The following is a 57,671-nucleotide window of genomic DNA, read 5'->3' on the forward strand; positions in this document are numbered from 1 at the left end:
ATCCACCTCAAAGGTGAACGAACCGACCTGCTCGTCATACCAGTTACCTGCTACGATCGGAATGGTGATTACATTCTGGGTAAAGTCGCGCAGCGGCATGATGACATTCTGCGTTTCCCCAACCATGTCCTCTGTCGGAACGAGCGCCGGAGGATTCTCTGGCGGCAACTTCGAAGTGATACAACCGATATTGGCGCCTACCTGGATGGTTTCTCCATTATATTCAAAATAGAATTTTCCGTTATTTTTGTTAGGAGACACCTTCTTACCATTGATCGTAAGCCAATAACCAAAGTCGTCTCTGGAATCTGCCGTTACCGCATATTCATAACCAAGCTGAAGTGTGTCGCCTACTTTGACATCGATTTCAAAATTGGTCTGTAGCAGTCCGCCGACATTGTCCAGCATAACGTTGTAGTGGACATACTGATCTTCCTCTGTAACCTCATCGACATCTGTACCGACGCCGATCCCAGTCAGGACCGGGTAGCTGTTGTTGACATTCGCGTCAAAGCCCCATTTTGCCCATGAGGATTCCGAGGCTGTATTTGCATTGAGCAACAATGCAAAATCGCGGCTCTTGAGTTCTGCTTCCGTCTTGCCGACAGACGTATCCTCCAGACCGCTGGAAACGGTTCCACAGCCGGCCTCTACACCGCACTCGCTATTATAGTATGTATTTTTAAGAACAGCACTGCTCTGCAGGGAACCAACCAAACCGCCAACCCATGTGGAGCCTTCTCCCGCATGGATTGTGCCGGATGCGTAGCTGTTCTCAATGCCCACGCCCTTGGTTGCCGCTGCAAGAGTTGCAGTCAAGCCGCCGATGCGAATACCGGTTGCTGTAATGTCACCTGTTGCAAAGCAGTTGCGGATGTCCGCCTTCTGTGCGTTGCCGATCAGACCGCCCGCGTGAATATGGGTGTTCAAATCGGTATTGGTCGAAGTGACGTCGCCGGTCGCATAGCAGTTCTCTACATATACGGAAGTATCGCCGCTAAAGCTGCCGATCAGGCCTGCGACCAACTTAGCCGCCTTCACGTCAACTTCTGCATAGGAATTTGTAACCGTTGTTCCCAGGGCCGTACCAACCAGGCCGCCAGCGTTGCTGGAACCGGAAATGATACTATCCTCAGACGCCGCACGCACTGCACAATGATCGATAATGGAATCATTGGCATAACCGGCCAAACCGCCCATATACGTACGTCCATTGACTTTCTCAACCTCGACGGTTAAATTCTTAATGGTAGAATTTCTGAGATAGCCAAAAAGCCCCACATATTTTCCATCCGCCTGATCCACATTTAGGCCGCGGATGGTCTTTCCATTGCCATCGACAATGCCGCCGAATTCCTGGTTATAATCGTCGCCAATCGGCGTCCAGGTATCTGCATATTCCGACAGATCGATGTCGTTGGCAATTTTGAAATACTCGGGCGAATACGTACTGGACAGCTCGCGCATTGCATTGAGTTCCTTGGCGGTCGTAATGATGTAAGGATCTTCTTCCGTGCCGGCTCCCTGCGGCATGCCGGCTGGGACGAGCCTTACTTCAACCTCCGCATACTTCGTTGGATCATCTACCGACGTTGCACGAACCCGGAAAATATCATAAGGTTCCTCTTCCGGAACAGTCAGGACACCGTCCGCATCGATGGAGCTGTGTTTTGTTCCGATCACCGACCATGTGACTTCTTGCGATACATGTTCGCCCTCCACCGTTGCCGTAAAGTGTTCGGTGGTTCCCTTTTCAATCTTCTCATTTGGATGAGAAATCTTGACTCCTGTGACAACCGGAACCTGATTCGTGATGGTCACAGCCATCTGTTTTGGAGCGCTCTTCGGATACTTTTCAGCATCGCCTTTTTCCGTGGTCAGGTCAATTACCATAGGCTCGATGGTACTGTCAAGGGGAACATCGCGGACTTCCTGCGGCATATTGTATGCGCCGGTCACGTCGATGTTTTTACCGTTCAAAACAATTTCATGAGACTTAAAGCCGTTTGTTTCCGTCCCATCCGAATCTGTTACCGTTTCCGGATAATAGGTCTTTCCGCCTGTTACCAATTCCAGACGGTTGTAGGCTGGCTTCTGCGGATATCCGTCAACATACGGCGGCTGGTATTTCTTCCACTGTAAGGTTGCAGAGGTTCCCTCGCCAATCCCCAGGGTAAACGCTTTTTCTCCATTGACAACGATGTCGTAATAGGCCTTCGGAGGCGGCGTCTTTTTCACCGTAAAGGTAATCACCGGATCGCCTGTAACGACTCTGCCGTCAATTTTAATTTTACCATCATCTGTGTACTCTGCTTTATAAGACTGATCCTCTGGGCTAAAATAATAACTCTCGGGTGGATTTTCGGCATGGATTGTAACCGTAGGGTCGCCGCGGTTCAGGGTAACCGTTCCCGTTCCAACCTCTGTGTTACCCATCATATAACGGATGGTGATATCCCTTGTCGCCGAATAGCGGGTAACCTTCACGTTAAACTGTACGACATCCGGAATCGCGACATTATTGCCATATTCATCCTTTGTCACATTGATCGTTGTGTAGGTTGGACGAAGGATCTCAATTTCATCGATGTCTTCCAAATCCTTAAGATCTTTCATGGAAGAGCTCACAAAGAATTCATCGTCAAACAGTGTGGCTACTTTCTCGACTTCTTTCACCAAGACTCCGTCCTGGTCTATGTACTGGATCGTATACGGTACGTCCGGAGAGTGTCTCCCCACAAGGATATCCAGTTCCTCATCCGTCGTCTCCTCTGTCGGCGCCAGGACATATTCCTGATCCGGGACAGAACGAATTTTCTGAAGGCCGCCGACAACCTGCTTGCCGTCATCGCTAAGCGGATTACATACAATCGGAGCAATGGCTTCTGCATCAAACGTCAGATCATCGCTCATTTTTACGCCGTTGATGTGAGGGATATAGCCGTTTTCCTCTTGATCCCACTCCCAGCTGACAACCGCTGTTTCACCGATCGGTACGACAACCGACATTCCTTTTGTTAATCCAGAGGGATGCAGGACATACGTACGAGTCTCGCCTTCCGTCGAAGTCTTAGACAGGAAAGATGTTGTCGAGTCTTTCACGTCTTTTTCCGCCGCAAATGCAAGATTTCCTGTGAACATTCCCAGGACCATGGTCAGTGACAGCAGCAAAGATAAGATCTTCGTCGAACGTTTTTGTCTCATCTACTTTTAGACCTCCTTCTTTATTTCTTCCCACTACTTTTCAGTTTGGTTCTCTGCCTTTTTCATCCCGGCAGATTCATACACTCCCCCTTTTTATTATTTCTTCTATATTTCAATGGAAATATAGAATTTAGAGACAGTATGATGAAACTTCCGCCTTTAAAAAGGGCATTTTGCACAATATTTCCTCATATTTGTCTCCTAATTAATATGTGTATTATAACATTTTATGGAATTTTTTCGCAAGCACCAACCCTTATGAGTATGCAAAAGTGTACATTAATTCCCTTTTCATGCACCTTTTTTCCTGTGATGAAGATAATAATTTTCTCAATACATATTATTCTATTTATAAATGATATAATTTAAATATAAAATATTTTGGATTAATTTGATAATGTTATAATATACGGCCGCCTTATTCATTTCGATTGTGATTCCAACAATTAAGAAAATCTGACCATTTTGTTCATGAATGTGATGCCATGCAACACTTGTACTTCTCTGTAAAGTATGCTATAATCTGGTTTACAGTCGAATAAAGCAGAGTAGGGGTTCGCGCGTAAAGTGTCAGTCGGACGGGGAGTTGCCGCTGAACGAAAAGCATTTGCTTGCGGTGCGACCTCCGCATCCCGCTGCTGCATCATTGGGACATCCCATCTTGCGGCAATATGTGCGTTTTTTGACGTGCCTGCTTTTCCGCGATGAATTTGATGGAGGTGTCTTTTTTATGTCCAAATTGACCAACAACTCTCTGAATCCCCCTCGCTTTGCTACCTTACTTCGTGAATCTGCTGCTGAGCAAAAGAAGCCCCAGACCATCGTTGTAACTGCCATGATGATCGCTATGAACATTGCATTGGCCAGCGTCCATGTGTATCTGACCCCACAGATGCGCGTCGGTTTCGGCTTCTTGACCAATGCAATCACCGGTATGCTCTATGGCCCTGTGGTAGCAGCTACGGCGGGTGCGGTGGGAGATGTACTGTCCTATCTGATTCGGCCGGATGGCGCCTATTTTCCTGGCTTTACCATCACGGCTGCGCTGGGCGGCCTGATTTACGGATTTTTTCTGTATCGTCGTCCCATTTCTTTACCACGTACAATCGTTGCAAAAGCGTCCATTAGCCTTCTGTTAAACGTTTTGTTAAACACGTTTTGGATGGTCATCCTGTATGGAAAATCTTTTACCGCTTTGTTCCCTGTGCGCCTAACCAAAAATTTAATGCTACTACCTGTGGAGATCGCTTTACTCTATATCGTTGGAAAAGCCGTACAAAAGATCTCCCGGCGTGTGTTTGCTGCATAATGGTCCAATATTTTTGAACCCTAGGCGATGAGAAAGCATTTTCGTTTTCAAAAGAGAAAAATAAAAAAGCAACGCCAATGGACTGGCGTTGCTTTTTTTATTAAGCATCACAGATTTCTGTTTGTCAATAGGAGGTTCCCAAAAAACGCCTTCTCACTTACAGCGTCGATTCCCCTGCAAAACGTATGATCTCAGAGGCAACTGCCTCACAGGTTTCTGCACTGTCCCAGTGGATATTGTGGCTTGCGCCCTCGATCGGACAGAAGTTCACTTCTGCATTGCTCAGGGCCTTCTGAAGTTGTTCCTCGTCCTCCTGTGAGAAGAATACATCAGCCGAACCCCAAATGATGTCCACCGGGCATGTTACGCTGGAAAGCCTATCCGTACTGTCAAATGTTGAACAACCTCCAAAGATATTGTACCAATCTGCATAAGGCAATGAAGAAGCATGTTCATAGATCGCTTTGCAGAAATTTTCATCCTCGTTGGTAGTTTCCGTCCAAGATTTGATGAAGTCATCCGGAATTTTCTGTTCTTCATCATACCCGCGAACGCCTAAGAAATCGGTCCCATCGCCCTGCAAAATCCAATCGAGCGTTGGATTACCGCCCATCTTGGTGCTGGAGGAAATCAAAACGCCACGCTCTACACGTTCAGGCGCCGTAATCATAATCTCCTGTGCAATCAGAGAACCTAGAGAATGACCTACCGGAATGAATTTTTCAACTTCTAACTTGTCCATGAGATTCAGGACATCCGCACAATGCATTTCCGCAGTGTATCCCTCTTCTCCTGCCTCAGGCTTATCGGTCTTACCATGTCCGCGTAATTCCGGAATATAGCAACGGAAACCGGCGTCTGCCAACTTTGGCGCCACCTGCGACCAGGAAATACGGCTGTCGGTCGCTCCGTGAATCAGCAACAGTGGAATTCCATCTTCTGGCCCACAAGTCAAGTAGGTCATCTTGATGCCCGTATCCAGATCCATACTGTTTTCTTCCCAATCAACGGATACCAGTGTAGACCAATCCTCTTGTCCCTCAGAGACCGGTGCAGCGGACGACACTTCCTCCTGCGAGGAAACCTCGCTGGAAGAGGTCTCGCTGCTATCTGGTAGTTCGCTCGATACCGTATCCTGCTGGGTTCCACAACCACCTAGGGCTGCCAGAAGCATTGCCCCTGCCAAAAAACATGCCAACCATTTACGATTCATCTTATCATCTCCAAAATATTTTATAATTTGCCAAATATTGACAGCTTCACACTACCATGTATTTCCGAATATGTCAAGAAATGATGTTCACAAAATGTATGCAAATAAGATCGAAATTCCCTTACGGATTGCCCTGCATACACTGATAAGGTCAGGAGGTGATTTTTTGAATATCTACTCAAATCACAATTGCAATGCTTGTCCACCCTGTTGGGTCCCTTGTCCACCGCCCGGATGCCTCTGCCCCACGGGAGCCAGAGGTGCAACCGGCCCCACAGGCCCGCAGGGGATTCAAGGTGTCCCTGGGCCAGAAGGCCCACAAGGCGTTCCGGGACCTATCGGAAATACAGGACCCACCGGGTTGCAGGGGCCTGAAGGGGCTCCCGGGCCCGCTGGACCAGTCGGACCCACTGGCGTACGCGGCCTTCAAGGTCCCACGGGGCCGATGGGCCCCGCCGGTATTCCCGGGCCAACTGGCGCTACTGGTGTAACCGGTAATACGGGTTCCACAGGGCCACAAGGACCGGAAGGGGCCCCTGGACCCGCTGGACCCATTGGTCCCACTGGCGTACGCGGCCTACAAGGCGTTACAGGTCCCATTGGGCCTACCGGTAACACCGGACCGGCTGGGCCTACTGGACCGACCGGCAGCATGGGGCCCGCCGGACCACAGGGGCCAGAAGGAGCTCCAGGCCCCGTTGGGCCAATAGGGCCGACTGGTGTACGCGGCCTACAAGGTGTTACGGGTCCCATTGGGCCTACCGGTAACACCGGACCGACTGGGCCGACTGGGCCAACCGGCAGCATGGGTTCTACCGGCCCACAGGGACCAGAAGGAGCTCCAGGCCCCGTTGGGCCAATGGGGCCGACTGGTGTACGAGGTTTACAAGGACCTACTGGACCAACCGGGCCAGTCGGTACAACCGGCCCACGCGGTGCTACAGGGCCAACAGGCGTTCAGGGGATTCAAGGGGTCCCTGGGCCAGAGGGTCCACAAGGAATAGCTGGTAATACAGGTCCAACGGGTGCAACCGGGCCTCAAGGAAATGCTGCAACGATTCAGATCGGAACAGTTACTACAGGGGAACCCGGGACACCTGCAGAAGTTACCAACTCAGGAACTGAACAAAACGCAATTTTGAACTTTGTCATCCCCAGAGGGGCAACCGGTGGTAGCGGGATTTCCTCTGAACTGTATACAGCTTATTCCACTCCTCCTCAACCAGGAGCTAACCGAACCCCCTTCGTTTTTGACCGAGATGGAGCAATTCAGGGTAGCGCAATTGTTCATACACCCAGAACCGCAAATTTTCTAATTCAGCAAACCGGTTACTATGAGGTTTCTTTCCACGGAACCATCAGCCCTTTTGGTTCTCCTACTTTTCCAATGGTAATTATTGTCTATTTGCAATTGCAGGGGGCGCAAGTATTGGGAACTGATATTAGCCACACATTCCAAACCTCCGGAGAAGTCGTCAATTTCTCATTCTCACAGATTGTTCCCGTTACAACTGTACCGGCTACACTCAACGTGGTCGGAGATGGCCAATCATTTTTATATACTGGGATTAACATCACCATTCATAAAATCAGCGATCTTTAATACAAAAGAAACGATCGGAAGAAGGCCCCCAGCCAACAATCGGCTGGGGGCCTTCTTTTGAATTCGCTCTTGATAATCTTTCCGTTTAAAACAAGTTCTTCATCTGCTGGCAAATTCGGCAACCGGTTGGCGTTGCTGCAAGTCCACCCTTTCCCGTCTCTTTTAAAGATGACGGCATTGCATCTCCTATTTCGCGCATAGCGTCAATCACTTCATCGGGTGGGATACGACTTTCCACACCAGCGAGGGCCATATCGGCGCAAGCGAGGGCATTGACCGCTCCCACCACATTGCGCTTGACACAAGGCACCTCGACCAAACCGGCAACTGGATCACATACCAGGCCCAACAGGTTTTTCAGGGCCATAGAAAAAGCGTGCGATGCCATCTCAGAAGTTCCTCCCCGCAGGGCGGTAGCGGCAGCGGCAGCCATGGCCGACGCTGAGCCAATTTCTGCCTGACAGCCGCCTTGTGCGCCTGCGATGCTGGCACGTTCGGCAATAACCTGTCCAAACCCCGCAGCCACAAACAAGGCCTGCACCATTTCATCGTCTTTTGTCCCATAATGTTTCTGATAGGTAATCAATACTGCCGGAATTACGCCGCAAGAGCCTGCAGTAGGCGCAGCGACAATTCGTTTCATACAAGCATTGGACTCCCCCATTTTTAAAGCTCTGGCGATAACCTCGCCCAGAAAAGTACCACAGATTGTTCTCCCTTTTTCAACAGAATACTGAACCCTGTTTCCATCTCCACCCACTAGGCCACTTGCCGAATGCAACGCTCCATCATAGGCACGATCTGAAGCGCACATCGCGTTCCACATTCCCTTCATACGTTCAAACGATGCATGTTCTTCCACGTTGCGATCTTTACAATCCTCTTTCAGGACTGCTTGCCACAGCGGACCGCTTCCTGCTGTATGCAGAAGCTCTTCAATGGATTGAAAGCTCATTTATTTCTCCTCCCTACTAAGGTTGATACAGGTCACTTGTAAAATTCCGTCAAGAGTTCTTAAGTTTTTTAGTAGAGGTTCTGGAATGGGATGATCTGTCTCAATTACCATCACAGCATATCCGCCGCGTACATCGCGGGAAATATGCATGGAGGCGATGTTCACCTGCTCCTCTGCCAAAAGCCTTGTGACGTCTGCAACGTGACCAGGCTGGTCGAAATTACGTACCACTAAAGTAGGCGCTTCTCCACTGAATCGGGTTTTCATCCCATCGATTTGGCAGATCTGAATACGTCCTCCACCCAGCGACGAACCCACCACTTCGAGTACCCGGTTATTCTGTCCCGTTACTTTTAACAAAACCGTATTGGGATGTACATTGCGCAGGTGAATGCTCGCTTTTTCAATCGAAATTCCACTTTCCCGTGCAAGTTCAAAGCTATGAGGGATGCGTTCATCGTCGGGCTGCATTCCCAATACACCGGCAATCAACGCTCGGTCTGTCCCATGACCCTCTCCGGTTTCTGCAAATGAGCCATGCAAAAACATAGCAATCTCCACTGGCTCTTCCCCCAAGAGTTCCCGTGTAATATACCCGATTCGTACAGCGCCCGCTGTGTGCGAGCTGGATGGCCCCACCATCACTGGTCCTAAAATATCAAAAATACTCATTCATACCCCTGCTTCCAAGAAAACTTTCTATCCCTTATTGTAATCTTAGATTCCTCATTATGACAAGGCTTGTGAAAAAATGTTCCAATTCCAACAGAATATTTTATTATTTCCTTAATTTTACGATTATTTTATAACAAAACACTTTATGAAACTGGAAACTTGTGCTAATATGAACAAGTAGAAGGCAATTCGTTGCCACGTAAAAAGGAGAAGGAGGAATCAAAATGAAACAAATCAAGCAAAGATTCTGGGCGTTAACCTTGTCGGTCGCAATGCTGTTTAGCGTATGGGTACCGACAACAGCGTCCGCGGCAGCTCCTGTTGAGGATCTCGATGGGATGCACGTGCAGGTCATGGCAACCTCCGACGTTCACGGCGCAATCTTAGCAACCGACTATTCAACGCACGGGACTACAAGTGGTGGTCTGACTCGAGTCGCCACAAAGGTCAAGGAGCTCCGTGAGGCAAATCCCAATTCTCTTCTGATCGACGTGGGAGATACCATACAAGGTACACCGTTGACGTATTATCACGCCTTCGAGGTTCCGGAAGAAGTTGACCCAGCGATCAAGGCGTTGCGTCTTATGGGATATGACGCATGGGTACTAGGCAACCATGAATTTAACTACGGCCTGGATATTCTGACACGCCAAATGGACCAGGCCAAGGCGCCCTCTTCGGGAGACGAAAGCCGTGTTCCGGTCCTTGCTGCCAACTTTGTACAAGAGGGAACGGAGTGGGAACCTTGGGAGGGCAACGAAGCCTACATTGTAAAAGAATTTGAAGATGCGGAAACGGGAACAACCGTCAAGGTTGGCGTCCTTGGTGTTGATACACCGAATATCCCGCAATGGGAAAAAGCCGAAAACTACGAGGGAATCGATTTTCGTAATTTCGTCCCTACTTATGAACATTACATTGACATTATGAAAGAGGAAGAGGGCTGTGACGTCATTGTCGTCGCGGCACACGCCGGCGTAGAAAGTGAGCATTCGGAAGATGGCGCTCATCCGGAGAATTCGGAAAACCAAGTTCGTGCACTCATTGAAAACACAACAGGCATCGACTTGGTATTCAGCGGCCATCTTCATATCAGCAACGCCAATGCTACTGTCACCAATAAGGAAGGAAAAGAAATCCCCGTTGTAAGCCCTGGCACAAAGGCAAATGGGTTAGCTTATGTAGATTTGGTGGTAAATCCTGACGCCGCCGAAGGCGAAAAGGTCACCGTCGCCTCCAAGGAAATTATCAGCATGCGCGGAGTTGAAGAAGATGCAGAGTTAAAGGCTGCTTTACAGCCCTATGAAGACCGCACATGGGAATATCTGGAACAACCGCTTGGAACTGCAACCGGAGATTTCTCCTCTAAAGATCTTGCATTGGCGCCAAGCGCCTTTATGGACTTGGTAAACAAGGTTCAGATCGAGGCAACTGGGGCGCAACTTTCCATTTGTGCCCCCCTGACGTCTGGAGGCGGCGAAAATTTGATCCCCAAAGGGGACATTTCCCTGGGGCTGATGTACCGTCTTTACAAGTATGAAAACTGGTTATACAGTGTAAAAATGTCTGTCCGGGAAATTAAAGACTGGATGGAGTTTGCTGCAACGAAGTACCGGGTGAATCCGGAAACCGGTGCGGTCAGCGGCGGCGGTATCTATTTAGACGTCCTATACGGTATGGATTACGAAATTCATCTTTATGCGCCAGAAGGGGAACGCATCCAAAATATGACCTACCAGGGGCGCCCCGTCTCTGACGATGAAATCTTTACCGTTGCAATGAACAACTATCGTTTCACCGGCGGTGGTGACTATATCGCACATGTGCCTACCATGCAGCCAGATGACAAGAGCCGAGTGACTTTCTCCACCCAGGAACAGATTGGCGAGGACGAAGGACAGGTTCGCAATTTGCTCGCAGAGTATATCCGAGAGCAGGGAACGATCTCCCCAGAAATCACCAGTACCTGGCGTATTTATGGGCGGGAAAGCGATGTCCCGGATGCGGCGCATGCACTCTATGCCACCTTTGATCCCAAGAAGGTACAACTCTCCCTGGCAGATGGCGACGTTGGCTTTGCAAACCTCACTGGCAACTATCAAGCTTCCGTCATGGCAGGTGAGTCGGTTGAACTGACCTTTGCTCCCACAGTCTCTGGACGGAAACTTGCTTCTGCAACATTGAATGGAGAGCCCCTCGTACTGGATAGCTCTGAAGAGTACACGCACTCTTTTGATATGCCCAATGGGACCGTTCTGCTGGATTTCCAATTCACAGTTGTAAATAAAGAAATTCTGCGCACAGTGATCCAAATTGCGGAAGGCTTGCAGGATAGCGAGGAATATGCTGGCGCTGTTCCCACCGTTCAAAAGCGTTTCGATAAAGCCCTGGAAAAGGCTAAACAGATCGATGATACACAGGATGTCATGCAAGAAGAGATCGATACCGCCTGGCAAAAATTGATGGACGCAATCCAGTACCTCTCTTTCCAGGCTGGCGATAAAACGGCTCTCGAAGAGCTCCTTGCAGTCGCCGATCTTCTGCAAAAGGATGATTTTACTACATCCAGTTGGAATGCGTTTGAAAAAGCTCTAGAGGCCGCACAGATTGTCTATGACAACCCCGATGCAATGGAGGATGAGATTCAGGAAGCTCGTCAGGCTCTTTCCTCTGCGATTGATACCCTTCAATATAAAGCAGATCTCCACCAATTGCAGCTGTTGATCGACAAAGCCAATGAAATTGAGCCAAAACTCGAAAGTGAGTATGTGGACATTCATCAAGATTCATTCAAAGCTTTCCGGGATGCACTCGCCGCTGCTTGTAAAATTACGGAGGAATGTTTACAAGAGCAGGTCGATCAAGCGGCTTCTGCTTTAAACACGGCAATTGCCGAATTGCGCAAGATTCCCAACAAAGATGCTTTGAAAGCCCTGATCGAAGAAGCACAACAGGTTCCAGCAAATCGTCTGAACGCAAAGGATGCTGCTCGTCTAGAATCCGCATTGGACCGCGCTTTAAACACACTTGCTGATCCGTTTGCCGATGAAGAAGCGATTGCCGCCGAAGAGGAAAATCTACGCACTGTGTTGAAGAGCCTCTCGACCTCTCAGCACCATCAGAGCGGTTCTTCCTCAAAGTCGAATTCGTCTGCTTCCCTTTATGGAGCAGAGGGAACCGCCATTGTTGGTGCATCTGCTCCAAAGGCATATGTAGTCTGCGATACGACTCTGCCATTCTCTCTGAAGCACGGTTCTGCTTATTGCTTCAAAATGACAGTGATCAATGGGAATGGATTGGTTCCTAATTTCACAGTTGGAGACGGCTCCATTCTAAAAACGCAGTTTGTCGCTCAAATTGGAAATGATTTTTATTTCCGTGTCTATGCAATTGGGACATCTGGACAGAGTGCAGGAGTGTATACACAACTCCCCGGCACTGCGCCACAACGTCATTGTAGCGTTACCATCGATTAAAAGGATCTCCTCCCAAAAGTATAAAAACAGAGAAGGCTTCGGGTTCGTCCCGGAGCCTTCTCTGTTTATTTGATTGCTTTTATTCATTTTTCGCTATGCTTTTTCCGAATGATCTGAAATTTTTCAATCCAGCCTTTCTTGTGTTTCAAGGAGATATACCCAATTAAACTGGCTGCAAACGCGCCGACAGCATCTACCACCAAATCCTTCATCGTGTCCTGCAAGGCAGCGCGCCCAACCAACTGCGTCCCATCTTCTAGCGCGAATTTCTGCATGTTCAATCCCAACAGGCCATCGAAAGAGTATTCATAGAATTCCCAAAATACACCCAACGTCACGGCGAAGCAAAAGGCAAATGCTGCTACAAAAAATGGACTCAGATTGACGGGAATTCGCTCAGAATTGTTGAATAATGCAACAAATGAGAAGCCCAAAGCGCCAATCATCGCTCCGCTGAACCAGTGCAGCACGGTATCCCACGACTGAATATGATAATAAAAGCTCCTGACCTCGCCCAAATAAATTGCACAATAGAGAAAGATGACAAATAAAATCATCATTCCAGAAGGAATTTCAATTTTAAGACGCCTTGCAATCACACTTGGCAAAAGAAGGACTACCATTCCCAAAACGCATTGCACCAACATCAGAACATAATCGCTTTTCAACCGCTCAAAATTGCTGCCATCCGGCTGTGAAGGTGCCAGAACCAAACGAACAGCCACAAAGATTGCCGAAACCAACAGAGACGCAAAAACAAACATCGATAGGATTTTACTCCAATTCCACTGCTTTATCTTTCTCATAAAAATCCTCCTAAAGGGAACAGCGCCCTATAAATCATCGTCATACAAATCCAGCGCAACGGTTGTAGCTTACCCAGCCATCTTTTTGGTTGCCGACCACCCAGTCGCCAATTCCCTACTTCTGACGCAGGGCTATAAAAGATAAGTATATCCAAAACCTACAAAAAGTCCAGCCCCGTTTCGGGTGGAAAATCTCCCCATGTGAAAAAGAAAAAGCCCGCAGGCGGAATATCGACCGCCCATGGGCTTTTACACGATCATACATTATTTCTTTGCGCGGGTAGTTTTCTTTGCCGGTGTCTTTTTAGCTGGTGTTTTTGCAGCTGCTTTTTCCTCAACAACTGGAGCGGTTGTCTCGTTTTTTTCTTGCGCTGCTTTTGCTTTTGTCGCTCTTGTAGAGGTTTTCTTGGCTGGCGCAGAAGCCTCCTTTGTCTTTGCAGTAGTCTTGGTTTCTGCCTTAACGACCGCTTTGGGCGCTTCTGGAACCATTTCCTTTACAGGGGACGCTTCCTTCTTTTCTGTTGTCTTTGCCGGCTTCTTTTCAACAATCTGTTCCAACTTCCACTGTTGATTGTCACCATTCAGATCTTCCCAGATTTGCAGACGTGTACCGTCCTCTTGGGACATCCCCACAATATCCACACATTTTCCAGAGACTTTGGATTTGATCTTATAAAATCCATCCGATGTCTCTTCCACATACCAGAGCTGGCTATCTGAAGATACACTGTCCCACTGATGCAACCATGTGCCATTTTCTGAACCACCCAGCATAATGTCCAGTGCCTTGCCAGTGCTCTTATTGAGCAGCTTGTAATATTGATCTTCACTAGCCACAAACTGCCATTGTTGATTGTCGCCGCCATTATACGGATTCATCTGAACTTTGTTGCTGCCTTCACAGAGTTCTGCTTCCAGCGCTTTCTCGCTCTGCTTCGATCGAATACTGTATACTTTATTGGAGAAAGTGTTTTTCGCCTGTCCACTCATGTTCAACACCCCTTCTGCCTACAGAATTTTAAGTTTTAATTCTATGATGTTTATTATAGCACGTGGGCGGGGAAAGTCAACGCTACGTCTTTCATCTTTGGAACAGACCACAGAAAGTAAATTGTTTCCAAAAATAAAACCAGTCATATTGCCCACGAATTTTAGTGAAAAATTGGCGAATTTTCTGGCTGTATCGTCGATTTTTCCCAACCCTCTCAAAGGACAATCTTCTCCTTGGAAGTATATTGTATGGGCCTCTTTCTCATAATAGACGGGAAAGGAGGCAACGTATCCCTATGAACGTCTATGATTTTCATGTGCGCCAGATGAATGGAAAAGAACTCGATCTGTCTGTTTATCGGGGGAATATTCTTTTGATCGTCAATACAGCCAGCAAATGCGGCTTTACACCACAATTTGAGGACTTGGAAAAACTATTTCAAAAATATCGCGACCACGGCCTGATGGTCTTGGGGTTTCCCTGTAATCAGTTTCATGAACAGGACCCGGAAAGCAACGACAAAATCGCTGAATTCTGCCGCTACAATTATGGCGTTACATTTCCCATGTTGGCCAAGACTCACGTGAAAGGGCCCCAGACGGAACCTCTCTTCCGATATTTGACCAATGCGCGTGGCTTTTGCGGGTTCGATCCAGACCATCCACTCACGGAGAAACTACAAGAAATCTTGTCCACGGACGACCCACAATATGCAGAATCCCCGGACATCAAATGGAACTTTACAAAGTTTTTAGTAGACCGGGAAGGTGAAGTTGCCGCACGATACGAGCCCACTGCGAGCATACAGGAAATCGAAACCTGTATCAAGAAATTGCTTCAACTACCAACCCCATAGAAATGCAAAACATCCGCACGGAATCCGTGCGGATGTTTCTATAATCCATAAACAAAAACAATTATACGGAAAAACGGAACGCATCTCTACCCGCATAGCAGGCAGTGCTTCCCAGCTCGTCCTCGATCCGAAGCAAACGATTGTATTTTGCTACACGATCGGTACGGCATGGTGCGCCTGTCTTGATCTGGCCTGCGTTTGTCGCAACCGCCAAATCGGCGATTGTTGTATCTTCTGTCTCGCCGGAACGATGGGAAACCACTGCGGTATAACCGGCCTTATGCGCAAGATCCATCGCATGCAACGTTTCGGACAACGAACCGATCTGATTGACCTTGACCAGAATCGAATTTCCTGCGCCAATCTCGATTCCCCTCTGCAAACGCTCTGCATTTGTGACAAAGAGATCGTCGCCAACCAACTGAATGGGGAGTTCCTTTGTCAGGACCGTCCAACCTTCCCAATCCTGCTCGCCCAGTCCATCCTCGATGGAAATAATGGGATAACGGCTGACCAAATCCTTCCAATAGGCTACCAAGTCTTCACTCTTCAAGGTTGTCCCACGCTTTGGCAGAACATACATGCCGTCTTTATACCATTCGCTGCTGGCGGCATCCAATGCAATTTTTACATCCTGAGTGGAATAGCCCGCCGTCTCGATGGCGCGGATAATCCATTCAATTGCCTCTTCATCCGATTCCAGGTTCGGTGCGAAACCGCCTTCATCGCCGACACCGGTGGCAAGGCCGCCCTCTTTGAGCAGTTTGCCCAAGGTGTGATAGATCTCACTGCACCAGCGGAGTGCCTCACGGAAGCTCTGCGCACCGACCGGCATAATCATGAATTCCTGTATGTCAATATTATTCGAGGCATGTGCGCCGCCGTTCAAAATGTTCATCATTGGCACGGGCAGCTTGTGCGCCTGCATGCCACCAATGTAGCGATACAGCGGCATATTGAGCGCCGAAGCAGCCGCGCGCGCCGTAGCCAAAGATACCGCAAGAATTGCATTTGCACCCAACTTGGATTTATTCTTGCTGCCATCGATCTCCAGCATCTTGCGGTCAATTTCTTCCTGCGCAAGCGCGTCCATTCCAACCAGCGCAGTGGCAATCGCCTCGTTTACATTGCGAACAGCCTTCAGAACGCCCTTCCCGCCATAGCGCTTCGGGTCGCCGTCGCGCAGTTCATGCGCTTCATAAATGCCCGTCGATGCACCGGAGGGAACCAATGCCGTTCCCTGTGCTCCACACTTGAGTACAACCTCCGCCTCCACGGTCGGATTCCCACGCGAATCCATCACTTCTCTGGCAACAATCTTTGCGATTTTACAGTCTAACATGAAAGCACCTCCACAAAGCCTCTTATTCAAAATATACTAATTTAGTATGGCTTCATGTTTGCTATTTTAACCGTAAAAAACGGAAAATACAAGGATTTCGCCGAATGTTATCTATCCCTAAAATGTTGCCTATTTCTAAGATTCATTCGCTTGTTTCTACACCGTTTGCACTGACACGTGCATGAATAAGAGGCACCGGTTTCGGCATTTTATCCTGAATACAGAGGGCCTGTAAAAAGGTCTGCTCTGCGATCCGACATTTCTTCTCTTCCGAAGAATAAAAGGAAGCCAGGATCTGACCCTTCTGAACAAAATCACCGATTTTTTTCCGCAACACAATTCCTGCACTGAAATCAATGGGGTCCTCTTTTCGCTCGCGGCCGGCGCCCAATTCCACGGAGGCAATTCCGCACAATTCTGTGTTCATCGTATACAGGAACCCGTCCCTTGGAGCGGGTACCTCATAACATACTTTGGGCTGCGTAAATTGTGCAGGATCTTCCAACATCCTTACAACTCCACCCTGTGCCTGAACCATTTCTTTCAGTTTTGCAAAGGCTCTTCCGTTCTCGATCTGTTGCTTTGCCAGATCTCGACACTGGGCCAGTTCCCCCTTTTCTGCAAGCCAAAGCATATTGGCGGCAAGCTCCACACAGACCTCGGTCAAATCTTCCGGTCCATTGCCCCGAAGTGTCTCACATGCCTCGCGAACTTCTAATGCATTGCCAATTGCACATCCAAGCGGACGATCCATATCCGTGATGAGCGCTACCGTCCTGCGTCCCACGTGCTCACCGATGGATACCATCTCTTTCGCCAGCGCGATGGAATCTTCCAGCGTCTTCATAAATGCACCGCTGCCAGTTTTTACGTCCAATAAAATCCGATCGGAACCAGCAGCGATTTTTTTACTCATGATACTGGAAGCAATCAGTGGGATGCTGTTGACCGTAGCCGTCACATCCCGCAGGGCATAAAGCTTTTTATCCGCGGGTGCCAGATTTCCAGACTGACCAATCACACTGACGCCCACCCGGCGAACAATCTCAAAGAACGTTTCGCGGTCCAGTGAAGTCCGAAAGCCGGGAATGGATTCCAGCTTATCCACTGTTCCCCCGGTGTGACCCAGTCCCCGGCCGCTCATCTTTGCCACCCGCACTCCCAGAGACGCGACAATCGGCGCCACAATCAAAGTAGTCTTATCCCCCACGCCTCCGGTGCTGTGTTTATCGACCTTTATCCCGTCAATAGAAGATAAATCCACCAGATCACCAGAGTACGCCATACTCCTGGTGAGGGACGCTGTTTCTTTTGCAGTCATCCCACGCAGAAAAATTGCCATCATCAAAGCACTCGCCTGATAGTCTGGAATTTCTCCGTGCACATAACCGTCGATGAAAAACTGGATTTCTTCGTCTGAGAGCGTTCCTCCATCCCGTTTTTTAGCAATGACATCATACATGCGCATGATTGGTTCCCCCTTTCTCTTTGTACATATTCTCCGGGCCAAACCCAAGCGGCAACAATTCGTCCAATCTGTAAACAACCCAATCGTTCAGCCCGGAGGCAAGGATTACACGAAAGTCCGTTGGATCACAAAATTCCCGCATCACTTGACGGCAAACGCCACAAGGTGGACAAATCCGTTTCACTGGTGCACCAGAGGGTCCTCCGACGACAGCAATTGCAACAAAGTCGCTCTCTCCCTCACTGATTGCTTTAAAGAAAGCTGTGCGCTCTGCACAATTGGTCGGTGAATATGAGGCGCATTCGATGTTACACCCCTGATAAACGCGTCCAGCACCTGTCAACAACGCCGCTCCCACCTGGAATTTGGAATAGGGCACATAGGCGCGTTCCCTCGCTTCCAATGCCAAGCGGACCAATTCTTGATCTTCCAAGACAGCCACTCCTTTCCAGAGAGTTCATGGGCCGCCGCAGATAAAAAACTGCGGCGGCCCAACGTTCTGAAGACGTTCGAAAATCGTGTTTTCTCCGGCTCAATAGCCGTGTGCTTCTTCATTCTTAATCAACTTGATGATGCGGCTGGTTCCCAATCGGGTCGCTCCCAGTTCGATAAACCGTTCTGCATCCTCCAAAGAGGAGATTCCGCCCGCCGCTTTGATGCGTACTTGTGGACCAACATATTGCCGGAACAGTGCCACATCGTCAAAAGTCGCCCCCGCCGACGAAAATCCAGTAGAGGTCTTGATAAAGTCGGCACCGGACTCTGTGACAATCTGGCACAACCGGATTTTCTCCTCCTCTGTCAGCAGGCAGGTTTCAACAATCACCTTCAGTATGTGGCTACCACAAGCCCCCTTGATCTGCCTGATCTCGTCGAGCAGTACATCGAAACGTCCATCTTTGACATATCCAAGATTGATAACCATATCAATTTCATCTGCACCGTTGGCGATGGCATCCTTCGTCTCAAACACTTTCGTTGCCGTTGTTGAATAACCGTTTGGGAATCCAATGACCGTGCAGACAGCCATCCGGTCTCCGACATACTCCTTGGCGCGCTTCACATAGCTAGCCGGAATGCAAACAGAGGCTGTTCCAAATTGGATGGCATCGTCGCAAATCTGCTTGATTTCCTCCCAGGTCGCTGTCTGAGTGAGCAACGTATGATCGACCATACGCAAAATCTTCTGATGATCCATTTTGATTCATCCTTTTCTTTGTTTCAGATATATTGTATAACCATTCCAGAAATGCCCGGTTAACGCGCACCCTTTTCGTATGGGACACCGTCCGCCTTCGGTGCAACCGAACGGCCGACGAACAGGATCAAAACCAGAATCGTTAGAATATAGGGCAACATTGCCAAAATTTCCGATGGGACCGGTGCTTTACCCCCACCCAAGAATACAGTAAGCGCTTGTGCAAAGCCGAACAGCAGACATGCCCCATACGCGCCATGTGGCGTCCATTTTCCGAAAATAACCGCTGCCAATGCAATGAATCCCTGTCCACTGATGGCCACCGGCGTAAACTGTGGGATAACCGCAAGTGTCATCGACGCTCCGCCAAAGCCAGCTAAGACTCCGGAGAGAATCACACATACATAGCGGGTCGCTGAAACATGGATGCCAAGGGTATCTGCTGCCGCCGGATGTTCGCCAACCGCTCGTACACGCAATCCCCATTTGGTCTTGTAAAGAATAAACCACATGACCAACATACAGGCCAGCGCCAGCAAAACGGTGACATCGACATTCAAATTCTGTGCAGCGCCACTGAGTGCAGAATCGCCAAACAGCTTTGGCAGCTTATTGGTCACCGGCTGCGTCATCGTTGCACCGTCAAAGGCCAACCTGCAAAGGAACAATGCCAGTCCCGGTCCGATGAGATTCAGCGCAATTCCGGAAATCGTCTGGTCGGCCTTGAAGGTAATGGCCGCTACTGCGTGCAGCAATGCAATCCCGCCGCCAGCGCAGCCCGCTGCCAGCAAACCCAACCACGGGTTTCCGGAATAATATCCGACTGCCGCACCCGCAAATGCGCCAATCGTCATCATTCCCTCAATGCCAAGGTTTACCACACCGGAACGCTCCGAGAGGACACCACCCAATGCGCCAAAAATAAGCGGTGCAGAATACATCAAGGTAATGCCGATGAGCAAAGAAACATCATTTAGCATGTCCAGCACCTCTCTTCTCCAACTTATCCGCCAAAACCGGCACGATTCTGGTAAGCGCTACAAAGAATACAATGGTGCCGATCATAATATTGATAATTTCCGTAGGAGCGCCAATATCCGCCTGGATAGATTGGCCGCCATAGAGCAGGCCGCCAAACAATAAACCTGCAAAAATACACCCGACGGGTGAACTTCCCGCAATAAATGCTACGGACAGGCCGTTGAATCCATTGTTTTCAAAAGCGGCGAGGGTAGAAATGCGGTGCGGGTTGGTACCGGTAATCATCATCACTGCTGCCAGGCCCGAAAGTGCGCCAGCGATTAGCATCGCCTGCGTGATATTGCGGTTGACGTTGATCCCCGCAAATTCTGCTGCATCCCGGTTCGCGCCTACTGCACGGAATTCAAACCCCTTGGTGGAACGGTACAGTAGGAACCAGATCACAACCGCCGCCACAATGGCAACCAAAAAACCAAAATTAATGTCTGTTTTGAGCATCACCTCTGAGAGCCAATCGTATTGCTTCAGAAAAGCAATCCCTTCGTCCGAGGTCTTCCATTCGGGCAACAACATGGTGTAGCTCGATGGATTGACCGGATAGGTAGCCGTTGTATTGGGCTGATGGAACGCGTCGCTTTGAACCACAAAATTGGATAAATACAGGGCAATCCAGTTCAACATAATGCTGGTCAAAACCTCATGAATGCCAAACTTTGCCTTTAAAAAACCAACGATACCACCGTAAAGAGCCCCTGCAACCATGCCCGTCATCACTACCAGCGGTACTTGTAGGATCGCCGGCAGATTGAATAAATAACCAACGATGGTAGAGGCCACCGCCGCTACAATGTATTGTCCTTCCGCCCCAATATTGAACATCCCTACCTTATAGGCAAAAGCCACACTGAGCGCTGTCAATGTGATCGGGGTTGCTTTGATAATCACGTTTGAAATGTACTTTGGTTTTGAAAAAATCCCATGAAATAATGCCCCAAACGCCTCTGCTGGATTATACCCAGCGACTACGAGCACAACCGATGCCACCAGAAAGCCGCATACGATGGCAAGGATGGTGGAGGTGATGGGTTTTTTCAGAATCCTAACTGTTCTTTGCATGTTGTTTCCCTCCAGCCATTAAAAGTCCGATTGTCTTTTCATCCACTTCACCTTGTTTAAAGGTGTCGGCAATGCTTCCGTTATAAAGTACCGCAATGGTATCGGAAACATTCATCACCTCATCGAGTTCCAGAGAAATCAACAGGATCGCCCTGCCTTTATCCCGTTCTGCAATCAGCGTTTTGTGGACATACTCGATAGCGCCAACATCCAATCCGCGCGTCGGCTGCACCGCGATCAACAGATCTGGTTCATTTGCAACTTCGCGTGCGATGATCACCTTTTGCTGATTTCCGCCGGAAAGGCTGCGCGCCAAATGTTGTGCACAATCCTCCGGACGGACATCATAATCGTGCAGCAGGCCATTGGTAAATGCAAGAATTTCACTGTTGTTTAACATTCCGTGCTTTCGGAATGGCTCCGTCCGATACTTTTCCAAAATAGCATTTTCTGCCACTGTAAAATTCAGAACCAATCCGCGCTTCTGGCGATCCTCATGAATGGTCGAGATCTTATGATCGACTACATTGCGCGGCGTTGTGTTCTGTACTTGCTGTCCATTGATTTGAATCGTACCGCTTTCACACTTTGTCAGGCAGGTAATCGCCTCGACCAATTCTTTCTGCCCATTTCCATCAATGCCAGCGATCCCAACGATTTCTCCCTTTCGCACCTGCAAGGAAAGGTCGTTTACCGCTCGCAAACCACGCTCATCCTTAACCGTGAGATGATCTATCGCAAATACCACCTCTCCTGGCTTCGCCGGCGACTTCTCAACCACCAATTGAACAGCATGCCCTACCATCTTGGTAGCTAGTTCCTCCTCATCCACCTCCTGGACTGCTACGGTATCAACGTATTTTCCCCGGCGGATAATGGTGCATACATCGGAACTTTCTTTGATTTCCTTGAGCTTATGCGTGATGATGATGATGGTCTTCCCGTCCGCAATCAGATTGTGCATAATCTGAATCAGATCTTCAATCTCCTGGGGCGTTAGCACAGCCGTCGGTTCATCTAAAATCAGCAGATCTGCTCCTCGATAAAGCGCTTTTAATATCTCTACACGCTGCTGCATGCCGACAGAGATGTCCTCAATCTTTGCATCCGGATCGACTTCCAGGCCATATTTTTCGACGATCTCCTGTACGTTTTTGCGTGCCTTTTTCATGTCCAAAATGCCAAAGCGATTGGCTGTTTCATTGCCTAAAATGATGTTCTGTGTCACCGTAAAATTGTCTACCAACATAAAGTGCTGGTGTACCATACCAATTCCGTGCTCAATTGCGGTGGTCGGATTCTTAATATGAACCCGCTCTCCATTTAAGTAGATTTCTCCTGCATCGGCCTGATAAAGGCCATAGAGCACATTCATCAGCGTGCTTTTACCCGCTCCATTTTCTCCCAGCAAAGAGTGGATGGTCCCCCTCTTCACATCCAAATCCACATGGTCCAGCGCGCAAAAGCTGCCAAACAATTTGGTGATGCCGTGCATCTGAACGGCATACTCCTTGCTGACCTCCATTACTACAAAACCTCCCGCCTATTTCTCCTTTTTACAGAAAACGGGGCGCCCAAATGAGACGCCCCGCCTGCAAAGGGGATTTCCTCGAAGAAGAGAACCTCCCCGCAACAAGTGCTGATTATTTGCCAAACTGCGCATACTCGTCCGCATTGGCCGGCGGAACGATTTCGCCATTCTTGATTTTTTCTTCCACTTCGAGCGCCGCATTGTAGGTTTCGTCGCCCATCAGGGAATGCTCCTCCGGAATGCCGACTGCATCCTCGGTGAGGCCATAGGTGTATGTCTGGCCGCCAATCTCTTTTCCTTCGATGACTTCCTTGGAAACCGCGATGACCGCATTGTTGACCAACTTCATTGCAGAGGTCAGTACGTTTTCAGGCGCAAGATACGCCTGGTCACGGTCGACGCCAATGGCATATTTACCAGCATCCTTCGCCGCCTCAATGACCCCGACACCTGCGCCGCCGGCTGCATGGAACACGATGTCGCAGCCATCGGAGAACATCTTCGAAGCGATTGCCTTGCCCTTCGAAGCATCGGTAAAGCTCTCTGCATACTGTACATCCACTGTGATGGTCTTGCCGAGTTCCTCAGACGCATAATCCACACCAGCCTGGAAGCCATACTGGAACTGGTCGATGATGTCGCTCGTCACGCCGCCGACAAAACCGACCTTGCCGGTCTCTGTCGTCTTCCCTGCAATGTAGCCGACCACAAACGATGGCTCCTGTGCGCGGAACATCACACCTGCCACATTGTCCGGCATAGTCGCTTCATCATATCCATTATCAATAATTGCATACTGGATATCCGGGTTCGCTGTTGCTGCAATGCCAATGGCATCCGCCATTGCAAAACCAACGCCCCAGATCAACTGGGCTTCATCGTCTGCAGCCTTATCAAGGTTGGTCGCATAATCCGCTTCCTGCTTAGATTCAATATAATTCACGTCCGCGCCCATCTCATCCTTCAACGTTTGCAGGCCTTCCCAGGCGGACTGGTTAAAGGACTGATCGTTGACACCGCCGGTATCCGTGACCATGCGGATCTTGATGCCGCCTTCTGGTGTGGTCTCTCCGTCCTGGGTACCCTCGGTGGAATTGGTGGGCTGGGAAGCCTCAGGGGTGTTGGAATCGTTGCCCGAGCCGCAGGCAGTGGCTGAAAACGCCATCATACCGGCCAACAGAAAAGCCAATAATTTCTTCATCAAATATTCCTCCTAAACTTTCTTTCAGATTTATGATCCTCGTCCATTCAATCATAAAGAACCGGATGGACGTTTGACCCATACTTATTCTGCAATCGCCAGCGCAATCTCCATCATTTCACGGAAACTGGTTTGCCGCTCTTCTGCGGTAAGGGATTCTCCGGTAAATGGGCAATCCGAAATGGTCAGTAGACAAAGTGCCTTTTTTCCCGCGCATGCCGCATTCATATACAACGCCGCAGATTCCATCTCAACTGCAAGCACTCCCATCTTTTTCCAAGCGGAGAGCGCATTCGGATCATCCCCATAGAAAGTGTCCGAAGAGAGGACGTTTCCGACCACTGTTTTGATGTTGTGCTCCTGTGCAAACTGGACTGCCTTCTGTGCAAGACCGAAATCTGCAATTGGTGCAAAGGTTCCCGGCAAGCGATACTGAGCGCCATAGTTGGAATCCGTACAGGCACCGATTCCGACGACAACGTCCCGCACATGGACATTATCCGCAATTCCGCCAGCGGAACCAATGCGAATGATGTTCTCTACGTCATAAAAATGATAGAGCTCATACGAATAGATCCCTATGGATGGCATCCCCATTCCGCTGCCCATTACGGAGACACGCTTGCCTTCATAGGTCCCCGTATAGCCCAACATGTTGCGCACCGTGTTAAAGCATACCGGATTTTCCAGATACGTTTCTGCGATGAATTTTGCACGAAGCGGGTCCCCCGGCATTAAAACCGTCTTGGCAATATCGCCGGGCTTAGCCGCGTTGTGCGGAGTCGGTGTTTTAGCCATTTCTCATTCTCCTGTTCTGTCCAGCCTGTCCACTTTGGAAAGAAAGCCCGCAAAGCCCCTTTTTCGAAAGGTTTTTGTCAAAAATTCTCTCACCTTCCATCGAAAAAGGCGCTTTCCGATTCTCTTAAATGGCGGCGTGATTATCGAAAGGAAAGCGCTGCAAGAGCGGCCAGGAACATCGTCCTTCAGACCGCGCTGCCACTTTCCTCCTCAACGATTTAAAATTTCGTGCAAGCGAGATGTCCCGGTAATCTCCGATTTTACACCAAAGTAGTCCAAAATGGTCGCCCCAATGTCCGCAAAGGTTGGCAGCGTTCCCAAGTTTACGCCGGACTTTACCTTTGGCCCAGCAATGACCCAAGGAGTATATTCGCGGGAATGGTCCGTCGAAGGGGTGCTCGGATCACAGCCGTGATCTGCAGTAATCATCAGCAAGTCGTCCTCCCGCAACCCTGCTAAAATTTCTGGGATTGCCTGATCGACTGTTGTTAACCCCTTTGCATATCCCTCTACATCATTTCGATGGCCATACAACATGTCAAAATCCACCAGATTGATAAAGCAAAGTCCGTTAAAATCCCGCTTGGTCCATTCGATCGTCCGGGCAATTCCTTCATCGTTTCCGCCGGTTCGAATCGCCTCTGTGATTCCCCTGCCAGCAAAAATATCATAGATCTTTCCGATTGCAACTACATCAAATCCATTGTCAGAAAGCTGGTCCAACATAGTAGTGCTCGGTGGGAGCAACGAAAAGTCATGCCGGTTTGTTGTCCGGGTATAATGGGGGTATTCCCCTGTAAACGGCCGTGCAATGACACGTCCAACGCTATGTTCCCCAGTCAGAAGTTTACGTGCAATCTGGCAATACCGGTACAGCTCTTCGACTGGAACCACGGACTCATGCGCCGCAATTTGGAATACACTGTCCGCAGAAGTATACACGATCAATGCGCCAGTCTCCACATGCTCTTTTCCATAATCTTTAATGACTTCTGTTCCAGAATACGGTTTGTTACAGAGCACCTTCCGCCCTGTCTGGCTGCTAAATACATCCAGCAGCTCCTTTGGAAATCCATCCGGATAGGTTGGCAGCGGCTTGGGGGATGCGATTCCCGCGATTTCCCAATGACCAATGGTGGTATCCTTTCCCTTTGAGACTTCGGTCATCCGGGCGAATGCTGCCGATGGATGATCTACAGCGGGACGGCACTCGACGCCATCAATATTAAAAAGTCCTAACTTCTGCATGTTTGGCATGGAGAAATACGAACTGGTCGATGCAGCAGCCAGTGTATTGCTACCAGCATCCCCATATTGGGCAGCATCTGGCATTTCCCCGATTCCTACACTATCCAATACCATCAAAAAGACACGTTTCATGTTACACCTCCCGTAAGGTTTCTATCATAATGTTAAAATACGCACACAATTTCGTTAATTTTATTATAATACATTCTTCCAGATTTGGCTATCATTTTACAAGAAAAATTTTGGATTTCCGCAAACTTCGACATTTTGGGATTGCTGGTAAAAGCTTCTGGTCTCATTCTTGACCTCTGTACTATTTCTAAACTTATGATACTTCTTATTCTTCTAAGGATTTGCTTCAATCAATTTTAGCACTCTTTCTTGTCGAGTGCTAAAATTAATAATTTGTTCGTAAATTTGCAAAATATTTTTCATAACCGGTCTCTATACTAAAAAGCGTAGAAAGCAAGAGAGCCTGAATGACTAGAAAGAAGGTGGTTCGCTTGAAAAAAGACTTTCTTGCAGAACCAGCAAGCATAAATAGATTTTGGTAAAAACAATCGATACTTTTAAGGGGGTTTTGACTTATGTTTGATCTGATTCCTTTTGAACACAAAAACAACGACTTGTTCCGTTATTTGGATGATATGGAGCGTGCTTTCTTTGGTGGAAATGTGGATATTGCTCCTTGCAAAACCGATATTGTCGATGAGGGTTCCCGTTATGTATTAAAAGCAGATTTGCCCGGCTTCCAAAAAGAGGATATTCACCTCGATATCGAAGGCGACCGTTTGACTATCTCCGCCGAACATTCGGAAGAGCAAAAAAGCGAGGACGATAAGAATCATTACATCCGTCGGGAAAGACGGTATGGATCGATGAGCCGTAGCTTTGACATTTCTTCAATCGATGCAGAACACATCACAGCCAAATTTGAAGATGGCGTACTGGAATTGAACCTCCCCAAAAAGCAGGCAACCGTTCCCACAAACCATCGGATTGAAATTGAATAATCCTGCAAATCCTATTATGTGACGATGTAAACCATAAAACGGAGGGCTTTATCATGTTCGACTGGATTCCTTTTGAACAGACATCCAATCATCTGTTCCATTCCCTTGACCCAATGAATCGTGCGTTCCTTCCTAAAGCGAAAGAAAACACGGTCCCCTGTAAGACTGACATCATCGATCAAGACAACCGGTACCTGTTGCGTATTGACCTGCCGGGAGTTAAGAAGGAGAATATTCACATCGAGATGAAGGGCGACGATTGCTTGGCCATCTCGGCACAATGCGGCGCAGAGGCGCCAATGGATAGTAGCCATTATATCCGTCGGGAAAGGTATTCCGGTTTGATGTGCCGCAGTTTTGATGTATCCACTGTGGATGTTCGAGGAATCAAAGCCAAATATGAAAACGGTGTGTTGGAGTTAACTTTGCCAAAGAAGCAAGCCTCCGTTTCTTCGAATCGCCGCATCGAAATTCATTAATTTTCCTCAGTTTTCTTTTTTATGGGCTGATCTCTTGGTAGATCAGCCCTTTTTCTTTTGCTGGTATTTCCTATGGAACTGGTATATAATAGATACCATTCCATCAAAAAACGGAGGAATAACCTATGTTAAATATCGGATGCCATCTATCCTCTGCAAAGGGATATTTGCACATGGGCAAAGAAGCTCTTTCTATCGGCGCCAACACTTTTCAATACTTTACACGGAATCCGCGCGGAAGCAAAGCAAAGGCGGTCAACCTCACAGACATCGCCGCGTTGAATGAGCTGATCTCGCAGGAACACTTTGTCACCCTTGTTGCACATGCGCCCTATACGCTCAACCTCTGTTCTGCAGATGAAGGCCTACGGGATTTTGCAATACAAGCCATGACCGAAGATCTCGCTACGATGGAATATCTCCCTGGAAACCTGTACAATTTCCATCCGGGTAGCCATGTAAAACAAGGAGCGGAGACCGGAATCCGTTTAATCGCTGAGGGGCTAAATCGTATTCTTCACCCAAACCTGCATACAACCGTCCTTTTAGAGACCATGGCGGGCAAGGGAAGTGAAGTTGGCCGTAGCTTTCAGGAATTGCGTGCCATTCTCGACCGCGTAGAGCTTGCCGAAAAAATGGGGGTCTGCCTGGATACTTGCCATGTCTTCGATGCCGGGTATGATATTGTCGATCGTCTGGACGAAGTTTTGGAGGAGTTCGACCGGGTAATTGGCCTCGAACGACTGCGAGCTATACATTTAAACGATAGCTTAAATCCTTGTGGCAGCCACAAAGACCGCCATGCAAAAATTGGACAAGGTCACATCGGCCTGCCTGCGTTGACAAGGATTATCAATCACCCAAAGCTGCGAAACCTTCCCTTTGAGCTGGAAACTCCAAACGATCTCGAGGGTTACCAAGCAGAAATACATTTATTGCGAGAAGCATTTCAAGAACTTTAAAGGCCCTGCTGTTTCTGTATCAGGGTCTGTATCAACCTACCGTATTCATTCTGCTCTCATTTGAATAGCGGTGATCGACACAAAACCATTGCTTTTGAAGCAAGACTGTGTTATAATAATTACCGTTATTTGCCGCTGTGGCGGAATTGGCAGACGCAAGGGACTTAAAATCCCTCGGTGGCAACACCGTACCGGTTCGATCCCGGTCAGCGGCACCAGGCTGAGCTTGGACGTTCATCACGTCCAAAGCTCAGTTTTCTTTTTTTCGCCTTTAACAACACCGGACAAAAGGAGGGAATGGAAACCATGATTAGCAAAAGTCAAGTGGTGGTCCGTTATGCTGAAACCGATCAGATGGGGATTGCGCACCACGCAAATTATCCCATCTGGTACGAAATTGCCCGAACAGACCTCATCAAAAATATTGGTATGACGTATTCGGAAATGGAGCATATGGGTGTGATGACACCGTTGGTGGAACTCGGTTGCCGGTACATTGGTACAGCCCATTATGAGGACATCCTGACTGTTGAAGCCTCCATCGCAGAGTTAAGCCCTGCGCGCATCCGTTTTTCCTACCGTATTTTCAAAGAAGGAGAGGACAAGCCCATCAATACCGGGTTCACACTCCACGCCTGGGTGAACGCAAAAACTTTCCGGCCATTCAGTATGAAAAAGCATTATCCCGACCTCTATCAAAAGATGGAGTCTATGATGGAAACAGATAAAAAATAATAATGGTTAAAAAATTGCCCTCTCCTACCGTGGACTATTTCCACAGTGGAGAGGGCTTCTTCATACAACTTATCCCCAAAAAGCGAGCAATCGCAAATAAGCTAACAAATTTTAGCTGGCAGATTTCATATGCAGGCGTAAGCGGTCGCTAATCATCGCAATAAATTCTGAATTGGTTGGCTTTCCGCGCGTATTGTGGATGGTATACCCAAAATAGCTGTTGAGAATGTCAACATCGCCACGATCCCAGGCAACTTCGATCGCGTGCCGGATTGCGCGTTCCACACGGGAACTGGTTGTTTCATATTTTTTCGCAACGCTTGGATAGAGCTGTTTGGTCACTGCATTGATAATCTCTGGCGTTTCGATTGCCATGATGATGGAGTCACGCAAATAATGGTATCCTTTGATATGGGCAGGTACACCAATCTGATGCAGAATTTCGGTCACCTGGATTTCCAACGACGGCTGCGATTCCTGCTGAATTGCCCCCTCTGTCAGGCCAACAATTTGTACGATACGTTCTGCAAGTTCGGATGCATTAAACGGTGAGACCGCAAAATACGCAGCGCCGGATGTCATCACTTCACGCTCTAATGTGGGACTGGTAAAATTGGAAATAATTACAAACAATGGTTTTTGATGTCCCAATTTTTCCGACGCATGCATCACTCCAATGCCATCTAGACGGGGCATAAAAAGATCTGCAAGTACAACATCTGGGTGCATTGCTTCGATTTTCTCCAGCAATTTTACTCCGTCTTTCTGCGTATAAGTCAATTCCATCCCGGATTCCTCCAGAACATGGCCGTATTCTTGCTGAAATTCTACGCTGTCATTTGAAACCAATACCTTTAACCGCTTTTCCATATGAAATCCCCCTAATAGATTGATTGTACGGTTATAATACCATATATTGGTAAAATTGGCAATAGCTTGTAAAAATATTTTTCTTATTAGGGGGAAATATACTCAGGAAACATCTGTTTAGGCTGCCTGCATTTCTACTTCAGCCGACACACTTTGGCAGGTGCCGAGCATATTCTCCGCAAAAATACCATATCCGCGTGTCGGATCGTTGACAAAAACGTGGGTTACTGCTCCCACCAATTTACCATCCTGAACGATCGGGCTTCCACTCATTCCCTGTACAATACCGCCAGTTGCATTTAAAAGGTCAGAATCTGTGATTCGTAGGACCATATTTTTGCTGCTCTCCGTATCATGATAACTGATTTTTTCAATAACTGCGTCGTAATATTGAGGTTCTCCGCCGTCAACTGTAGTCAAAATTTGTACTGGGCCGGTTTGAACCTCTTGTTTCATCGCTACTTGGACAATTTCTCCTGTCAACTTCTGTTCTTCTACAGCGTTGTCCTTTAATTGCCCATAAACCCCTTGGTCCAGGTTGGCATGCAGGGTTCCCATAGGAATATCCGTATTAAAATATCCTCGAAGTTCTCCGGGAGCGCCCTTTTGCCCTTTGACAACACCATTAATTGTGACCGGAACGATCTCGCCATTTCGCAATGGCATCAATTCTGTGGTATCCGTATCACATATTCCATGTCCTAGACCTGCAAATTCTTGTGTTGTTGGATCATAAAAGGTCAGTGTGCCAATTCCCGCTGTACTGTCGCGAACCCAAAGTCCCGCCTTATAGGTCCCATCTACTTTCGAGCGAACCGGAACCAGTGTTGTCTCCATAGACTCCTGTTCCCGCAGGAATGCAATCTTTACCGGTTGTCCGGCACTTTTTTCGATTGTCTGCGCGATCTCTTCATTTCGATTCACCGGATGTCCATTAAGAGACGTTATAATATCCCCTGCTTGGAGGCCTGCGATCGTCCCTGGATTCACTGTCTCATTCTCTCCCTGAATCTCTGCGACGCCGACAATCATCACACCGTTGGTAAACATTTTAATGCCAAATGGAGTTCCACAGAGCGCTACATCCTGCTCTTCCACAACGTTGACATGCACGGTTTTGACTGGAAACGTATGAAAAAGCATCAATTCTGCGCGATAACTCTCATTTGAAGAGGTGTCCGTCCCTGCTGGCAACTCATCTTCTACAGAAGGTTCCTTAAGGGAAATCAACTGGGAATTCCATTGCAACTGTGAGCCTCGCGTCACATGATATTCATCCGGGGTAAAATAACGCGCAACGCTGACCATGCTCAGTAGAAGTCCTGTCGTCACAGTCAGCGCTAAAACCGCATATTTTCCATATTTTTTTCCAGATGGTCTCATCGGTCTCACCTCCTTCTATGCCGTCTGCCGGTCAATTCTGAACCGGCATCTCTTACTTTTCCTCATTGCATCAATTTTATTTTAGCAATATTCCTTTATACCGTCACAATCTGGCAAAAGACTACAAATTCTCAGCATTCTTAGGAGGCTCCTGGGGAAGATTGCTTTCTTCGGAAAGAGAAGGCATAAAAAAGCAACTGTCATTTCACGGAAAATCCGCCCAATAACAGCTGCCTCTTTTTAAAAAAATTTAAAATAATTTTATATAAGCCTTACAGTAAAGGCAAAAACACGGCACTCGCCCGGGTCCAGTACATTTAAGTGACGTTTGTGTGTAAATACATCATCCTCGTCCGTCGCAGTTGCGCAACCTGCCCACGGCTCTAAAGCAACAAATGGAGCCTCCCCCAGAGCAGACCAAATTCCCAGCATCGGATACCCGGAGAAATCCATCTCGATTCCATGTCCGGAAATCCGGTTTACCACCTGCACCGTCCTAGATTGAAGCGCATCAAAAACCAAGGCATCGTTGACAAACAAATCGTGCCGTAGGGCGATTTCCCGTTCCCCTCGCAGGACCTCACGGCGATTGTTAAAATCGATAAGACCCGTTTGGAGGTCTATGGTTGGGCAGACCGCATGCTCTTCTTTTTCGAACAAAATAATGTAATCTTCAAAGCGTTCTCCCGGCATTACTGGACACCGGAATCCCGGATGTCCCCCTATTCCAAACGGAAGGCACTCCTCTCCTCGGTTAAAAACCGTAAACTCGGTTGTCAGTCCATTTTCCACCAAACGGTAAGTCACCCGCAGTTCAAACGCAAACGGATAGATCGCTTTGGTTTCTTCCGAATCTTTGAGTGAGTAGGTGACATAATTGGCGCCAGAATCCAGCACCACATGCTCCATATTCCGCGCAAATCCATGGCGTTTGAATGCATAGGGCTTTCCCTTGATGACAGTCGTCCCGTTTCGAACATTCCCAACCGTAGGAAACAAAATCGGCGCACGGCTGCTCCAATAAGCAGGATCACCCTGCCAAAGGTATTCCACACCCTCCGCATTTTTTAAACTCATCAATTGTGCACCAAGAGATTCCACTTCTGCACACGCTGTTTTGTTTTGAATGGTTGTACGCATCATTTTCCTCCTTTCTAAAAATACATCTGTAAAGCGTCCCCAGCTCTTTCGAGCATATCCTGTCCAGACTATTGTATCATTCCTATACAGAAACCGCAATGTTTCTTTGCTTTGTTTTCAGCATCGATTTTTTACGCGCTAGGTTATTTTCATATGGGTCTTTCATAATGCCTTTTGTCGAGGAGGAAAAGGATACAACAATCGAAAACCGTTCTAAATATATCTTCTTAATGATACGATCCGGTTGAGATGCCTTATGATTTTATGGCGCCTGTCCTTATGAATCGCTGTCTCTATAAATATCTGCAGCGTATTTATAGAAACATTCTTATAAGCGAAGATCCCTGGCTTCCTGCTGGAATGTATCCCCTGAGAGAATCCTACTCTCGCCCAATGCCGTTAAGTTAAACCTTTATCACTTTGAAAGCCACATAAATCCATATAAAAATGTTTTGATATTTCTATGTTGTTTCCTGTTCCTTCCGGTATTAATCGATTAAATTCCATAAATGTACTTCCTATATCGATTCCGATATTTGTAGACAACTTCATTATAACACTGACTTTTTGAAATCGCCCCATTATTTGGATGGATTTGGACATAAAAATGAACCCCCGCCGTTCAGGGGATATCGGACAAATCCGTCCCCAAATGGCGGAGGTCAAGCTTAACATAATGGTATTATGTCTGTACCAGAACTCTTTCTGAATTGCTATTTTAGTTCCCGTTTCACCTTCATTTTTTTATAGACAACAATCCCGATGTAAAGCAGTAAAAATGCTGCTAAAACCGCCACCAGGGTGGCCGTGTCCCCTGGACCGCCCATTTTGACTTCTGCCCAGAGGGAATCCAACAGCAAACTGGTTTCCTCTGGCAAATTGACAAAAACCTCTGAATGATCCAAAATTTCCTGCGGTGGATAAAAAATTGGATTCTCTACGGTCTCCTCCGGTAAAAGTTCTTTTGCCGCAGATTCTGGAGTAGAATAGCCGATATAATCCATATTTGCAGCAGCAATCTCCGGATCACATAAGAAGTTGATATACTCCTCAGCTTCCTTTTTATGCGCCGCACCTTTTGGAATACACAGCGCGTCTACAAAAAAGTTTGTGCCTTCTTTTGTTGGTATGGAAAATCCAATATTGGGATTATCAGCTACCAATGTGGCAGCATCCCCTGCATAATAGGGTGCAAGCCATGCATCTCCATTTGCCATTTTATCAAATATTTGATCCATTACATACGCTTGCACCAGAGGTTTTTGTTCCTTCAACAACATGGCAGCCTCCTGCCATTCACGTTCATCAGTAGAATTGAAGGAATAGTTCAAAATTTTCTGCGCAATTCCAAAGGAATCCCTTGGATTGTCAAACATCAAAATTTTCCCTGCATATTTCTCATCCCATAGGATTCTCCAACTATTGACCTCTTCGGTGACATAGTTCTTATTGTAAAAGATTCCTACAACTCCCCAAGTGTACGGGACAGAATACTCATTGGTCGGGTCGTAATCTGGGTTGCGATACTGCTCATCAATGTACTGAAAGTTTGGAATGTTGTCGAAGTCAAGTTTCTCCAAAAAACCTTCGTCTTTGAGTTTCGAAACCATATAGTCCGACGGCACAATGACATCATAGTTGGCGCCACCCCCCGCCAGTTTGGAATAGAGGGACTCGTTTGTGTCAAACGTTGTATAATTCACATCAATGCCTGTACGCCGGGTAAACTCTGCGTTGACATCAATCGTCCCTTCTACACCATTGGATATATATTCGCCCCAATTGTAAACATTGATGGTGACGCCACGCTTCGGCGCGGCTGGCTCTTCCTCTTCGGCAGCTCCCGCAGAAGCCGGTACGCCCACAACCAGCAACATCGCTGTCATCAGGGCCATGAAACGTCTCTTCCAGCTCACTGGCTCAGCCCCCCTTTCTCTCCTGCACGCGCTTGTCTTTTGCCTGACGCAGGTTTACAATCACCAGCAGAAGCAATACTGCTACAAACAGCAATGTCGAAAGCGCATTGATCTCCGGACTTACACGTTTCCGCGTCATGGAATAGATATAGATCGGCAGGGTCTGAGTCGTTCCGCTTGTAAAATAGCTGATGATAAAATCATCAATCGAGAGGGTAAAAGCCATAATCATCCCTGTGACAATGCCCGGCATAATCTCCGGAAGCACCACCTTAAAGAATGCCCTTCTCGGATTACAGCCTAAATCCTGTGCCGCTTCATAAAGATGCGGGTCCATCTGGCGGAGCTTTGGCAGGACGGACAGGACAACATATGGCAAACAAAAGGTAATGTGCGCCAAGATCAGCGAGAGCATTCCGAGGGACAATCCCCCCAGACTTTGCGCAACAAACACAAACAACAGCATCAAAGATACGCCTGTAACAATTTCCGGATTGACCATCGGAAGGTTTGTCACATTCATCATCATACGGCGAACCCATTTATTGCGTATTCCGTTGAGACCAATGGCTGCAATTGTACCAAGAACCGTCGCTACTGCTGCTGCTATAATGGCAATAATCAGTGTATTTTTCAGCGCTTCCATAATCATGCGATCCTCAAACAAGCGATTGTACCACCGCATGGAAAAGCCTGAAAATACAGAGCGGCTCATCGTATCCGAATCATTAAAGGAAAAAATAATCAACACAAAGATCGGCGCATAAAGAAACAGAAACATGAGGAAGGTATATACTTTCGATGCAACTTTCATATCATCAGCCCTCCTCCGCGCGTTTCGCCGTCGTCAAACTGATTCATAATCCCCATACAGATCAAAATCAGAACCATCAGAACCAGTGAGATGGCGGAACCCAAATTTGGATTGTACGCACTTCCGAGGAATTGCATATCGATCAAGTCGCCGATCAGCAGATTGGAACCGCCGCCCAACATTTTGGAAATAATGAAGGTACTTACCGCAGGAACAAATACCATTGTAATACCCGAAATGACGCCGGGCATACTGAGCGGAAAGATCACCTTCATAAAAACGCGGCGCTGATTCGCTCCAAGATCTTGAGCTGCTTCGATTACAGAATGATCCATTTTAGCCAGAGCTGAGTACAAAGGCAAAATCATGAATGGAATATAATTGTAAACCATTCCCAATACCACCGCACCGGCTGTATTAATCATGTGGAGTTTTGGCAGCCCCAAAGAAGCAATCACGGTGTTGATAACACCATTATCCTCCAACAACGTCATCCATGCATAAGTGCGAAGCAAAAAATTCATCCACATCGGCAGCATGACCAACATAATCAGCACACTTTGTGCACGCGCACCTGTGTGCGAAATAATGTAGGCAAGCGGATACCCCAATACCAAGCAGATCACCGTCGCAATTGCCCCCAACCAAATAGAGCGCAAAAAGACATTGGAGTATTGCCCGACAGCCATAATATTGTCCAGAGTAAAGTGGCCGCTTTTATCTGTAAAAGCGAAGACTACCACAAGGATCATCGGAACAACGATGAAGATCGTCATCCAAATTCCATAGGGTACGGAAGCAGTTTTAGATTTCATCCTCTTTTTTTGCCTCCTCCCTCTGCGAGGCGAGGATATCCTCGTCCATCTCATCACTGAATGTGCTATAATCTCCAAATTTACCGGAATATTCCGACTTCTTCATGATATGGATATCGTCCGGCTGCAGCAGCAGGCCGATCTTGCTTCCCTCCTCCTGGAAGTCGGTTGATTGAATCATCCATTTAAAGCCCTTGACATCCACAATGATTTCATAATGGACGCCCTTAAACGTTACGCTGGTCACCAAACCGGAGAGTGGACTCTCCCCCGGCGCCACCACATCGATATCCTCCGGACGGATTACCACGTCCACAGGTTCATTTTTTGTAAAGCCTTTGTCAACACAGCGGAATTTCTGTCCTGCAAATTCGGCCAGGTAATCGTCCAACATCACGCCGTCCAGAATATTGCTCTCTCCAATAAAGTCCGCTACAAACGCATTTTTTGGCTCATTGTAGATGTCTCGCGGCGAGCCGATCTGCTGAATTTCGCCCTTATCCATGACGACAACCGTGTCTGACATGGAAAGAGCTTCTTCCTGATCGTGTGTGACAAAAATGAAAGTGATACCGGTCTGTTGCTGAATCTTTTTGAGCTCGACCTGCATGTCCTTGCGAAGCTTGAGATCCAACGCCCCCAGCGGCTCATCCAAAAGCAACACCTTGGGGTTGTTTGCCAATGCACGAGCAATGGCGACACGCTGCTGCTGACCGCCAGAAAGAAGGTTGACATTGCGGTGTGCAAAACCATTCAGATTGACCAAATTCAGCATTTCCTTGACAGTCGACTGAATTTCCTTTTCGCTCTTGCCGTGTACACGCATTCCAAAAGCCACATTATCGTAGACATTTAAATGTGGGAAGAGCGCATACTTTTGGAAAATCGTATTGACCTCTCGTTTGTGCGGTGGTACATCGTTAATTCTTTTGCCATTGAAAAAGACATCGCCCTTGTCTGGATTGACAAAGCCTCCTACAATCCGCAGAGTCGTGGTTTTTCCGCACCCCGACGGACCCAAAAGGGTGACAAATTCGCCCCCTTGGATGCTGAGGTTAAAATCCTTCAGCACGGCCTCGCCATCAAACGAAACGGCGATGTTTTTCAATTCGATGATTGGTGTTTCTCCCATTTTAATGTGCATCCCCTTTGCGGTGAAATTCGTCGCGTGAAAGCCGGCTCGGTTTGGGCAACCGAATTCCGTGTTAAACGCAATCGCAGCCGCGCCGTCACCATTGCCCTCCGCAAAGGATTTTTCACAATCAGAATTGACTGCGGCAATGAAGCGAGGCTGACTCATCGGGAAACGGCTGGTAATCATACCTTTTCCCTCCGGCAATGTACAAGTCTCCAGAGTCGGCCAATCCCATTTCACATGGCCATCTCTATCGACATTTCCCATCGCCGTATTAGATGCAAACGCAACGAATCTAATATAGTAGTAAAACCGCCATTTGTCAATATATTATTGCATTTTTCTGCAAAAATCGTGTATTTTTTTAAATTATCTTTTTGATTCCTCAAAATTTCTCCGGTTTTCTTGTGTATCCTTTCAGAACTTCCTTTTGGAATCTGAACATAATGTTAATAAATCCAACCAATCATAAACAAGCAAAAAGGCTGCACACAAAAAGTGTACAGCCCAAGGAATTTTCTTTTTTCAGGTAATCACAGTTGAATGATAATCAGATTTAAGATCACTACTGCTGTCAAAAAACTTGCTTATAAAAAGTATTTCTTTCCAAACAAATCAATTTATAAAAGTATTTTTCTAATGATTCCATAGTAGACCACTATAAAGAGGTAAAACTTATACGATTTCAAAAAAGTTTAGTAAAAACAATTAAACCGGGTACAACTTGTACCCGGTTCTTCTGGTCGAGGTGAGAGGATTTGAACCTCCGGCTTCTACGTCCCGAACGTAGCGCTCTACCAAACTGAGCCACACCTCGATGGCTGCGGAAGAAGGATTCGAACCCTCACAAACAGAGTCAGAGTCTGCCGTGCTACCATTACACAATTCCGCAATATTAAGTTGTCCTCGACCGCATTCTGAAAGAAGCTCCAGAGCGAATCGCCTTGACTATTATATGACAACGTTTCAAAAAATGCAAGCCTTTTTTTAAAAAAAATGGAAAAAAATTTTTCATCCTGTTTTCACAGATACATAAAAATACTTTCAGCCGATTTTCTGCCTAGAATGACTTGTGGTCAAGTGCACGAATCACACTTGGCCACAACTGACATTCAGCTTTGTTCGAACGCGCATTAAGCGATAGATCTGAAGCATTTCCGCCAAGGCGCAAACCTTATCTGCGGCATTGACAACAAACGATTCCTTATACTTAGGAATCTTCCGCAACGTCAATGGCCACATATGTTTTAAAATAATATCCTGTTCGAGTTCCGTCAACTCGCAGATTTTACTGGCGTTGCACAAAGCCGCCTCTGGATGGGTAAAGCCATGCCACCCCTGATGGCTACCTTTTTCGTGCCAATCATAGAGAAACAAATCGTGAAGGAGACCGCCCCGAGCAGCTGCGTGAAAATCCCAACCAAAACGCCGGCAAATCAAAAAGCTAACATATGCAACAAAAACACAATGCTCAAAACAATTTATATCCACATGTTGGTTGACATCCCGCATAGCCTGCACACTCGGCGTATCAATGAGATCTGCGATACACGACTGAAATAGTAAACGGTTGCCGCTATCCCACATAGAACATGCACTCCTTTTTCAAACCACAAATTATGTGTGAGTAGTTTTATTATACTACAGCGAGATATAAAAAAGCCACTGATTTTTGCCGATTCTCTTTACACAATTTTTTCCAAACTGGGAAGCCCTTGCCAAACCCTGTTATTCAAACTAAAATAGAACTATCGACGAAACGTAGGAGGAGAACCATTTATGAAAGCAGTCGTCCAAAGAGTCAGGCAGTCCAGTGTCTCCATCGATGGAAAAACCGTCGGGGAAATCCAATGCGGATTGATGGTTTTGCTTGGTGTGACCGATGTAGACACCGAACAAGAATGTGATTACCTTGCAGATAAAATTGCCGGCCTTCGCATTTTCGAAGATGATGCAGGAAAAATGAACCGTTCCCTGTTGGATATACAGGGGGAAATGCTGATTGTGTCCCAGTTTACCCTGTGTGCCGATTGCCGAAAAGGCCGCCGGCCATCGTTTATCCGTGCAGCAAAACCCGAAACGGCGATTCCCCTCTACAACCGCTTTATTGCACAAATACAGGCGCGGGGAATTCGCACAGCTACCGGTGAATTTGGAGCAGATATGTTGGTCTCCATCGAAAATGACGGTCCTGTCACCATCCCGCTGGATACGGAGGAAATCATGCCCAAAGGAAAGTGACTCTATCCGAAATAGACAAATTTTATGTAGCATTTGTACATGCTATTGACTTTTTGTTCGAAACTTGGTAGAATAAAACAAATCTTCCAATCCCAAGGGCGCTTCCCGCGGGTGAGGATCTAAAAACACAGATACGTTCTGATTTACGAGGGGATTTCCCGAGAAAGAAGGCGGTTGTTATGACTGAAAAATCAGGGTAGCTCCGCGCTTTTTTGCGCGGAGCTTTTTGACTGTTTGGGAGGAACCAATATGGAAAAACGGGTTGCGTTGATTGGCATTGTCGTGGAAGATATGAACAATGTGGAATCGCTCAACCATATTCTACACGAATATGGCGATTATATCATCGGACGTATGGGAATTCCTTATCGCAGCCGAGGGATTTCTATCATCAGCGTGGCTGTGGATGCGCCGATGAACATCATCAGCACTATTTCTGGGAAGCTGGGCATGCTAAAAGGCCTCAGTGTGAAAACCATCTATTCAAAGGCTGGGCAGACAGAATGACCTATACACGTAAACAACTCGAAACGTTCCTGGCATTGGAGGATTTCCAGGAAATCTACGCACAAGCCGATGCATTGCGTGCGGAAACAGTCGGCGATATTGTACACATTCGCGCATTGCTGGAATTTTCCAACCATTGTAAACGCCTGTGTTGTTATTGCGGTCTCAATGCCACGGATAAAAAGCTCCCCCGGTTCCGTATGGACCCTCGGGACATGATTTCCACAGCCCAAGAGGCCTGCCAGGCGGGTTACAAAACTATTGTTCTCCAATCGGGAGAAGACCCCTGGTATACGCCGGATATGATCGGTGAGGTCGTCAAACAGATCAAAAAGACTGGAATGGCTGTTACTTTGAGTTGTGGCGAGCATCCCGAATCCGTTTACCAGTACTGGCGCGACTGTGGCACGGACCGGTATCTCCTCAAGCATGAAACGTCTGACCCAAAATTGTACGCCACGCTTCATCCGGACAGCTCATTGGAAGCACGAGTTGCGTGCCTGCGCAGCTTAAAACGGATCGGCTATGAAACCGGCGGCGGATTTATGATTGGCCTGCCAGGGCAAACGCTCTCCACCATCGCCGGAGACCTGCTTCTCCTGCAAGAGATTGGATGTGATATGGCTGGCATCGGCCCCTTTATCCCCCATCCGGACACACCGCTCCGGGAAGCGACTCCTGGCAGCACAGAGTTGACAAAGCGGGCAGTCGCATTGGCACGTTTGCTGTTGCCGCGGGCGAATTTGCCTGCGACAACGGCTCTTGGCGTATTGGATGACGCACAAAAAGAAAATGTATTTTCTTGTGGGGCCAATGTCATCATGCGAAAGGTCACGCCAAATAACTTAAAAAAACTCTATCAGATCTATCCGGCGGCCTTTTCCGACGTTGACATCCGCACTGGCCGCCTTGAGACCGAAGCGGAAATCCGTTCGCTGAACCGAACCCCTGTATAAATTTTATAACTCTGTATGGACTTTGACGGATTGAAAGGAAGAATGAACCATGTATAATCCAAAATCACCCATTGCGACTGAATTTATTGACGATGAAGAAATTCGCGATACCCTCCGCTATGCGGAAGAAAATAAGGACAACCTGGAATTGGTTAACCGCCTCATCGACAAGACCGATGAACTCAAAGGATTGACGCATCGCGAGGCGGCTGTCCTGCTCGCCTGTGAAGACAAAGACGCATTGGAACGCATCTTTGCACAGGCCACAAAAATTAAGCAGGAGTTTTATGGCAACCGTATTGTGATGTTTGCACCGCTGTATCTCTCTAATTACTGCGTAAATGGTTGTACTTACTGTCCGTACCATAAGAAAAACGGTCATATCGCACGCAAGAAGTTGACCCAGGATGAAATCCGCCGGGAAGTGATCGCCCTGCAGGATATGGGTCATAAGCGTTTGGCCTTGGAAACCGGCGAGGACCCTGTCAACAATCCAATCGAATACGTATTGGAGAGTATCAAAACCATCTATTCCATCAAACATAAAAATGGCGCAATCCGCCGTGTCAACGTCAATATCGCTGCCACAACAGTGGAAAATTACCGCAAACTAAAGGAAGCGGGTATCGGCACATACATCCTATTTCAGGAAACCTACAACAAAGAACAATACGAAAAATTACACCCCACAGGTCCGAAGAGTAACTATGCCTACCACACAGAGGCGATGGACCGTGCTATGCAGGGCGGCATCGATGATGTGGGTTGCGGCGTTCTGTTTGGTTTGAACCTGTACCGTTATGACTTTGTCGGCCTTCTGATGCACGCTGAACACTTGGAAGCCGTCTATGGGGTGGGACCTCATACGATCAGTGTTCCCCGTCTGCGCAACGCCGACGACATCGATGTAAGCGATTTTAGCAACGCGATTTCGGACGAGCTGTTCCAAAAAATCGTCGCCATTTTGCGTATTGCTGTCCCGTACACGGGACTCATCGTCTCTACGCGCGAATCCCAGCGCACCCGCGAAATGGTCATCAAGTATGGAGTGTCCCAGATCAGCGGCGGTTCCCGCACCAGTGTGGGCGGCTATGCGGAAGAGGACCGCATGGAGGAGGACTCTGCCCAATTTGAAGTCAGCGACCACCGGACACTGGATGAAGTGGTCAACTGGCTGTTGAAGCTGGGATATATTCCTAGCTTCTGCACAGCATGTTACCGCGCAGGACGCACAGGCGACCGCTTTATGAGCCTCGTGAAAGCTGGGCAGATCAAAAACTGTTGCCTCCCCAATGCTTTGATGACTCTAAAGGAATATGCAGAAGATTATGCCAGCCCTGAAACCAAGCAGTTGGCCTTAGAGATGATCGATAAAGAGGTGCAGACGATCCCGAACGACAAAGTCCGGGAAATCGCACTCAAAAATCTCCATGGCCTTGACGAAGGGCTTCGCGATTTTCGCTTCTGATGCAAATCGAATTCGGAATACACCCAACATGGGCTGGTCCGAAAGGATTTTCGGAGTTCATTTCGGCAGAGTACCGGTTCTTCGTTCGATTCCCCCAAGTGGAGGAATTCTTTTCGTCCGAAGAGCCAGCTCTACAGCGGAGAAACCTGCATATTCTTTAGGAGGATTCTATGAACGATCTCAATCAAACGCCCAATGCCAATCGTCTGCATATCGCAATCTACGGCAAGCGCAACAGTGGCAAATCTTCGCTGATTAACGCATTGACAAACCAGGATGTAGCGCTCGTATCCGACATTGCGGGCACTACGACAGACCCCGTCTATAAAGCAATGGAAGTACGCGGATTGGGCGCCTGTGTTTTTATTGACACTGCCGGCTTTGACGATGAGGGGGAATTGGGCGAACTACGCATACAAAAGACGCGCCAAACCCTCCCAAAGGCCGACATTGCGATTCTGCTATTCAGCAATCCGGATTTTTCCATGGAAAAATCCTGGCTGGAAATACTCAAAACCAACGGTGTTCCGGTCATCGCCGTTGTGAATAAGAGCGATCTTCGGGACCCGAAACCTTTGATGGAACATATTCAGAAGGACCTTTCCCTTTCTCCAATTGCGGTCAGCGCGATAGATCGTACCGGAATTCCCGCTCTTCTGGCTGAACTCACACGTGCGCTTCCGGAAGGGTATGGCGCACAGAGCATCACTGGCCGTTTGGTCAAAGAGGGTGATGTGGTCATGTTGGTGATGCCTCAAGACAGCGAAGCGCCTAAAGGACGCTTGATTCTTCCACAGGTACAGACCATCCGCGATCTGCTGGACAATCGCTGTATCTCCATCAATGTAACACCGGAGACGATGGAGGGTGCTCTGGCCGCACTGAAAACGCCGCCACAGTTGATCATTACGGATTCTCAAGCCTTTCGTGTAGTCTATGAGAAGGCGCCTAAAGAAAGTAAGTTGACTTCTTTTTCTGTGCTATTTGCCGCATACAAAGGCGATTTGGATGCTTATGTGCGCGGCGCACAAGCGGTAGAACAACTAAATGAGCATTCTCATGTGTTAATCGCAGAAGCTTGCACGCACGCTCCGTTGAGCGAGGATATCGGAAGGGTTAAGATTCCCAACCTATTGCGCAAAAAATACGGCAAAAACATGGACATTCAGATTGTAAGCGGTGCAGATTTCCCTGAAGATCTCTCATCGTACGATTTGATCGTCCATTGTGGAGGCTGTATGTTTAACCGCAAATATCTTCTTTCGCGCATTGCGCGCGCGGAAGACGCACAGGTGCCGATCACCAATTACGGTGTTTTACTTGCAAAGCTAAATGGTATTCTCGACCATATCACACTGTGAATTCCATACAACAAGAGGGTATCCCAAAAGTCATGAAAGGACGGAAGGATACCCTCGTTTTTTTAGAAACTCAAATATTTTTCCAAACAGAAAGAGGATGCCCCTTTCCTATGAATCGAAAAATTCGTAGTTTGGGAACACCCTCTTACTCTTTCAGCGCAGGGTTCTGGCTAAAAAATAGAATTTTAATTAAAAATTCAAACTGCTTGAATCGGCTACCGTGCCATCAGCGGCCGCTTTACATCTTTGATCGGTCAAATCTTTGACTCAAAGAATGCCTTGATTCCCTTATAGGTCATATAGATGTCTGTCTTAGATACGATTTCAAACGGAGAATGCATCGACAATACCGGTACGCCCACATCGAGAACATCTACGTTCAAATTGGCAACAAACATCGCAACAGTTCCGCCGCCACCGCCATCTACCTTGCCCAGCTCACCGATCTGCCAGAGCACATCGTTCTTTTCAAAAATACTGCGAACCTCTGCAACAAACTCTGCTGTGGCCTCCGAAGTTCCACTCTTCCCACGGGAACCGGTGTATTTACTCATGGCAATTCCATTATTCAAAAACGTGGAATTGGTCTTTTCATAAGCGCTTGCATAGGTGGGATCATACGCCGCTGTGACGTCCGCCGAAAGACATTTTGACTTGCTGAGCACGTGACGCGCCTCTAGGCCCTCTGCTTGCGCGAGATCTGCAATGAAATACCGCATGAATTCAGAATTCAAGCCGGTGTTGCCATCGCTGCCAATCTCCTCCCGATCGGCAAGAACGGTCAAAATCGTGTGCTGCGGGTTCTTCGCGTTCAGCACCGCCATCAGCGACGGATACGCACAAACACGGTCGTCATGCCCATAGGCGCCGATCATGCTGCGGTCAAACCCAACATCCGAGGCCTTGAATGCAGGAACAAATTCAATATCAGCTGAAACAAAGTCTTCTTCTGTCATGCCATACTTTTCATGGATCAGACGCATGGTATTCAGTTTGAAGAGATTGTCTCCGTCCTCTGCGCGCACAGGACGGCTTCCCGCCAGAATGTTCAGGTTTTCTCCTTCAATCGCCTTTCCAAGCGTCTTTGACATCTGTTCTGTACCCAGATGCGGCAGCAAGTCGGTGACGCAGAACTGTGGTTCTCCGGGCTCTTCTCCCAGGCGAATTTCCACATGTGTTCCGTCCTTCAAAACCGCCAGTCCATGCATGGAAAGTGGAATTGCCGTCCACTGGTACTTCTTAATCCCGCCATAATAATGGGATTTAAACAGCGCCAGCTCGTCCTTTTCATAGAGAGGATGGGGCTTGAGGTCCAAACGAGGGGAATCGATGTGTGCAGCAGCAATACGCACGCCATCTTTACATCCCTCTTTGCCAATTACGGCCAAAATCAAAGCCTTCCCACGGTTGTTATAATACACCTTATCGCCGGCTTTGTAGCTCTTTTTGGGATCAAACGCCACAAAGCCTTCTTTTTCGGCGCGCACGATGGCAGACTTTACTGCCTCACGCTCTGTTTTGCTGTGATCCAAAAACTCCTTATAATCCTCGCAGAAGGCGTCTGCTTTCTTCACACGCTCATCGGGGATCTTGTGGTATCCATTTTTGCGACAGATGAGCAAGTCCTCACGAAGCTGCTCAACATCTGCCAGTTCCTTTTTTTTAGCCATGAAATGTACCTCCTATTTCATCAAATTCATAGAGTTCCCTGTATTTATGATAATTTTGCAGTACAGCATTTACATAACGCTCTGTCTCCGGATACGGAATCCGGTCCAGCTCCACGCCGTCCTGGGAAACGTCGGGGTTGCTCAGCCAATTGTTTACCGTCCCAATCCCTGCATTGTAGGCACTCAAAGCAGTTGTTTGCTCTGAATACTTATCCTGTAAAATCTGCAAAAATTTACAGCCATAACGAATATTGACCCGCGGCGTATAAAGATCATCCGCTGTATAGGGCACCCCTTCTCGCAACTTCGTTTGCAGCCAGTCAAATGTATCCGGCGTGATCTGCATCAGTCCACGCGCCCCTGCATGCGATGTCGCGTTCGGATCAAAATTGCTCTCCGCTTTCATCACCGCATAAACCAACGCCGGGTCCACCCCTTGCGTTTGCGCTTCTTCTTCCACAATTTCACGGTATCCCAAAGGATACGCCGTACGCATGAAGTAATCGTGTCCCAACCGCAAAAGGCACGCCCCTACAACAACCAGTACAGCCAATAGAAGGAGTGTTTTCACAGATCGTCTCATTGCAAATCCTCCGTTTAACTGGATGACGACAACAGAACGTGCAACAGCTTCTCGGTTTCCTCTGGAACCTGTGCGGCATCGATTCCCCCATCCATAGCATATGAAGCCCGGCTGGTATAATATGCGTTCGGCTGTTGGGCCCCCATACGAGCGCGAGCCTGCACTTCCGTAATCTGGTCCCGCCGCATAATCCGGCGCATCCGGAGTTCTGGCTCAGCAACGACTGCGACCGTAACCCGGCAAAGCGCATCCGCACCGCTCTCAAACAAAAGCGCCGCATCCACCACAACCACCTTTTTGCCGCTGGCGGCAATGCGCCGGCGTACCTCTTCCATGATGAGCGGATGGGTAATTCCGTTGAGCTTTTTTGAAGAAACCGCATTGGAAAAGGCCCGCTCAGCCAAAAGAGCCCGGTTCAAACGACCCTCTGACACCACATCGTTTCCAAAGGCGCTTTGGAGTGCGGTAAGGCAATCCGGACGATTCGTAACCTCTTGAGCGACGCGGTCGCAATCGATCACCTCACAACCGAGTGCTGCAAAAGCGGATGCCACTGTAGATTTTCCCGCCCCGGTTGGACCGGTAAGTCCAACGACCAAAGGTTTAGCCAACGTCAATCACCTCAAATCCCGCCGCTCGGATCAAGCGGTTATAGACCGCCAATCCTACGCCTTTTGGTTCCGGACAACGCGCATAGACTGTCTTTGCGTGGAGCCGTTCATCCAGTTCCCGTAGGGCTTCAAAGAGCTCGCGTGCCTGTTCCCCGCAATCTTTCTCCCCGCCATAACAGATGGCAGGAACTCGCAACGCTGTATCCTCGCCGTCATAACAAAGAGCGGCCACTCCATCTTCCGCATGTGTATTGACATAGTCGATATAGTGTTCCAATGAACCGTCCAGAATAACCACATTTGCCCTGGGTGAATAGTGCTTATATTTCATCCCCGGCGATGCGGCACGCTTCCCATTTGCCAGGGGATGCAACACAGCATCGTCCATCTCTACACGGCCAAGCACACTTTTCAGCTGTTCCAGCGTAATGCCACCCGGACGCAAAAGGCGTGGGGGCTGCTCTGCAAGTGTCAATACCGTTGATTCTACACCGACCGAGCACGGTCCGCCGTCGAGTACGGCCTCAATCCTACCGTCCATGTCATTCATTACATGCGCTGCTGTGGTGGGACTTGGATGCCCAGACAGGTTGGCCGATGGCGCGGCAAGCGGCACCCCCGCCGCATCAATCACCGCGCGCGCCACCGGGTGGTAGGGGAACCGTACCGCAACCGTGTCCAAACCCGCGCTCACCTCATCCGGAATCTGCGCCGATTTGGGCAAAATAATGGTCAGCGGCCCCGGCCAAAAACGATCTGCCAATTTTTTTGCGCTTTCCGGCACCTCTCGGACCAACTCATAGATCTGTTCAAAGTGGCTGATGTGTACAATCAGAGGATTGTCCATAGGGCGCCCCTTTGCAGTAAAAATTTTAGCAACCGCCGTTCCATCCAACGCATTTGCCGCCAAGCCATAGACCGTCTCTGTAGGAATCCCCACCAATCCGCCGTCCTGCAAAATCGCTGCTACAGCCTCGACCGCGCCCGGTGCATCCGCCTTTAAAAATCTTGTCTGCATGGATGCCTGCCCCCTTATCCCTGGTTTTCCACCGTCTGCTCCAACTTTGCCGCGCGGTCAGCGGCTACAAGAGCATCAATCACCTCGTCGAGATCGCCATTGAGAATGTCATCCAGTCGGTAGAGAGTCAAGCCGATGCGATGATCCGTCACCCGGCCCTGTGGATAATTGTATGTGCGGATTCGTTCCGAACGGTCGCCCGTTCCCACTTGGGAACGGCGGTCCGCAGCCACCTGGGCATCCTGCTTGGCCTGTTCGATCTCATATAATCTGGAACGCAGTACCCGCATGGCCTTATCCTTGTTTTTGAACTGACTCCGTTCATCCTGACACTCCACTACCATACCCGTGGGTAAGTGGGTGATGCGGATCGCTGAGGATGTCTTGTTGATGTGCTGACCACCTGCACCGCTGGAACGGAAGGTATCGATCTGCAAATCCTTTGGGTTGATCTCAATCTCCACGTCGTCCACTTCCGGCAATACGGCCACAGTTGCCGTTGACGTGTGTACGCGGCCTTGGGTCTCTGTTTCTGGCACGCGCTGTACGCGATGTACGCCGCTTTCGTACTTCAAGCGGGAATAAGCCCCGTCGCCAGAGATCATAAAACTGATCTCCTTGTAACCACCCAATTCTGTTTCATTCACATTCAGCAACTCCGTTTGCCAGCCATGGCGTTCTGCATACATACTGTACATGCGGAACAAGACAGCAGAAAAGAGTGCTGCCTCTTCTCCCCCTGCACCTCCGCGGATCTCCACGATCACGTTCTTTTCATCGTTTGGGTCGCGGGGCAGCAAAAGAATCTTTAACTCATCCGAAGTGCGGGCGATGTCCTTCTTCGCCTGCTCCAATTCCAGCTCTGCCAGTTCTCGCAATTCTTTTTCAAGCCCGTTCTCTTCCAACAAAGAGAGAGCCTCCGCCTGCGCATCTTCTGCACGCCTGTATTCGCGGTATTTCTCTACGATGGGCGTGATGGTCTTATGTTCTTTCATCAATTCCGCATAGACCGTTGGATTTGTCAAAACTGTGGGGTCACAAAGCTTTTGGTTCAACTCTTCATAACGTTTTTCAAACACCTGAATATTTTCAAACATCGTTCTACTCTCCTTTGCAGGTAAATGGTTTTTTAACTGGCAAAGGCGCTAGAGTTCATCCCCCGTGTTCTCCCGAAGGATCTTCTTGATGTTTTTTTCACATTTCAGGCGCGGCACCATGATCTCATGGCCACAGGTGGTACAGCGGATTTTAAAATCCATGCCGGCGCGCAGGACCAAAAATTCCTTTCCCCCGCATGGATGCTGCTTTTTCATTTGCAAAATATCGCCAGGTCGTACATCCATCCTTCCGCACCTCCATTCTCAACCTTTTTCCATGCGCTTAAGAATATATTATAGCACCAATTCCATAAAACAGACAATGTTTTTTTGGGATTCTGTCCCAGTAAAACCGATAGGTGCAGAGAAACCGCGTTTGTGCTATACTATTGTACAAATATAGGTTGGACAGAAAGCGGGGATTCCATGAATACAAAAGAGGAAATTTTGCTGCGCCTTCGCCAAAATGAAGGTTATCTTTCCGGTGAACAGCTCAGTGAAGCGCTGGGAGTTTCACGTGCCGCTGTTTGGAAGGCAATCACCTCACTGCGAGACGCAGGCTATGAGATTGATTCAGCCACCAACCGGGGATACCGTTTGGTTTCTTCTCCGGATGTACTCACCCCGGAAGAAGTGGGATATGGGTTGCAAACAAAGACGCTAGGCGCAAAAATCTTTGCGTTTGCGGAAGTAGATTCTACCAATGAAGAAGCTAAACGCCAGGCCCAGTGTGGCGCACCGGATGGCAGTGTATTCATTGCAGAACGTCAAACCGGCGGTAAAGGCCGCTTAGGGCGTGCATGGAAGTCTCCAGAGGGTACGGGAATTTGGTTCAGCATCTTGCTGCGTCCCAGTCTGCTCCCTACAGAAATCAGCAATATCACTCTGCTGGCCGGAATCGCAGTATGCAGGGCGGTCCGTTCTGTGACGGGCTGTGAAGCCTGTATCAAATGGCCAAACGATGTTGTGATTGGCAGCCGTAAGATCTGCGGTATCTTGACAGAACTAGCGGCAGAAATCGATCGGGTGGAGTATATAGTCTTAGGCATTGGAATCAATGCAAATATGGAAGCTTTTCCCGGAGAACTGGCAGAAAAAGCCACCTCTCTTCGAATGGAAGCTGGCAAATCATTTTCACGTGCCGCTGTCCTACGAGCCGTGCTGGAAGAATTGGAACCCCTTCTCAAAAAAGCTCAGATGGGCAATGCGCTGTCTTACGTCCTCGACGAGTATAAGTCCCTATGCATTTCCTTACATCGCCGCGTGGGCTTTTTCTGGGATGGCAAAAAGCAGACGGGTACGGCTGTGGACATCTCTCCCTTGGGTGAATTGATTGTGGAGCTTGATGAGGGCGGCCATGTAGCCATCAACGCAGGGGAAGTCGTCGTACAGGGGATCTATGGACAGGTTCTTCCGGAGGCTTGGAAGACAAACCAGTAAAATTTGTAAGCAATCTAAACAGTAGGAGCTTTTATTTCTCAATAGGGGTTGAATCGCAATGGATTCCCATATTCTCCAAAAATCGATTCTGCCAGAAGGATGCCCCCGCGAAGTTTCCCACAAAAAACCCTTGTATTCCCATTCCTTATACTCCTGTACAACGAGGACGCTTCTGCTTTTCAACCTTGTGTACCTTCGTCAGTACAAAAGAACTCTCCCAAATGGGACGTCCGTCCCAGCTAAATGAGCTGCAAAAATCCTATCCAAAGTAGACGTGACCACAGAACTGGTATCGAGCAGAAAAAAGAGCTTTTATACGGAAGTTTTTGTCTCCAAATGAGAAAGCGATCCATTTGTGATCGAACTGCCATACCGGGCAGCGTTTTGGAGCGTTGCATTCATCTATATCACTTTTTCTAGTTCCAAATGCGATAGGAAAAGATATTTTAATTGATTGCCAAATAAAAAGACGCCCGGAACACAGCCAAACCGGCTGTGATTCTAGGCGTCTTTTTTGTCTTTTATTTATCAGAAAATAGCAGTTGTAATTGCTGTGAAAATCCACTTGGCTGTACAATTGTACAGTTTCAGTTTATTTGCGTTTGAAGCCATCCTTCAAGGAAACAGAACGATTGAACACCGGATGTTGTGGTGTGCTGTCGCGGTTGTCCGCGCAGAAGTACCCTTGACGCATAAACTGGAAGGACTGGCCGGGTTTGGCCTGTGCCAGAGAAGGCTCAACTTTACAGCCGGTTAGTACCTCGAGGGAATCCGGGTTGAGCACTTCAAGAAATTCATGGGCATCCGGGTCCGGTACGGCAAACAGATTGCCATAAAGGCGAACTTCTGCATCGATCGATGTCTGTGCATCCGCCCAATGGATGGTACTCTTTACCTTGCGGCCGTCCGGTGTATTGCCCCCGCGCGTCTGCGGGTCGTATTCCGCATATACCTCGACTACATTGCCATTCTCATCCTTCTTACAACCGGTACAACGTACCACATAGGCGGTCTTCAGCCGCACCTCATTGCCGGGAAACAGGCGGAAATATCCCTTCACCGGTTCTTCCATGAAGTCCTCCTGTTCAATCCACAGTTCGCGCGAGAAGGAAACTGTCCGTGTTCCGTCCTCCGGCTTTCCAGGATTGTTCTCCACCTCAAAGGTCTCTGTCTGCCCCTCGGGATAATTTGTTAGAATTAACTTCATCGGATGTAGAACCGCCATCACGCGCTGCGCATGTTCGTTCAGATCCTCCCGCAGGCAGTGCTCCAAAAAGCCATATTCCACGGTACTGTTCACTTTCGAAACACCGATGCGCTCGCAAAAATTGCGGATCGACGTAGGTGTGTACCCACGGCGGCGCAGCCCGCAAATGGTCGGCATACGCGGATCATCCCAACCGGATACATAGTGATCCTCGACCAGTTTGCGCAGCTTGCGTTTGCTCATCACGGTATAATTAATCCCCAGGCGCGCAAATTCAATCTGACGCGGTTTTGCAGGAAGATCGACATGCTCGATCACCCAATCATAGAGCGGCCGATGATCCTCAAACTCCAACGTGCAAAGGGAATGCGTAATCCCTTCCAAAGCATCCTCGATCGGATGCGCAAAGTCATACATTGGGTAGATGCACCAATTGTCCCCAGTGCGATGATGATGCAAGTGGTTGATTCGATAGATCACCGGGTCACGCATGTTAAAATTGCCGGAGGCCAAATCAATCTTCGCGCGCAGTGTCATCTTGCCATCTTCAAACTCGCCCGCTTTCATCCGCGCAAACAGATCCAAACTTTCTTCCACCGGCCGGTCGCGATAGGGGCTGACCGCAGGATGCGTCAAATCACCGCGATTTTCACGCATCTGCTCCGGCGTCAACTCACAGACATAGGCTAATCCCTTGCGAATAAGCTGTACCGCCGCCTCATACATCTTCGGGAAATAATCCGAAGCATAGTAGAACCGGTCTTCCCAAGAATAACCGAGCCATGCAATGTCTTCTTTAATTGCATCGACATACTCCACGTCCTCTTTGGTCGGATTGGTATCATCCATCCGTAGATTGCACAGGCCATTGTATTTCTCTGCTGTACCAAAATCAACATAGATGGCCTTTGCGTGGCCGATGTGCAAATAGCCATTTGGCTCCGGCGGAAAGCGCGTATGGACCGTTTGACCGGCATAGCGGCCTCCCTCTGCAAGATCCTCCTCAATAAAGTCGTGGATAAAATTGCTCCAGCCCTCGGCTTCCTCCGGCTTTTTGATCTCGTCACTCATACTGCCATCTCCTTTTTATTTCTTCAGCTTCTCCAGGCCTACCCGCAGCCTGCGCAAGGATTCTTCCTTACCCAATATTGCCAGAATCTCCATTGCACCGCCGGGCGTGACCTGCTTGCCAGCCGCCGCGATTCGGACCGGCCAAAGTAGCGTTCCATTCTTTACTTCCAATCGTTGTGCCAAAGCGATCAATTGATCGTGAATGGTTTCCAGCTGCCAATCCGAAACGCTTTCCAGTTCAGCAATCGCTGCTTCGAGCATGGTGACGGAATTCTCTAAGTTCGTCTTACTTTTCTTATTGACGAAGAGATCCACTGGATACTCCGGCAGCTCCTGGAAGAAGCCGATGATTTCTGGGATCTCCGTCAACTTGGTGACGCGGGGCTGCAAAATAGAAGCCAACACGGGCCAATTCATTTTTTTATCCCCAAATACCTGCTGAAAATATGGCATGGCCGCTTCGATAAAGGTATCCTGGGGCATAGCGCGAAGATATTCCGCGTTAAACCATGTCAGCTTATCATAATCAAATACTGCCGGCGATTTGCTGATTCCCTCAATGGAGAAATTTTCCACCAATTCCGGTAATGTAAACAGCTCTCGGTTTTCTTTTGGGCACCATCCCAGCAAAGCAATATAGTTTGTGATTGCCTCTGGAAGATATCCCTCCGCTAAAAGATCGGCAAATCCGGTCGCACCGTGCCGCTTGGAAAGCTTGGAAACACTTCCGTCCTCATTCTTTCCCATGATTAATGGCAGATGCACATAGGTCGGCACCTCCCAGCCAAATGCTTCATAAAGCAAATTATACTTAGGAGTCGATGTGAGATATTCACAACCGCGCACTACATGCGTGATGTGCATCAGATGGTCGTCAATCACATTGGCAAAATTGTATGTAGGATACCCATCGGACTTTAAAAGAATTTGATCCTCTAGCTCACGATTTTCAATGGTAATATCGCCGTAAACCACATCATGGAATGTCGTAGATCCCTCAATTGGCATTTTTTGCCGGATTACATAAGGGGTCCCTGCTTTCAGGAGTTTGTCCACCTCTTCCTGTGGCAAATCACGACAATGACGGTCATAACCGCCGCCCTCTTGTGCTTCATGCAGGGCATCCAAACGCTCTTTCGTACAGAAGCAATAATAGGCTTTGCCCTCTCGGACAAGCTGTTCCGCATAAGGCTTGTATAAATCCTTGCGCTTGCTCTGAACATATGGGCCAAAATCGCCACCCACATCCGGACCTTCGTCATGCTTGAGTCCTACTTGTTCCAAGGTACGATAGATCACATCAACCGCACCTTCCACCAGGCGTTCCTGGTCGGTATCCTCTATACGCAATACAAACTGACCGTCCATAGATTTTGCAATCAGATATTCGTATAGCGCCGTGCGCAGATTTCCCACATGCATGAATCCTGTGGGGCTCGGCGCAAATCTTGTTCTTACTGCTTGCTTTTGCATCCTAAACCCGCCTCTCCTTTTCATCAGCGCGCTGGAAAATCACCAGCGCGCGCCCTCATGCCCCGGATCAAACTCCGGCGTCTCAATTCTTTTATTATACCAAATATGCACAGGATTTCAACGTTGATTTTCCAGGTATTCCACGTATTCTTCCAAACAAAAATGGCGTTCCTGCATCGCTTTGGCATGTTCTGGGCCCACATAACGATAATGCCAAGGCTCAAAACGAATTTTTGTGATCTCCTGTTTATCCTCGGGGTAACGTAAAATAAAACCGTACTCAACTGCATGTTCTGCCAGCCATTCATATTCAGGCGTGGTGTCAAAATCCTCACGGACGCCGTTTAGGTCGATCGCCAAACCGGTGTTGTGCTCGCTACAGCCCGGCCGCGCCACTGAAAGAGCCGCTACAGCTTCTGCCTGCTGCAACCCCATGCCGTTGTCCTGGTTTTCCTCCACTGCCCGGTCAAATAATTCACTCTGCCGTTGCACACTCCGATAGCCAGAAGAAATCCATAGGGAAACGCCATCTGCCTGTGCGGCCGCCTGCATTTTTTGAAAAGGCTCTACGATACGTTCGTCTACATCCACGCCATATAAATTCACTATATTGCGGTGAAAGTCATCCGGCATCGTTTCACTGTAATTTACCAATACCAACAAATCGTCCTCCGCTGGCGATTTTTCTGGCTTTGCATTGGCCTGCGCAACATCTCCTTTGGGCTTTTCTGCCGAGGAGAAGGTTGGCTCTCCTTCCACCGCAGAGGATATAGGCGCTTCTTCTGGCTTTGCAGAAGCCTGCTCCATCGTAAAAATAAAAACGGTACTTACGGCTGCAGTGGTTACTGCAGCCGCCAATAGAGCGCCGACCGAAAGAAAAAACATCTTCACCTTGGATCTTCTTTTTTTCATGGCTTCTTTCATCCCTGTCCTTCAAACATTGCGGGTATTTCTCCCGAAACTATTGTTACACGGAGCAGGGAATTCATACCGATTTTGCGAAATCACCAAGTTTTTACAGGGAAACACTCGGATGATTCTCTTTCTTTTCGCACAAACTATCCGTATTATTTGACGATAGGAGGGAAAAGCATGGAAGATTTGCCTCTTGGCCTTGGTATGGCTCTCGCACAGCGTTCCGAAGCTATGCAGCAATTTTGTGCACTGACCGATGAAGAGCAGCGTATGGTGATCAACCATACGCATCAGATTCATTCCAAACAGGAGATGCAGGCTTATGTAGACCGTTTAGCGGAGCACGCCCCTTTGGGATAATCGCACCGAATCCCATCCTTTTTCATAAACTGGTGTGTAACACGCGGGCAAAATAAAAGCCGAAAACGTATTAACCAGCGTTTCGGGTACAATTGGGTGGGATATATGAACGACTGTTGTTACGGGGAAAAATTGATCGCAGCTGGAACCGCCATTGCCTTTCAGCTTGCACAGGAGTGCCGTCCCGAAGATCTGGAATTGTTAAGCGATCTTTTCAATGTAATCGGAGAACAGCTTGCACTTTTGGCAAACACAAAAGCGATCTACAAGCTTCGCTGTGATTCTAGCCGGACAATGCTTCCTGAGCAGAGTCAAGGCCCCTCATGAGCAATGCTATACGAAATCCGCATGCTTGTCCTACTGTCATGCGGATTTCTGTTTATGTTGGAATATTCCGAAATTTCTCCAGATATATTGCAACCGAGCGAGACATTTCCCTGGAAAATGAAGACAAGTACTTGCGTTTGCAAAAAGCGTTCATATAAGATGTATAGTCAAATGGCAGGCGATTTTCACGTTCTGCCTGTTCTCGAAACCAATGTTCATGTTCTTGAGCTGAAAATTTCCGATAGCAATTCTCCTGCACAATATAAGCAGAAGAGAAGCGCTGTGGCTTCTTTCGCTGTTTTTGCTGTTCCGTCGGATACCCATATACAACCATTGCCGCAGGCATTACGTAATCGGGAAGGTCTAACAGGCATCTATGTTCTTCCACGTTCTCCAATATATCGCCGATATAACAGGAACCTACCCCCAAACTTTCGGCCGCAACCACGCTATTCTGTGCCGCAATACAGGCATCTGCCATCGCAAGCATTAAATCCCCTTCTGCCGGAAGGCGAGGGTGGCAACCCGCGAAAACAAATGCATCGTACCAACGCTGAAAATCAGCCAGAAAGAGCAATACCAGCGGCGCCTTTGCAATGAATGGTTGGTGATCGCAGGTTTCTGCCAGTTGTTCTTTCAAAGATGGGTCCGTAATCCGTAAAATGGTATACAACATTTGATTCCCTGCTGTCGGCGCCTGCATCGCCGCTTGTATGATGGCCTCCTGCACCTCCTGTGGAATCGGTTTTTCTAAAAAGATCCGTGTGGATTTTCGATCCCATAAACTCTGCAAAATTGAATTCATAACCATCGCATTCGCTCCCTTCCTTTTGCTGTAAATACTTTCCTTACAAAACCTAACTCGGAGGTTTCCATGGAGAAAGAAATTTGGTATCACAAATTGAATACTTATTTTGTCATCTTCTATTTGCTTTTTAGCTTTTGTCTCATGGGATTTTACCTATTCAATGGACAACTCTATTATGCAGCATTGGGCCTTGGGGGAATTCTCCTGCTCCTATTGCCCACCGTCTTTGAACGGGCATATAACCTTTCTCCGGTCTATCAATTTCATTTTTTAGCTTACTGTTTTTTATTCTTTTCCTATGTCATAGGGCTGGTGATGCAGGCCTATCACTTTATTCCACTCTATGATAAAATCATGCACACACTTTCCGGAACTTTAGGGATGTTCCTGGGAGTTCTATTGTTCTACCTGTGTAAGGACAAGCAGGAATTTCAAAAACAGGACTATCCCTTGGTGGCTATCACCTCTTTTTCTGTCTCCATGGCGATTGCAGGCTTGTGGGAAATTGGGGAATACCTGATTAGTCTGTTTTTTCCTTGCGACCCACAGCGCGTCGCAGAAACCGGCGTATCCGACACCATGCAGGACTTCATCGTATGCATGATCGGAGCTTTGTTATGGCTCCCTTTTCTATATCGGTTTTATCGCAAGGATAAAGCTGATTTTTTGATGAATTGCCTTCTCATCTTTTTCAAAAAGAATGCAAAACACTCGCATACGTACAACCAATCGCGTCTTTAAAACGATAAGCGTTCCTTTCCAAGTCTATCAGGAACAATTGATCCCTTTTGAGAATATTCTATATGAAAAACGGGAGATTTCGGCAGTCGCCCGCAGAAAAAAAGGAAAGGCGGTATCGAATATGATTCCCATGTATCCGTACATAAAGCACGAGACAAAATGCAAGGAAATTCCTGTCCCCTTCCCACCGCAACATCAGTATAGCCAACCTGGTATGGAATATCTGATGGAACCTCGCCCGATCTCTGAAAATATCGAAACACGAGGAAGTGGAAAACTTCAAGATCGAGTTGCCATTATCACTGGCGGCGATAGTGGCATCGGGCGTGCTGTTGCCTATGCCTTTGCAAAGGAAGGCGCAGATATTGTCATCGCCTATCTCAATGAACATCGTGATGCACAAGAAACCAAAGAGCACGTCGAAAAGCTCGGGCGAAAATGTCTTCTTATCTCCGGCGATCTCAAAAAAGAATCCGTATCCAAAGAAATCGTCCGACAGGCAATCCATTGTTTTGGAAAAATCGATATTCTTGTCAACAACCACGCTGTACAATTCCTCCAAAAAAGCATCCTGGATTTATCAG

Annotated in this window: 52 protein-coding genes, 3 tRNA genes and 1 riboswitch (2 of these 56 cut by a window edge); of the genes, 19 read left to right on the top strand and 36 right to left on the bottom strand. The window is 48.1% G+C overall.

The genetic code is table 11. The annotated features are described in order from the left end of the window. A protein-coding gene (locus tag B9Y59_RS08565) for a GLUG motif-containing protein (protein WP_085532945.1) crosses the window boundary here: on the bottom strand, positions 1-3,204 show its 5' portion. 2,478 nt of this gene lie to the left of the window's left edge; only the first 3,204 of its 5,682 coding nucleotides appear in the window; the start codon lies at positions 3,202-3,204; the stop codon falls past the left edge of the window. A 542-nt stretch (positions 3,205-3,746) separates the two neighbouring features. Beyond that, a riboswitch (THF riboswitch) is annotated at positions 3,747-3,844 on the top strand. 90 nt (positions 3,845-3,934) lie between these two features. Between B9Y59_RS08565 and B9Y59_RS08570 the strand changes: the two genes are divergently transcribed. Beyond that, positions 3,935-4,513 (top strand): folate family ECF transporter S component, encoded by a 579-nt coding sequence (locus B9Y59_RS08570; RefSeq protein WP_143255277.1) that lies wholly within the window; start codon positions 3,935-3,937, stop codon positions 4,511-4,513. 157 nt (positions 4,514-4,670) lie between these two features. Here B9Y59_RS08570 and B9Y59_RS08575 read toward each other — a convergent pair whose 3' ends face one another. Further along, positions 4,671-5,726: an alpha/beta fold hydrolase gene (locus B9Y59_RS08575; protein ID WP_085532948.1), complete on the bottom strand. Its 1,056-nt coding sequence runs from the start codon at positions 5,724-5,726 to the stop codon at positions 4,671-4,673. A 1,138-nt stretch (positions 5,727-6,864) separates the two neighbouring features. Here B9Y59_RS08575 and B9Y59_RS16195 point away from each other — a divergent pair. Further along, positions 6,865-7,329, top strand: coding sequence for a hypothetical protein (locus B9Y59_RS16195; RefSeq protein WP_242967392.1), 465 nt, complete (start codon positions 6,865-6,867; stop codon positions 7,327-7,329). An 85-nt stretch (positions 7,330-7,414) separates the two neighbouring features. Here the strand turns inward: B9Y59_RS16195 and sdaAA are convergent, their stop codons facing one another. Next, positions 7,415-8,284, bottom strand: coding sequence for an L-serine ammonia-lyase, iron-sulfur-dependent, subunit alpha (sdaAA, locus tag B9Y59_RS08585; protein ID WP_054324245.1), 870 nt, complete (start codon positions 8,282-8,284; stop codon positions 7,415-7,417). Next, positions 8,285-8,956: an L-serine ammonia-lyase, iron-sulfur-dependent subunit beta gene (gene sdaAB / locus B9Y59_RS08590; protein WP_085532952.1), complete on the bottom strand. Its 672-nt coding sequence runs from the start codon at positions 8,954-8,956 to the stop codon at positions 8,285-8,287. Positions 8,957-9,183: 227 nt separating this feature from the next. Between sdaAB and B9Y59_RS08595 the strand changes: the two genes are divergently transcribed. Then, a complete protein-coding gene (locus B9Y59_RS08595) occupies positions 9,184-12,435 on the top strand; it encodes a 5'-nucleotidase C-terminal domain-containing protein (RefSeq protein ID WP_085532954.1) in 3,252 nt (1,083 codons plus the stop codon). A gap of 83 nt (positions 12,436-12,518) precedes the next feature. On the opposite strand, the gene B9Y59_RS08600 is transcribed toward B9Y59_RS08595, so the two are convergent. Continuing rightward, on the bottom strand, positions 12,519-13,241 hold the full coding sequence (locus tag B9Y59_RS08600) for a DUF2238 domain-containing protein (protein ID WP_054324242.1): 723 nt from the start codon (positions 13,239-13,241) through the stop codon (positions 12,519-12,521). Between the two features lie 264 nt (positions 13,242-13,505). Beyond that, a complete protein-coding gene (locus B9Y59_RS08605; protein ID WP_085532956.1) occupies positions 13,506-14,231 on the bottom strand; it encodes an RICIN domain-containing protein in 726 nt (241 codons plus the stop codon). A gap of 296 nt (positions 14,232-14,527) precedes the next feature. On the opposite strand from B9Y59_RS08605, the gene B9Y59_RS08615 reads away from it, so the two are divergent. After that, positions 14,528-15,088 (top strand): glutathione peroxidase, encoded by a 561-nt coding sequence (locus B9Y59_RS08615; RefSeq protein ID WP_085532958.1) that lies wholly within the window; start codon positions 14,528-14,530, stop codon positions 15,086-15,088. 61 nt (positions 15,089-15,149) lie between these two features. Here the strand turns inward: B9Y59_RS08615 and eno are convergent, their stop codons facing one another. From eno to B9Y59_RS08665, 10 genes are all read right to left on the bottom strand, one after another. After that, positions 15,150-16,430 carry a phosphopyruvate hydratase gene (gene eno / locus B9Y59_RS08620; protein ID WP_085532960.1) on the bottom strand — a complete coding sequence of 427 codons (1,281 nt, stop codon included), beginning with the start codon at positions 16,428-16,430 and terminating at the stop codon, positions 15,150-15,152. Between the two features lie 142 nt (positions 16,431-16,572). After that, complete coding sequence (locus B9Y59_RS08625; RefSeq protein ID WP_198945606.1) at positions 16,573-17,898, bottom strand: pyrimidine-nucleoside phosphorylase; 1,326 nt, start codon at positions 17,896-17,898, stop codon at positions 16,573-16,575. Further along, the gene (locus B9Y59_RS08630) at positions 17,885-18,331 is read right to left on the bottom strand and encodes a cytidine deaminase (protein ID WP_085532963.1); all 447 of its coding nucleotides are present in this window, start codon (positions 18,329-18,331) and stop codon (positions 17,885-17,887) included. The genes B9Y59_RS08625 and B9Y59_RS08630 overlap by 14 nt, the downstream gene beginning before the upstream one ends. A gap of 99 nt (positions 18,332-18,430) precedes the next feature. Then, complete coding sequence (gene deoC, locus B9Y59_RS08635) at positions 18,431-19,096, bottom strand: deoxyribose-phosphate aldolase (RefSeq protein WP_054324236.1); 666 nt, start codon at positions 19,094-19,096, stop codon at positions 18,431-18,433. Between the two features lie 59 nt (positions 19,097-19,155). Continuing rightward, positions 19,156-20,076, bottom strand: a complete 921-nt coding sequence (locus tag B9Y59_RS08640; protein WP_054324254.1) for an ABC transporter permease — start codon at positions 20,074-20,076, stop codon at positions 19,156-19,158. After that, positions 20,066-21,193, bottom strand: a complete 1,128-nt coding sequence (locus B9Y59_RS08645) for an ABC transporter permease (RefSeq protein ID WP_085532965.1) — start codon at positions 21,191-21,193, stop codon at positions 20,066-20,068. The genes B9Y59_RS08640 and B9Y59_RS08645 overlap by 11 nt, the downstream gene beginning before the upstream one ends. Beyond that, the gene (locus tag B9Y59_RS08650) at positions 21,177-22,718 is read right to left on the bottom strand and encodes an ABC transporter ATP-binding protein (protein ID WP_054324235.1); all 1,542 of its coding nucleotides are present in this window, start codon (positions 22,716-22,718) and stop codon (positions 21,177-21,179) included. The genes B9Y59_RS08645 and B9Y59_RS08650 overlap by 17 nt, the downstream gene beginning before the upstream one ends. A 118-nt stretch (positions 22,719-22,836) precedes the next feature. Further along, the gene (locus tag B9Y59_RS08655) at positions 22,837-23,925 is read right to left on the bottom strand and encodes a BMP family ABC transporter substrate-binding protein (RefSeq protein WP_085532967.1); all 1,089 of its coding nucleotides are present in this window, start codon (positions 23,923-23,925) and stop codon (positions 22,837-22,839) included. An 84-nt stretch (positions 23,926-24,009) separates the two neighbouring features. Continuing rightward, positions 24,010-24,723: a purine-nucleoside phosphorylase gene (gene deoD, locus B9Y59_RS08660; protein WP_054324234.1), complete on the bottom strand. Its 714-nt coding sequence runs from the start codon at positions 24,721-24,723 to the stop codon at positions 24,010-24,012. Between the two features lie 210 nt (positions 24,724-24,933). Then, complete coding sequence (locus B9Y59_RS08665; protein ID WP_085532970.1) at positions 24,934-26,103, bottom strand: phosphopentomutase; 1,170 nt, start codon at positions 26,101-26,103, stop codon at positions 24,934-24,936. 455 nt (positions 26,104-26,558) lie between these two features. Between B9Y59_RS08665 and B9Y59_RS08670 the strand changes: the two genes are divergently transcribed. From B9Y59_RS08670 to B9Y59_RS08690, 5 genes are all read left to right on the top strand, one after another. Then, positions 26,559-26,984: an Hsp20/alpha crystallin family protein gene (locus B9Y59_RS08670; RefSeq protein ID WP_054324232.1), complete on the top strand. Its 426-nt coding sequence runs from the start codon at positions 26,559-26,561 to the stop codon at positions 26,982-26,984. A gap of 53 nt (positions 26,985-27,037) precedes the next feature. Next, the gene (locus B9Y59_RS08675; RefSeq protein WP_085532972.1) at positions 27,038-27,463 is read left to right on the top strand and encodes an Hsp20/alpha crystallin family protein; all 426 of its coding nucleotides are present in this window, start codon (positions 27,038-27,040) and stop codon (positions 27,461-27,463) included. Positions 27,464-27,588: 125 nt separating this feature from the next. Then, positions 27,589-28,425, top strand: coding sequence for a deoxyribonuclease IV (locus B9Y59_RS08680; protein ID WP_054324230.1), 837 nt, complete (start codon positions 27,589-27,591; stop codon positions 28,423-28,425). 131 nt (positions 28,426-28,556) lie between these two features. Then, positions 28,557-28,643: transfer RNA gene (locus B9Y59_RS08685), tRNA-Leu, on the top strand. A gap of 88 nt (positions 28,644-28,731) precedes the next feature. After that, positions 28,732-29,160 (top strand): acyl-CoA thioesterase, encoded by a 429-nt coding sequence (locus tag B9Y59_RS08690; protein WP_054324253.1) that lies wholly within the window; start codon positions 28,732-28,734, stop codon positions 29,158-29,160. 111 nt (positions 29,161-29,271) lie between these two features. Here the strand turns inward: B9Y59_RS08690 and spo0A are convergent, their stop codons facing one another. The 10 genes from spo0A to B9Y59_RS08745 all read right to left on the bottom strand — a co-directional run bounded on the left by spo0A (position 29,272) and on the right by B9Y59_RS08745 (position 38,820). Continuing rightward, positions 29,272-30,030 (bottom strand): sporulation transcription factor Spo0A, encoded by a 759-nt coding sequence (gene spo0A / locus B9Y59_RS08695; protein WP_054324229.1) that lies wholly within the window; start codon positions 30,028-30,030, stop codon positions 29,272-29,274. A 117-nt stretch (positions 30,031-30,147) separates the two neighbouring features. Further along, on the bottom strand, positions 30,148-31,413 hold the full coding sequence (gene spoIVB / locus B9Y59_RS08700) for a SpoIVB peptidase (RefSeq protein ID WP_085532974.1): 1,266 nt from the start codon (positions 31,411-31,413) through the stop codon (positions 30,148-30,150). A 261-nt stretch (positions 31,414-31,674) separates the two neighbouring features. Continuing rightward, a complete protein-coding gene (locus B9Y59_RS08705) occupies positions 31,675-32,556 on the bottom strand; it encodes an aldose 1-epimerase family protein (protein ID WP_082402218.1) in 882 nt (293 codons plus the stop codon). Positions 32,557-33,266: 710 nt separating this feature from the next. Continuing rightward, the gene (locus tag B9Y59_RS08715; RefSeq protein WP_242967279.1) at positions 33,267-34,469 is read right to left on the bottom strand and encodes an ABC transporter substrate-binding protein; all 1,203 of its coding nucleotides are present in this window, start codon (positions 34,467-34,469) and stop codon (positions 33,267-33,269) included. A 4-nt stretch (positions 34,470-34,473) separates the two neighbouring features. Further along, the gene (locus B9Y59_RS08720) at positions 34,474-35,283 is read right to left on the bottom strand and encodes an ABC transporter permease (RefSeq protein ID WP_054324225.1); all 810 of its coding nucleotides are present in this window, start codon (positions 35,281-35,283) and stop codon (positions 34,474-34,476) included. Beyond that, positions 35,280-36,098, bottom strand: a complete 819-nt coding sequence (locus B9Y59_RS08725) for an ABC transporter permease (protein ID WP_054324252.1) — start codon at positions 36,096-36,098, stop codon at positions 35,280-35,282. Before B9Y59_RS08725 ends, B9Y59_RS08720 begins: the two co-directional genes overlap by 4 nt. Beyond that, positions 36,088-37,230, bottom strand: a complete 1,143-nt coding sequence (potA, locus tag B9Y59_RS08730) for a spermidine/putrescine ABC transporter ATP-binding protein (RefSeq protein WP_085534582.1) — start codon at positions 37,228-37,230, stop codon at positions 36,088-36,090. The genes B9Y59_RS08725 and potA overlap by 11 nt, the downstream gene beginning before the upstream one ends. 743 nt (positions 37,231-37,973) lie before the next feature. Further along, a tRNA-Pro gene (locus B9Y59_RS08735) sits at positions 37,974-38,050 on the bottom strand. A gap of 1 nt (position 38,051) precedes the next feature. Then, a tRNA-Gln gene (locus B9Y59_RS08740) sits at positions 38,052-38,125 on the bottom strand. 197 nt (positions 38,126-38,322) lie between these two features. Further along, positions 38,323-38,820, bottom strand: coding sequence for an HD domain-containing protein (locus B9Y59_RS08745; RefSeq protein WP_054324224.1), 498 nt, complete (start codon positions 38,818-38,820; stop codon positions 38,323-38,325). Between the two features lie 192 nt (positions 38,821-39,012). Between B9Y59_RS08745 and dtd the strand changes: the two genes are divergently transcribed. The 5 genes from dtd to hydF all read left to right on the top strand — a co-directional run bounded on the left by dtd (position 39,013) and on the right by hydF (position 43,766). Further along, positions 39,013-39,474, top strand: a complete 462-nt coding sequence (gene dtd / locus B9Y59_RS08750) for a D-aminoacyl-tRNA deacylase (protein ID WP_085532979.1) — start codon at positions 39,013-39,015, stop codon at positions 39,472-39,474. A 249-nt stretch (positions 39,475-39,723) separates the two neighbouring features. Next, complete coding sequence (locus B9Y59_RS08755; RefSeq protein WP_054324222.1) at positions 39,724-39,981, top strand: TM1266 family iron-only hydrogenase system putative regulator; 258 nt, start codon at positions 39,724-39,726, stop codon at positions 39,979-39,981. Next, positions 39,978-40,937, top strand: a complete 960-nt coding sequence (gene hydE / locus B9Y59_RS08760; RefSeq protein ID WP_085532981.1) for a [FeFe] hydrogenase H-cluster radical SAM maturase HydE — start codon at positions 39,978-39,980, stop codon at positions 40,935-40,937. The genes B9Y59_RS08755 and hydE overlap by 4 nt, the downstream gene beginning before the upstream one ends. 49 nt (positions 40,938-40,986) lie before the next feature. After that, positions 40,987-42,405 carry a [FeFe] hydrogenase H-cluster radical SAM maturase HydG gene (gene hydG, locus B9Y59_RS08765; protein ID WP_054324220.1) on the top strand — a complete coding sequence of 473 codons (1,419 nt, stop codon included), beginning with the start codon at positions 40,987-40,989 and terminating at the stop codon, positions 42,403-42,405. Positions 42,406-42,575: 170 nt separating this feature from the next. Beyond that, positions 42,576-43,766, top strand: a complete 1,191-nt coding sequence (hydF, locus tag B9Y59_RS08770; protein ID WP_085532983.1) for a [FeFe] hydrogenase H-cluster maturation GTPase HydF — start codon at positions 42,576-42,578, stop codon at positions 43,764-43,766. Between the two features lie 254 nt (positions 43,767-44,020). On the opposite strand, the gene B9Y59_RS08775 is transcribed toward hydF, so the two are convergent. Genes B9Y59_RS08775 through B9Y59_RS08800 form a run of 6 tightly spaced genes read right to left on the bottom strand, consistent with a single transcriptional unit; the run spans position 44,021 to position 48,991 of the window. Continuing rightward, positions 44,021-45,436, bottom strand: a complete 1,416-nt coding sequence (locus tag B9Y59_RS08775) for an aminopeptidase (RefSeq protein WP_085532985.1) — start codon at positions 45,434-45,436, stop codon at positions 44,021-44,023. Further along, positions 45,429-46,019: a lytic transglycosylase domain-containing protein gene (locus B9Y59_RS08780; RefSeq protein WP_054324218.1), complete on the bottom strand. Its 591-nt coding sequence runs from the start codon at positions 46,017-46,019 to the stop codon at positions 45,429-45,431. Before B9Y59_RS08780 ends, B9Y59_RS08775 begins: the two co-directional genes overlap by 8 nt. Positions 46,020-46,033: 14 nt before the next feature. Further along, positions 46,034-46,630, bottom strand: a complete 597-nt coding sequence (coaE, locus tag B9Y59_RS08785) for a dephospho-CoA kinase (protein WP_158088985.1) — start codon at positions 46,628-46,630, stop codon at positions 46,034-46,036. Next, positions 46,623-47,648, bottom strand: coding sequence for an L-threonylcarbamoyladenylate synthase (locus tag B9Y59_RS08790; protein WP_085532990.1), 1,026 nt, complete (start codon positions 47,646-47,648; stop codon positions 46,623-46,625). Before B9Y59_RS08790 ends, coaE begins: the two co-directional genes overlap by 8 nt. A 14-nt stretch (positions 47,649-47,662) precedes the next feature. After that, on the bottom strand, positions 47,663-48,745 hold the full coding sequence (gene prfA, locus B9Y59_RS08795; protein ID WP_085532992.1) for a peptide chain release factor 1: 1,083 nt from the start codon (positions 48,743-48,745) through the stop codon (positions 47,663-47,665). A gap of 48 nt (positions 48,746-48,793) precedes the next feature. Further along, a complete protein-coding gene (locus B9Y59_RS08800; RefSeq protein ID WP_085532994.1) occupies positions 48,794-48,991 on the bottom strand; it encodes a DUF951 domain-containing protein in 198 nt (65 codons plus the stop codon). A gap of 180 nt (positions 48,992-49,171) precedes the next feature. Between B9Y59_RS08800 and B9Y59_RS08805 the strand changes: the two genes are divergently transcribed. Beyond that, positions 49,172-50,185 carry a biotin--[acetyl-CoA-carboxylase] ligase gene (locus B9Y59_RS08805; RefSeq protein WP_085532996.1) on the top strand — a complete coding sequence of 338 codons (1,014 nt, stop codon included), beginning with the start codon at positions 49,172-49,174 and terminating at the stop codon, positions 50,183-50,185. A gap of 592 nt (positions 50,186-50,777) precedes the next feature. Here B9Y59_RS08805 and B9Y59_RS08810 read toward each other — a convergent pair. The 3 genes from B9Y59_RS08810 to B9Y59_RS08820 all read right to left on the bottom strand — a co-directional run bounded on the left by B9Y59_RS08810 (position 50,778) and on the right by B9Y59_RS08820 (position 54,848). Further along, positions 50,778-52,463: a glutamine--tRNA ligase/YqeY domain fusion protein gene (locus B9Y59_RS08810; RefSeq protein ID WP_085532998.1), complete on the bottom strand. Its 1,686-nt coding sequence runs from the start codon at positions 52,461-52,463 to the stop codon at positions 50,778-50,780. A 15-nt stretch (positions 52,464-52,478) separates the two neighbouring features. Then, positions 52,479-53,936, bottom strand: a complete 1,458-nt coding sequence (gltX, locus tag B9Y59_RS08815; RefSeq protein WP_085533000.1) for a glutamate--tRNA ligase — start codon at positions 53,934-53,936, stop codon at positions 52,479-52,481. A gap of 117 nt (positions 53,937-54,053) precedes the next feature. After that, positions 54,054-54,848, bottom strand: a complete 795-nt coding sequence (locus tag B9Y59_RS08820; protein ID WP_158088986.1) for a M15 family metallopeptidase — start codon at positions 54,846-54,848, stop codon at positions 54,054-54,056. A gap of 180 nt (positions 54,849-55,028) precedes the next feature. On the opposite strand from B9Y59_RS08820, the gene B9Y59_RS08825 reads away from it, so the two are divergent. Both B9Y59_RS08825 and B9Y59_RS08830 read left to right on the top strand, forming a co-directional pair. After that, on the top strand, positions 55,029-55,211 hold the full coding sequence (locus tag B9Y59_RS08825) for a hypothetical protein (RefSeq protein WP_054324212.1): 183 nt from the start codon (positions 55,029-55,031) through the stop codon (positions 55,209-55,211). A gap of 105 nt (positions 55,212-55,316) precedes the next feature. Beyond that, positions 55,317-55,538: a hypothetical protein gene (locus tag B9Y59_RS08830; RefSeq protein WP_085533002.1), complete on the top strand. Its 222-nt coding sequence runs from the start codon at positions 55,317-55,319 to the stop codon at positions 55,536-55,538. A gap of 52 nt (positions 55,539-55,590) precedes the next feature. On the opposite strand, the gene B9Y59_RS08835 is transcribed toward B9Y59_RS08830, so the two are convergent. Next, the gene (locus B9Y59_RS08835; RefSeq protein WP_085534584.1) at positions 55,591-56,343 is read right to left on the bottom strand and encodes a nitroreductase family protein; all 753 of its coding nucleotides are present in this window, start codon (positions 56,341-56,343) and stop codon (positions 55,591-55,593) included. A gap of 69 nt (positions 56,344-56,412) precedes the next feature. Here B9Y59_RS08835 and B9Y59_RS08840 point away from each other — a divergent pair, with 69 nt between their 5' ends. Further along, entirely contained in the window at positions 56,413-57,087 is a 675-nt protein-coding gene (locus B9Y59_RS08840; RefSeq protein WP_054324210.1) for a DUF2238 domain-containing protein, read from the top strand. 121 nt (positions 57,088-57,208) lie between these two features. Beyond that, a protein-coding gene (locus B9Y59_RS08845) for an SDR family oxidoreductase (RefSeq protein ID WP_085534586.1) crosses the window boundary here: on the top strand, positions 57,209-57,671 show its 5' portion. 446 nt of this gene lie beyond the right edge of the window; the window shows 463 of its 909 coding nt (coding positions 1-463); it begins with the start codon at positions 57,209-57,211; its stop codon lies beyond the right edge, outside the window.

The sequence above is a fragment of the Anaeromassilibacillus sp. Marseille-P3371 genome, assembly GCF_900169665.1.
Lineage (GTDB): Bacteria > Bacillota > Clostridia > Oscillospirales > Acutalibacteraceae > Anaeromassilibacillus.

Excerpts from the sequence above, each read along its gene's own strand:
- B9Y59_RS08820 (WP_158088986.1), bottom strand. The coding sequence starts at position 54,848 with ATGAAAAAAAGAAGATCCAAGGTGAAGATGTTTTTTCTTTCGGTCGGC.
- hydF (WP_085532983.1), top strand. The coding sequence starts at position 42,576 with ATGAACGATCTCAATCAAACGCCCAATGCCAATCGTCTGCATATCGCA.
- B9Y59_RS08840 (WP_054324210.1), top strand. The coding sequence starts at position 56,413 with ATGGAGAAAGAAATTTGGTATCACAAATTGAATACTTATTTTGTCATC.
- B9Y59_RS08755 (WP_054324222.1), top strand. The coding sequence starts at position 39,724 with ATGGAAAAACGGGTTGCGTTGATTGGCATTGTCGTGGAAGATATGAAC.
- spo0A (WP_054324229.1), bottom strand. The coding sequence starts at position 30,030 with ATGGAAAAGCGGTTAAAGGTATTGGTTTCAAATGACAGCGTAGAATTT.
- B9Y59_RS08725 (WP_054324252.1), bottom strand. The coding sequence starts at position 36,098 with ATGAAATCTAAAACTGCTTCCGTACCCTATGGAATTTGGATGACGATC.
- B9Y59_RS08600 (WP_054324242.1), bottom strand. The coding sequence starts at position 13,241 with ATGAGAAAGATAAAGCAGTGGAATTGGAGTAAAATCCTATCGATGTTT.
- B9Y59_RS08805 (WP_085532996.1), top strand. The coding sequence starts at position 49,172 with ATGAATACAAAAGAGGAAATTTTGCTGCGCCTTCGCCAAAATGAAGGT.
- sdaAB (WP_085532952.1), bottom strand. The coding sequence starts at position 8,956 with ATGAGTATTTTTGATATTTTAGGACCAGTGATGGTGGGGCCATCCAGC.
- B9Y59_RS08595 (WP_085532954.1), top strand. The coding sequence starts at position 9,184 with ATGAAACAAATCAAGCAAAGATTCTGGGCGTTAACCTTGTCGGTCGCA.
- B9Y59_RS08720 (WP_054324225.1), bottom strand. The coding sequence starts at position 35,283 with ATGAAAGTTGCATCGAAAGTATATACCTTCCTCATGTTTCTGTTTCTT.
- hydG (WP_054324220.1), top strand. The coding sequence starts at position 40,987 with ATGTATAATCCAAAATCACCCATTGCGACTGAATTTATTGACGATGAA.
- B9Y59_RS08775 (WP_085532985.1), bottom strand. The coding sequence starts at position 45,436 with ATGGCTAAAAAAAAGGAACTGGCAGATGTTGAGCAGCTTCGTGAGGAC.
- B9Y59_RS08675 (WP_085532972.1), top strand. The coding sequence starts at position 27,038 with ATGTTCGACTGGATTCCTTTTGAACAGACATCCAATCATCTGTTCCAT.
- prfA (WP_085532992.1), bottom strand. The coding sequence starts at position 48,745 with ATGTTTGAAAATATTCAGGTGTTTGAAAAACGTTATGAAGAGTTGAAC.
- B9Y59_RS08825 (WP_054324212.1), top strand. The coding sequence starts at position 55,029 with ATGGAAGATTTGCCTCTTGGCCTTGGTATGGCTCTCGCACAGCGTTCC.
- B9Y59_RS08690 (WP_054324253.1), top strand. The coding sequence starts at position 28,732 with ATGATTAGCAAAAGTCAAGTGGTGGTCCGTTATGCTGAAACCGATCAG.
- potA (WP_085534582.1), bottom strand. The coding sequence starts at position 37,230 with ATGGGAGAAACACCAATCATCGAATTGAAAAACATCGCCGTTTCGTTT.
- B9Y59_RS08800 (WP_085532994.1), bottom strand. The coding sequence starts at position 48,991 with ATGGATGTACGACCTGGCGATATTTTGCAAATGAAAAAGCAGCATCCA.
- B9Y59_RS08640 (WP_054324254.1), bottom strand. The coding sequence starts at position 20,076 with ATGCTAAATGATGTTTCTTTGCTCATCGGCATTACCTTGATGTATTCT.
- B9Y59_RS08790 (WP_085532990.1), bottom strand. The coding sequence starts at position 47,648 with ATGCAGACAAGATTTTTAAAGGCGGATGCACCGGGCGCGGTCGAGGCT.
- B9Y59_RS08835 (WP_085534584.1), bottom strand. The coding sequence starts at position 56,343 with ATGAATTCAATTTTGCAGAGTTTATGGGATCGAAAATCCACACGGATC.
- deoD (WP_054324234.1), bottom strand. The coding sequence starts at position 24,723 with ATGGCTAAAACACCGACTCCGCACAACGCGGCTAAGCCCGGCGATATT.
- dtd (WP_085532979.1), top strand. The coding sequence starts at position 39,013 with ATGAAAGCAGTCGTCCAAAGAGTCAGGCAGTCCAGTGTCTCCATCGAT.
- B9Y59_RS08705 (WP_082402218.1), bottom strand. The coding sequence starts at position 32,556 with ATGATGCGTACAACCATTCAAAACAAAACAGCGTGTGCAGAAGTGGAA.
- B9Y59_RS08680 (WP_054324230.1), top strand. The coding sequence starts at position 27,589 with ATGTTAAATATCGGATGCCATCTATCCTCTGCAAAGGGATATTTGCAC.
- sdaAA (WP_054324245.1), bottom strand. The coding sequence starts at position 8,284 with ATGAGCTTTCAATCCATTGAAGAGCTTCTGCATACAGCAGGAAGCGGT.
- B9Y59_RS08655 (WP_085532967.1), bottom strand. The coding sequence starts at position 23,925 with ATGAAGAAATTATTGGCTTTTCTGTTGGCCGGTATGATGGCGTTTTCA.
- B9Y59_RS08665 (WP_085532970.1), bottom strand. The coding sequence starts at position 26,103 with ATGAAACGTGTCTTTTTGATGGTATTGGATAGTGTAGGAATCGGGGAA.
- gltX (WP_085533000.1), bottom strand. The coding sequence starts at position 53,936 with ATGCAAAAGCAAGCAGTAAGAACAAGATTTGCGCCGAGCCCCACAGGA.
- B9Y59_RS08830 (WP_085533002.1), top strand. The coding sequence starts at position 55,317 with ATGAACGACTGTTGTTACGGGGAAAAATTGATCGCAGCTGGAACCGCC.
- B9Y59_RS08605 (WP_085532956.1), bottom strand. The coding sequence starts at position 14,231 with ATGAGTGGACAGGCGAAAAACACTTTCTCCAATAAAGTATACAGTATT.
- spoIVB (WP_085532974.1), bottom strand. The coding sequence starts at position 31,413 with ATGAGACCATCTGGAAAAAAATATGGAAAATATGCGGTTTTAGCGCTG.
- eno (WP_085532960.1), bottom strand. The coding sequence starts at position 16,430 with ATGTTAGACTGTAAAATCGCAAAGATTGTTGCCAGAGAAGTGATGGAT.
- B9Y59_RS08625 (WP_198945606.1), bottom strand. The coding sequence starts at position 17,898 with ATGCGCATGTATGATGTCATTGCTAAAAAACGGGATGGAGGAACGCTC.
- B9Y59_RS08745 (WP_054324224.1), bottom strand. The coding sequence starts at position 38,820 with ATGTGGGATAGCGGCAACCGTTTACTATTTCAGTCGTGTATCGCAGAT.
- hydE (WP_085532981.1), top strand. The coding sequence starts at position 39,978 with ATGACCTATACACGTAAACAACTCGAAACGTTCCTGGCATTGGAGGAT.
- B9Y59_RS08670 (WP_054324232.1), top strand. The coding sequence starts at position 26,559 with ATGTTTGATCTGATTCCTTTTGAACACAAAAACAACGACTTGTTCCGT.
- B9Y59_RS08780 (WP_054324218.1), bottom strand. The coding sequence starts at position 46,019 with ATGAGACGATCTGTGAAAACACTCCTTCTATTGGCTGTACTGGTTGTT.
- B9Y59_RS08575 (WP_085532948.1), bottom strand. The coding sequence starts at position 5,726 with ATGAATCGTAAATGGTTGGCATGTTTTTTGGCAGGGGCAATGCTTCTG.
- B9Y59_RS08810 (WP_085532998.1), bottom strand. The coding sequence starts at position 52,463 with ATGAGTGACGAGATCAAAAAGCCGGAGGAAGCCGAGGGCTGGAGCAAT.
- B9Y59_RS08615 (WP_085532958.1), top strand. The coding sequence starts at position 14,528 with ATGAACGTCTATGATTTTCATGTGCGCCAGATGAATGGAAAAGAACTC.
- B9Y59_RS08645 (WP_085532965.1), bottom strand. The coding sequence starts at position 21,193 with ATGCAAAGAACAGTTAGGATTCTGAAAAAACCCATCACCTCCACCATC.
- B9Y59_RS08570 (WP_143255277.1), top strand. The coding sequence starts at position 3,935 with ATGTCCAAATTGACCAACAACTCTCTGAATCCCCCTCGCTTTGCTACC.
- B9Y59_RS08650 (WP_054324235.1), bottom strand. The coding sequence starts at position 22,718 with ATGGAGGTCAGCAAGGAGTATGCCGTTCAGATGCACGGCATCACCAAA.
- deoC (WP_054324236.1), bottom strand. The coding sequence starts at position 19,096 with ATGGATCATCAGAAGATTTTGCGTATGGTCGATCATACGTTGCTCACT.